At 68.1% G+C, this 57,671-nt stretch carries 47 protein-coding genes (2 of these 47 running past the window's edge); 20 read left to right on the top strand and 27 right to left on the bottom strand.

Annotated elements, in window-relative coordinates; translation table 11 throughout:
- Positions 1 to 11,582: the 3' portion of an LWXIA domain-containing protein gene (locus ACN22W_RS19310; RefSeq protein WP_419689020.1), read on the top strand. Its footprint begins 163 nt before the window's first position; the window shows 11,582 of its 11,745 coding nt (coding positions 164–11,745); the start codon falls outside the window, past its left edge; it ends in the stop codon at positions 11,580 to 11,582.
- 52 nt (positions 11,583 to 11,634) lie between these two features.
- On the opposite strand, the gene asnB is transcribed toward ACN22W_RS19310, so the two are convergent.
- The 15 genes from asnB to ACN22W_RS19235 form a co-directional block, all read right to left on the bottom strand.
- The gene (gene asnB / locus ACN22W_RS19305; RefSeq protein ID WP_419689019.1) at positions 11,635 to 13,602 is read right to left on the bottom strand and encodes an asparagine synthase (glutamine-hydrolyzing); all 1,968 of its coding nucleotides are present in this window, start codon (positions 13,600 to 13,602) and stop codon (positions 11,635 to 11,637) included.
- Positions 13,603 to 13,837: 235 nt separating this feature from the next.
- Entirely contained in the window at positions 13,838 to 14,869 is a 1,032-nt protein-coding gene (locus ACN22W_RS19300; protein ID WP_193100102.1) for an EscU/YscU/HrcU family type III secretion system export apparatus switch protein, read from the bottom strand.
- 18 nt (positions 14,870 to 14,887) lie between these two features.
- Positions 14,888 to 15,697 (bottom strand): type III secretion system export apparatus subunit SctT, encoded by an 810-nt coding sequence (gene sctT / locus ACN22W_RS19295; protein ID WP_193100101.1) that lies wholly within the window; start codon positions 15,695 to 15,697, stop codon positions 14,888 to 14,890.
- On the bottom strand, positions 15,691 to 16,380 hold the full coding sequence (locus tag ACN22W_RS19290; protein WP_419689018.1) for a hypothetical protein: 690 nt from the start codon (positions 16,378 to 16,380) through the stop codon (positions 15,691 to 15,693). The genes sctT and ACN22W_RS19290 overlap by 7 nt, the downstream gene beginning before the upstream one ends.
- Positions 16,373 to 17,752 carry a FliI/YscN family ATPase gene (locus tag ACN22W_RS19285; protein ID WP_419689017.1) on the bottom strand — a complete coding sequence of 460 codons (1,380 nt, stop codon included), beginning with the start codon at positions 17,750 to 17,752 and terminating at the stop codon, positions 16,373 to 16,375. The genes ACN22W_RS19290 and ACN22W_RS19285 overlap by 8 nt, the downstream gene beginning before the upstream one ends.
- Positions 17,749 to 18,378 carry a type III secretion system stator protein SctL gene (gene sctL, locus ACN22W_RS19280; RefSeq protein WP_048245598.1) on the bottom strand — a complete coding sequence of 210 codons (630 nt, stop codon included), beginning with the start codon at positions 18,376 to 18,378 and terminating at the stop codon, positions 17,749 to 17,751. Before sctL ends, ACN22W_RS19285 begins: the two co-directional genes overlap by 4 nt.
- The gene (locus ACN22W_RS19275) at positions 18,360 to 19,109 is read right to left on the bottom strand and encodes a SctK family type III secretion system sorting platform protein (protein ID WP_419689016.1); all 750 of its coding nucleotides are present in this window, start codon (positions 19,107 to 19,109) and stop codon (positions 18,360 to 18,362) included. Before ACN22W_RS19275 ends, sctL begins: the two co-directional genes overlap by 19 nt.
- Positions 19,106 to 19,993: a type III secretion system inner membrane ring lipoprotein SctJ gene (sctJ, locus tag ACN22W_RS19270; RefSeq protein ID WP_419689015.1), complete on the bottom strand. Its 888-nt coding sequence runs from the start codon at positions 19,991 to 19,993 to the stop codon at positions 19,106 to 19,108. Before sctJ ends, ACN22W_RS19275 begins: the two co-directional genes overlap by 4 nt.
- Positions 19,994 to 20,045: 52 nt before the next feature.
- Positions 20,046 to 20,522, bottom strand: coding sequence for a hypothetical protein (locus tag ACN22W_RS19265; protein WP_419689014.1), 477 nt, complete (start codon positions 20,520 to 20,522; stop codon positions 20,046 to 20,048).
- A gap of 148 nt (positions 20,523 to 20,670) precedes the next feature.
- Positions 20,671 to 20,886 carry a hypothetical protein gene (locus tag ACN22W_RS19260; RefSeq protein WP_048245594.1) on the bottom strand — a complete coding sequence of 72 codons (216 nt, stop codon included), beginning with the start codon at positions 20,884 to 20,886 and terminating at the stop codon, positions 20,671 to 20,673.
- A gap of 141 nt (positions 20,887 to 21,027) precedes the next feature.
- Complete coding sequence (gene sctD / locus ACN22W_RS19255) at positions 21,028 to 22,374, bottom strand: type III secretion system inner membrane ring subunit SctD (RefSeq protein ID WP_419689013.1); 1,347 nt, start codon at positions 22,372 to 22,374, stop codon at positions 21,028 to 21,030.
- Positions 22,355 to 24,394, bottom strand: coding sequence for a type III secretion system outer membrane ring subunit SctC (sctC, locus tag ACN22W_RS19250; protein ID WP_419689012.1), 2,040 nt, complete (start codon positions 24,392 to 24,394; stop codon positions 22,355 to 22,357). The genes sctD and sctC overlap by 20 nt, the downstream gene beginning before the upstream one ends.
- Positions 24,394 to 24,672, bottom strand: a complete 279-nt coding sequence (gene sctS / locus ACN22W_RS19245; RefSeq protein ID WP_152856901.1) for a type III secretion system export apparatus subunit SctS — start codon at positions 24,670 to 24,672, stop codon at positions 24,394 to 24,396. The genes sctC and sctS overlap by 1 nt, the downstream gene beginning before the upstream one ends.
- The gene (gene sctV, locus ACN22W_RS19240) at positions 24,669 to 26,876 is read right to left on the bottom strand and encodes a type III secretion system export apparatus subunit SctV (protein ID WP_419689011.1); all 2,208 of its coding nucleotides are present in this window, start codon (positions 26,874 to 26,876) and stop codon (positions 24,669 to 24,671) included. The genes sctS and sctV overlap by 4 nt, the downstream gene beginning before the upstream one ends.
- Positions 26,877 to 27,115: 239 nt before the next feature.
- On the bottom strand, positions 27,116 to 27,949 hold the full coding sequence (locus ACN22W_RS19235) for a helix-turn-helix transcriptional regulator (protein ID WP_419689010.1): 834 nt from the start codon (positions 27,947 to 27,949) through the stop codon (positions 27,116 to 27,118).
- 282 nt (positions 27,950 to 28,231) lie between these two features.
- Between ACN22W_RS19235 and ACN22W_RS19230 the strand changes: the two genes are divergently transcribed.
- A complete protein-coding gene (locus ACN22W_RS19230) occupies positions 28,232 to 29,137 on the top strand; it encodes a helix-turn-helix transcriptional regulator (RefSeq protein ID WP_129515407.1) in 906 nt (301 codons plus the stop codon).
- A 119-nt stretch (positions 29,138 to 29,256) separates the two neighbouring features.
- Here ACN22W_RS19230 and ACN22W_RS19225 read toward each other — a convergent pair whose 3' ends face one another.
- Positions 29,257 to 30,903 (bottom strand): NRAMP family divalent metal transporter, encoded by a 1,647-nt coding sequence (locus ACN22W_RS19225; protein WP_419689009.1) that lies wholly within the window; start codon positions 30,901 to 30,903, stop codon positions 29,257 to 29,259.
- 116 nt (positions 30,904 to 31,019) lie between these two features.
- Positions 31,020 to 31,157: a hypothetical protein gene (locus ACN22W_RS19220; RefSeq protein WP_164992047.1), complete on the bottom strand. Its 138-nt coding sequence runs from the start codon at positions 31,155 to 31,157 to the stop codon at positions 31,020 to 31,022.
- A 1,070-nt stretch (positions 31,158 to 32,227) separates the two neighbouring features.
- Between ACN22W_RS19220 and ACN22W_RS19215 the strand changes: the two genes are divergently transcribed.
- Both ACN22W_RS19215 and ACN22W_RS19210 read left to right on the top strand, forming a co-directional pair.
- The gene (locus tag ACN22W_RS19215; RefSeq protein WP_419689008.1) at positions 32,228 to 32,497 is read left to right on the top strand and encodes a hypothetical protein; all 270 of its coding nucleotides are present in this window, start codon (positions 32,228 to 32,230) and stop codon (positions 32,495 to 32,497) included.
- Between the two features lie 108 nt (positions 32,498 to 32,605).
- Positions 32,606 to 34,093: a carbohydrate porin gene (locus ACN22W_RS19210; RefSeq protein ID WP_419689007.1), complete on the top strand. Its 1,488-nt coding sequence runs from the start codon at positions 32,606 to 32,608 to the stop codon at positions 34,091 to 34,093.
- 90 nt (positions 34,094 to 34,183) lie between these two features.
- Here the strand turns inward: ACN22W_RS19210 and treA are convergent, their stop codons facing one another.
- The gene (gene treA, locus ACN22W_RS19205; RefSeq protein ID WP_419689006.1) at positions 34,184 to 35,908 is read right to left on the bottom strand and encodes an alpha,alpha-trehalase TreA; all 1,725 of its coding nucleotides are present in this window, start codon (positions 35,906 to 35,908) and stop codon (positions 34,184 to 34,186) included.
- Between the two features lie 323 nt (positions 35,909 to 36,231).
- Between treA and ACN22W_RS19200 the strand changes: the two genes are divergently transcribed.
- Together ACN22W_RS19200 and ACN22W_RS19195 are read left to right on the top strand one after the other, a co-directional pair.
- Positions 36,232 to 37,620 (top strand): MFS transporter, encoded by a 1,389-nt coding sequence (locus ACN22W_RS19200; RefSeq protein WP_343493985.1) that lies wholly within the window; start codon positions 36,232 to 36,234, stop codon positions 37,618 to 37,620.
- Between the two features lie 395 nt (positions 37,621 to 38,015).
- Positions 38,016 to 39,227 carry a winged helix-turn-helix domain-containing protein gene (locus ACN22W_RS19195; protein ID WP_419689005.1) on the top strand — a complete coding sequence of 404 codons (1,212 nt, stop codon included), beginning with the start codon at positions 38,016 to 38,018 and terminating at the stop codon, positions 39,225 to 39,227.
- A 20-nt stretch (positions 39,228 to 39,247) separates the two neighbouring features.
- Here the strand turns inward: ACN22W_RS19195 and fabI are convergent, their stop codons facing one another.
- The 4 genes from fabI to ACN22W_RS19175 all read right to left on the bottom strand — a co-directional run bounded on the left by fabI (position 39,248) and on the right by ACN22W_RS19175 (position 43,648).
- Positions 39,248 to 40,009, bottom strand: coding sequence for an enoyl-ACP reductase FabI (fabI, locus tag ACN22W_RS19190; RefSeq protein WP_419689004.1), 762 nt, complete (start codon positions 40,007 to 40,009; stop codon positions 39,248 to 39,250).
- A 317-nt stretch (positions 40,010 to 40,326) separates the two neighbouring features.
- A complete protein-coding gene (locus tag ACN22W_RS19185; RefSeq protein WP_419689003.1) occupies positions 40,327 to 41,448 on the bottom strand; it encodes an alpha/beta fold hydrolase in 1,122 nt (373 codons plus the stop codon).
- Between the two features lie 8 nt (positions 41,449 to 41,456).
- Positions 41,457 to 42,665, bottom strand: coding sequence for an acetate/propionate family kinase (locus ACN22W_RS19180; RefSeq protein WP_419689002.1), 1,209 nt, complete (start codon positions 42,663 to 42,665; stop codon positions 41,457 to 41,459).
- 11 nt (positions 42,666 to 42,676) lie between these two features.
- Complete coding sequence (locus ACN22W_RS19175) at positions 42,677 to 43,648, bottom strand: phosphate acetyltransferase (RefSeq protein ID WP_419689001.1); 972 nt, start codon at positions 43,646 to 43,648, stop codon at positions 42,677 to 42,679.
- Between the two features lie 147 nt (positions 43,649 to 43,795).
- Here ACN22W_RS19175 and atpG point away from each other — a divergent pair, with 147 nt between their 5' ends.
- Entirely contained in the window at positions 43,796 to 44,665 is an 870-nt protein-coding gene (atpG, locus tag ACN22W_RS19170) for an ATP synthase F1 subunit gamma (RefSeq protein WP_419689000.1), read from the top strand.
- A 10-nt stretch (positions 44,666 to 44,675) separates the two neighbouring features.
- Entirely contained in the window at positions 44,676 to 45,134 is a 459-nt protein-coding gene (gene atpC, locus ACN22W_RS19165; protein WP_419688999.1) for an ATP synthase F1 subunit epsilon, read from the top strand.
- A gap of 21 nt (positions 45,135 to 45,155) precedes the next feature.
- Here the strand turns inward: atpC and ACN22W_RS19160 are convergent, their stop codons facing one another.
- The gene (locus tag ACN22W_RS19160) at positions 45,156 to 45,374 is read right to left on the bottom strand and encodes a DUF1653 domain-containing protein (protein ID WP_006480837.1); all 219 of its coding nucleotides are present in this window, start codon (positions 45,372 to 45,374) and stop codon (positions 45,156 to 45,158) included.
- A 57-nt stretch (positions 45,375 to 45,431) separates the two neighbouring features.
- Positions 45,432 to 45,875, bottom strand: a complete 444-nt coding sequence (locus ACN22W_RS19155; protein WP_419688998.1) for a GNAT family N-acetyltransferase — start codon at positions 45,873 to 45,875, stop codon at positions 45,432 to 45,434.
- Between the two features lie 222 nt (positions 45,876 to 46,097).
- Between ACN22W_RS19155 and ACN22W_RS19150 the strand changes: the two genes are divergently transcribed.
- The 5 genes from ACN22W_RS19150 (at position 46,098) to ACN22W_RS19130 (ending at position 49,182) form a co-directional block, all read left to right on the top strand.
- Complete coding sequence (locus ACN22W_RS19150) at positions 46,098 to 46,358, top strand: type II toxin-antitoxin system Phd/YefM family antitoxin (RefSeq protein WP_419688997.1); 261 nt, start codon at positions 46,098 to 46,100, stop codon at positions 46,356 to 46,358.
- Positions 46,355 to 46,621 (top strand): Txe/YoeB family addiction module toxin, encoded by a 267-nt coding sequence (locus ACN22W_RS19145; RefSeq protein WP_419688996.1) that lies wholly within the window; start codon positions 46,355 to 46,357, stop codon positions 46,619 to 46,621. The genes ACN22W_RS19150 and ACN22W_RS19145 overlap by 4 nt, the downstream gene beginning before the upstream one ends.
- 135 nt (positions 46,622 to 46,756) lie before the next feature.
- Entirely contained in the window at positions 46,757 to 47,587 is an 831-nt protein-coding gene (locus tag ACN22W_RS19140) for a substrate-binding domain-containing protein (RefSeq protein WP_419688995.1), read from the top strand.
- A gap of 17 nt (positions 47,588 to 47,604) precedes the next feature.
- A complete protein-coding gene (locus ACN22W_RS19135) occupies positions 47,605 to 48,228 on the top strand; it encodes an HAD hydrolase-like protein (protein ID WP_419688994.1) in 624 nt (207 codons plus the stop codon).
- A gap of 384 nt (positions 48,229 to 48,612) precedes the next feature.
- Positions 48,613 to 49,182 (top strand): DUF4142 domain-containing protein, encoded by a 570-nt coding sequence (locus ACN22W_RS19130; RefSeq protein ID WP_419688993.1) that lies wholly within the window; start codon positions 48,613 to 48,615, stop codon positions 49,180 to 49,182.
- A 134-nt stretch (positions 49,183 to 49,316) separates the two neighbouring features.
- Here the strand turns inward: ACN22W_RS19130 and ACN22W_RS19125 are convergent, their stop codons facing one another.
- On the bottom strand, positions 49,317 to 49,916 hold the full coding sequence (locus ACN22W_RS19125) for a GNAT family N-acetyltransferase (protein ID WP_419688992.1): 600 nt from the start codon (positions 49,914 to 49,916) through the stop codon (positions 49,317 to 49,319).
- Positions 49,917 to 49,972: 56 nt separating this feature from the next.
- Complete coding sequence (locus ACN22W_RS19120) at positions 49,973 to 50,887, bottom strand: LysR family transcriptional regulator (RefSeq protein WP_193100078.1); 915 nt, start codon at positions 50,885 to 50,887, stop codon at positions 49,973 to 49,975.
- Between the two features lie 109 nt (positions 50,888 to 50,996).
- Between ACN22W_RS19120 and lysA the strand changes: the two genes are divergently transcribed.
- The 7 genes from lysA to ACN22W_RS19085 all read left to right on the top strand — a co-directional run bounded on the left by lysA (position 50,997) and on the right by ACN22W_RS19085 (position 56,827).
- Positions 50,997 to 52,235, top strand: a complete 1,239-nt coding sequence (gene lysA, locus ACN22W_RS19115) for a diaminopimelate decarboxylase (RefSeq protein ID WP_419688991.1) — start codon at positions 50,997 to 50,999, stop codon at positions 52,233 to 52,235.
- Between the two features lie 295 nt (positions 52,236 to 52,530).
- Positions 52,531 to 52,740, top strand: a complete 210-nt coding sequence (locus ACN22W_RS19110) for a hypothetical protein (RefSeq protein ID WP_419688990.1) — start codon at positions 52,531 to 52,533, stop codon at positions 52,738 to 52,740.
- 132 nt (positions 52,741 to 52,872) lie between these two features.
- Entirely contained in the window at positions 52,873 to 53,673 is an 801-nt protein-coding gene (locus ACN22W_RS19105; protein ID WP_419688989.1) for a transporter substrate-binding domain-containing protein, read from the top strand.
- A 67-nt stretch (positions 53,674 to 53,740) separates the two neighbouring features.
- On the top strand, positions 53,741 to 54,400 hold the full coding sequence (locus tag ACN22W_RS19100; protein WP_343494001.1) for an amino acid ABC transporter permease: 660 nt from the start codon (positions 53,741 to 53,743) through the stop codon (positions 54,398 to 54,400).
- Positions 54,401 to 54,443: 43 nt separating this feature from the next.
- The gene (locus ACN22W_RS19095; RefSeq protein WP_129515427.1) at positions 54,444 to 55,169 is read left to right on the top strand and encodes an amino acid ABC transporter ATP-binding protein; all 726 of its coding nucleotides are present in this window, start codon (positions 54,444 to 54,446) and stop codon (positions 55,167 to 55,169) included.
- 55 nt (positions 55,170 to 55,224) lie between these two features.
- Positions 55,225 to 56,406 (top strand): cystathionine beta-lyase, encoded by a 1,182-nt coding sequence (metC, locus tag ACN22W_RS19090; RefSeq protein ID WP_419688988.1) that lies wholly within the window; start codon positions 55,225 to 55,227, stop codon positions 56,404 to 56,406.
- A 76-nt stretch (positions 56,407 to 56,482) separates the two neighbouring features.
- Positions 56,483 to 56,827, top strand: coding sequence for a DUF3088 domain-containing protein (locus ACN22W_RS19085; protein WP_129515429.1), 345 nt, complete (start codon positions 56,483 to 56,485; stop codon positions 56,825 to 56,827).
- Positions 56,828 to 56,874: 47 nt separating this feature from the next.
- On the opposite strand, the gene ACN22W_RS19080 is transcribed toward ACN22W_RS19085, so the two are convergent.
- Positions 56,875 to 57,671 carry the 3' portion of a DMT family transporter gene (locus ACN22W_RS19080; RefSeq protein ID WP_412024100.1) on the bottom strand. The gene runs 91 nt beyond the window's last position, so the window shows 797 of its 888 coding nt (coding positions 92–888); its start codon lies beyond the right edge, outside the window; it ends in the stop codon at positions 56,875 to 56,877.

The following is a 57,671-nucleotide window of genomic DNA, read 5'->3' as shown; positions in this document are numbered from 1 at the left end:
CGGCCACGCCGTCCACCGACCCGTCGAAACCGACCAACGCCGAGATCGCATCCGCGACGTCGCTGGTCCAGAGCATGGCCGCGCAGTACACGGCGCCGCCGCCCGACATCACGGTCGAGAACGAAAAGACGAGCGCGGTGCAGAAGGCGATCCAGGAGGCGCAGACGCAATACGACAACGCATCGCAATCGCTGCAGGACGCGCAGAACGAACTGCGCCTCACGAACCGAGATCCCGAATCGACGGCCGACGACCGCAAGGCCGCGCAGGATAACTATGCGAAGGCCCGCACCGCCGCCGACGGCGCCCAGCGCGACCTGAACGTGACGACCGACGCGGGCTACATGATCCTGTACGGCGAACAGGCGGACGCCGACATGCCGGCCGGGATGAAGATCGACGACGCCGGCAAGGTGACCGACCCGGGTGACGCGCAGCACGCCGCCGACCAGCAGTTCAAGACGCTGCTGGCCGCGTTTCCCGATCATGCGAACGACTCGAACTGGATGCCGCAGGCGAGCGACTGCAAGAATCCGCTGCAGATCCGGCTCTACGACGACTGGCAGACCGCGAGTGCGACGGCCGCCGTCGGCGCGTCGAAGTACTACGCCGACGTCGCGAACTCGAACCTCGCGTACACGCAGTTCCAGTCGTATCTCGCCGATCCGGCCTACAAGGACGCGCTCGACTCGGGCGTTAGCCGGCTGAACACCGCGCTCCAGTCGCAGGAGCTGCAGGTCACGATGCCCGACGCGCCGGTTTCGCAGGACGCCGCGCAGCAGGCCGTCACGACGGCCGCAACGGCCGCGAACTGCGCGAATGCCGCGGTCGCCGCCGCGAACGACAGCCTGACGCTCACGAACGCGCAGCAGCAATACGATTCGGCCAGCGGCAAGGTGGGGCCGACGGTGATCGTCCCGAACGCGGTGTCGGACGCGAAGACCGCGCTCGCCCGCGCGCAGACGGCCGCGAACACGAGCGGCAGCTATCTGCAGATGGTGTCCGCGCAGCAACAGGTCGACACGCTGCAGATCGATTACAAGAAAAAGACGCAGGCATCCGACGACTGGCACAAGGCCAACCCGAATTCGACGCTGAAGGATCCGCAGGTCGACCTCGATGTCGGCGACGCGTACGCGAAACTGTCGCAGGCGCAACAGCAGGCAAGCATCGCGCAGGACGGCTTCGTCGCCACCTACGGCGCGACGCTCGCGCAGCAGTACGACGACCAGGCGTCGCAGATCCAGGCGCAGGTGAACGCGCGCTCGGCGCTCGTGAAGCCGCCGGCCCAGCCGCCGTTCGTTGCGCCGTCGCAGTCGACCGCGAATGGCGTGCCGACCCTGAACGTGCCATCGCTGTCGACCTCGGCGAGCGCCGCGCCTACCGGCGCGCCGGCGCTGCCGACACTGCCGACGTCATCGCCGTCGCCGTTTCCGGTGCCGCCGTCGTCGACCGCGAATGGCGGATTGCAGCCTTCGTCCGCCGATCCGTTCGCACTGCCGCAAACACCGGCCGCGCCGGCCACCCCGACCGGCCCGACGATGCTCGACGCAAAGCGCCTGCAGGTCGTCGCGGGCGCGATCCGCGCGGCCGACAGCCGGCTGTCGGATGCGGTCAACGAGCGGGCGACCAATGCGGCGCTCTCGCAGGCGCGCATCCAGCAGACCGGGGCGAAAAGCACGCTCGCGTCGGTGCAGAAACAGTACGACGACTGGGCGGCCGCGAATCCGCCGCCCGTGCGTTTCCCCTATGTCGCGGGCGACGACATGATCCCGGCGCCGTCGATGCCGCGCCCGAACCTGTACCAGGACCAGCTCGACAAGGCGAAGGCGGCCGTCACGCAGGCGGACAACGCAGTGCAGCGCCTGCAGTTGCTGAGCGAGACGTCGCACCAGCAGGTGCTGATGGACCAGTTCGACGCGGGGCTCGACGAGCGGCTGCGCAACGCGGCGCCCGATTCGGACGCCGGCAACGACTACAAGAAGGCGCTGCACGACTTCTACGAGGCGCATCGCGGCGAGCTGTCGAACTCGCTGCTCGACGCGGCGAGCGCGAGCACGCAGAACGGCAACACGATTGCATTCGGCAAGCTGACCGACAACGAGCAGCGCAACCTGATTGGCATCGCACTCGGGATGCAACCCGACGTGCCGAACACGGCAGCGGCGAGCGACGGTTCGGATCCCGTATCGCCGACGAGCGACGATGCCGCGCGCTTCACCGACAAGGACAAGCTGTCGACGATCAACACCGTGCGCGACAAGCTGCTGTCGATCGGCGGCGGCACGAACGCGCAGGTCAACGTGCTGCCGATGGTGTATGCGGCGAAGGACGCCGGCATGACGACCAGCGCGATCTTCAAGGTCACCGGCAAGGACGGCACGCAATACATCGACGAGACGGGCAGCACCTACAACGACATCAACGATTACATCAACAACAACCAGCTGTCGTCGGACGGCACCGTCGACATCGCGACCGGCCACAACGCGGACGGCACGCTGCAGCTCGTATCGAAGGCCGCGCACCACGAAAGCGGCTTCGACACCCTCCTCGGCGACCTGACCAGCACCGGTACGAACATCTTGATGATGGCCGGCGGGATGGTGGCCGAAGGCGTCGGCGGGCTGCTCGACGGCACCGGTATCGGCGCGGTCATCGGCGTCCCGCTGAACGTCCTCGGCGCGGGGTTGATGTACACCGCGATCGGTTCGTCGATGACGAGCGCGGGGCTCGACATCGCGACGCGCATGGAGCACGGCCGCAGCATCAACCCGTTCACCGACGCGGGTGCGCGCGGCGACTTCATCAATCTCGTGCCGATGGGCGCGGCGGGCGCCGCGAAGCTCGCCGGCAGCAAGCTGTTTACACGCACGGTGGAGGCGCTCACGCGCACGCCGAAAGTCGCGGCGCTGCTCAACACGGGTGCGAAGGCCACCGCGATCGTGACCGGCGTCGGCGGCGCGGTCGAGGCGTTCGGCGAAGCCGGCGTCGACTATTTCACGGGCAACAGGAAAGCGGCCGGCGAGGAACTCAAGTCCGGGCTCACCAACGTCGCGCTGATGGCCGCGGGCGGCCTGAAGGAACGTGCGGTCACGGCGGAGCGTATCCGCTCGGGCCGGCCGGTGCCGATCCGAACGACCGACGGCGACACCGTCACGGTCGACAGCAAGATGCTCGGCCAGATCCTGAACAAGGGCGACACGTCGTCGCTCGCGTACGGCCGCACCCGCGCGACGCTCGACGGCGAAGCCGTGAAGGTCTCGCCGGAAGGCATGCTGATGGTCGGCGACAAGATCCTTACCTACGACAACAAGCCGATCCGCGTACTCGACAAGGCATCGAGCAAGCAGATGCCGCCCGGCGAGTCGGTGGTGCTCGGCGAAGACGGCACGTTGTCCGTCGTGTCGGCCTCGCCGAAGGGATGGACCAATGGCACGCGCATCGACGACGTCAAAGGTACCGGCGAGCGCCTGTCGTTCGGCCCGAGCGGCGAGATGAGCACGACGTCGAACATCGTCGCGCAGACGCGGCTCGACCTCCTGGATCACGCGATGGCGCAAACGCGCGAAGCGATCCGGCAGGCGAACGCCAACGACACGCAGGCGTCGCGCAGCCTCGCGCAAACGACTGCCGAAGGCGAAACGGCGAGCACCGCTACCAATGCCCGCAGCACGCAGCGCACGAGCCAGGAGCGCTCTCGCGCCGATCAGCAGCACGACGAAGCCGAAGTGGACCGCACGGCTTCCGCGCGCAGCGACCGGCACAGCGCGGATACGCAGGCACAACGCGCGCGGCCCGTCGACATCGAGGAGCCGGCCGGCCCCGGCACGCGCCCGAAAACCGACGGCACGCCGCCACGCGTCAATACGAGGGTCATCGACCTGACGGATGAAGCGCCCGCCACGCGGCCGGCCACCTCCGACCCGGCCGGCATCGCGGTGCCGCGCGGGCCCAGTGCCGAGCCGATGGAGGTCGGTGACCGCACGGTCTATGTCGTGCGCAACGGCGCAGCGCCGGATGCGCCCGGCGCGCGGCCGGCCGCACTGAGCCCGCAGGACCTCGAGGAACCCGTGATCGTCGTGGCCGGCGAGCACGACGCGGCGCTTGCGCCCGAGCTCGCGAATCGCTGGCAGAAGCCCGTCTACGCGGCGGCCCCCGACGCGTTCGGCGCCGACGGCCAGTTGCACGCGGACGCCCGCGTGCTGCGCTTCGATCCCGCGCCGGAAGCCGCGGCGGCCGAAGCCGGCTTGCCAGGTGCCGCAGCCGACGAAGCGCCGCCGACGGCCCCTCGCCCGGCTGCCGCCGACGACACGGTGATCGTGCTCGCCGGCAAGCGCGGCCCGAACGAACCGGCGATGCCGCGCCCCGTCGCGACGGCCAAACCCGTCAGCGCGCTCGACGGCGTATTCAGCGCGCCGAATCGCGTGCTGGTGCTCGTCAAGCCGGAGCGCCCCGCCGCCGCCGAACGCGCGGCGGAACGCGACACGGGCACCGACAAGTCCGCCGGCAACGCGGCCGGCGAAACCGCCGACGGCACGACCACCCGCAAGAATGCAGCCGGCGAGCGGCCGGCCGCCGCGAACGACGACACAGGGCTCGCGGCCGCGCATCCGGAAACGACGGAAACCCCACCGCCCGACCATGCGGCGTCGAACCCCGGCTGGCTCACGCGGATGCAGATGCGCTTCGGCGGCGCGGCGCTGCCCGAAGCCGCGCAGGCGCTCGCCATGCAGTCGGGTACGCTCGCGACGCAATTGCGCATGCTGCAGGACGCCGGCTGGCGCGTGACGCTCGGCAAGCGCGGCGGCGGCAGCCGCATCGATCCGCGCAAGCGCCGCGTGACGATCGACGGCGGCCTCCAGCATCCGGGCAGCATCGCGTACACGCTCGCGCACGAAGCACGGCATGCGGTCGAGGCGATGGCCGGCGTGCTGAATCTGGACTACGGCAACCGCAGCCGCTTCACGCGCAAGGCGCTCGAAGCCGAGGCGCGCGCGCAGATCAACGCGTTCGAGGCACGCTACGAGATCCAGCTCGCGGGCGGCGGCGATATCGCCTCGCACGTGCGGCTGCCCGATGCGATCGAGCACGAAGGCAATGCATGGCGCGCGCCGTCGCACGACTATGCGGGCACGGTCGGCCGGCTCGTCGACGCCTTCGCCGACGCGCCCGTATCGGGCCGCGACGGCGAGACTTACCGCGACTTCTATCACGATGTGTGGGCGCGCCAGAAGCGTGCCGGCGGCATTCCGCGCCGGATGCCGGCGCCGCAGACGCACGAGGCCGGCGACACGCCGCGCGGCGTGCGCAGCTTCGACGAACGCGTCGCATGGAGCCGCGCGCATGCCGAATACGCGTCGCCGTTCGGCGCGGGCGAGCGTCCCGATGCGGCCGAACTTGCCGCCGGCCGCGTGCGGCACTTCACGGTCGACCCGGACCGCCGCTTGATCGTCCTGCACGCCGACACGCGCGCGGACGGCACGCTGCTGGCCGACGGGCAGCCGGTCGGCGCGCACGAATACATGCTCGACATGGCGCCGTCGTTCGTGATGCGCCACGGTTATTCGATCGTGCTGTCGGCCCGGCACGGCGGCGAGGAACACGCCGCGCGGCTCGCGAACCTGTGGCAGCGCCCCGTGTACGCCGCGCCGCCGCATGCGGTCGGTGCGCATGGCGCGCTGCTCGACACCGGCCTCTTCCGCCGTCTCGACCCGGCGCCGGCCGCGCCGCACGATCTGGGGCCGTTGAAGGGCGATCCGCTCGGCGTCTATGCGAACGGCGACCGCACCGCGCGCGTCGACATCCCGCGCGAACTGGGCGAACTGCTCGGCTCCGGCGGCGAAAAGACCGTGTTCGCACTCGGCAACGACGCCGCGCTCGGCGTGTACGACCGCAATGCACACCGCCCTGCGTCAGGCCACGTACGCGCAGCCGTCGACGAACGGATCGCGCTCGACGACCTGCGTTCGTACGGACTGGAAACGGTCACGATGAACGGGCCGTTCTCGGTATTCGGCCGCGTCGGCGTGCTGTACCGCCCGCTCGGCGTGCTCCATACGCACACGATGCTCGACACCGGCACGCTGCCCCGCGTCGTCACACGCGCGGCGCTCGAACATCTGCGGCGGATTCGCGAAGTCGTCGAACGCGAAGGCCTCGCCTTCGACCTGCAGGGCATCTTCACGCGCAACGGCGATTTCCTGCTGAACGACCCTGGCGAGATCTCGCGCAACCCGGGTTCGCCGCGATCGAACGCACACCTGGAGACGCTCGCCGAGCTCACCAGGATCGAACGCGCGCTCGCGAAAGGGCTCGAACACGGCGACATCGAACTCGCGCATCCGGCGATCGCCGAAACGCTGCCGCCCGACGCGTTCGTGCAGAAGCCGTCCGTCATCACGCGCATCCGCATGCGGTTCGGCGGTGCGCCGCTGTCGAAGGAAGCGCTGGCGCTCGTCGATCGATCGACGCTGCTGAGCGGCCAGATCGCGCTCGCGCGCGAAGCCGGCTGGAAAGTCGTGGTCGGCCGCCCCGGGCGCGGCAGCCGTGTCGATACCGCGAAGCAGCGCATCGTGCTAGACGGCCGGCTGCGCGGCACCGGCACGCTCGTGTATGCGCTCGCGCACGAAGCCCGGCACGCGGTCGAGACGATCACCGGTCAACTGGCGCTCGACCGCACGTCGCCCGATGCGCTGACCGACAGCGCGCTGATGGCCGAAGCGCGTGCGCAGGCGAACGCGTTCGCGGTGCGCCGCGAGCTCATCGACGGCGCGGGCATCGACATCGCAAAGGACGCGCACCTGCCCGAAGGGATCGCGCGCGAAGCCGACCACGTGATGCCCGGCGACGAAGCGGGCCTGCGCCGGCTCGCGGCCGCGTTCGGCGACGCCGCGCCATCGGTGCCGGGCCACGCGACCTATCGCGACTACTACGCAAGCCAGGCTGCCGGCATGCGAGCGAACGGCGTGCCACGCGAAATGCCGGCGCCGGCGCCTGTGCCCGCGCCACAACCGGCGTCGAACGCACCGGTGCCCGTGCGTGCCACGCGGCCGGCCGTCAAGCGCGCGCAGCGCGCGCTCGACCAGCTCGCGTCGCACGGCAAGCGCGACCTGGTCCGCATCGATGGCAACCAGCTCGACAGCGTCGCCGAGATGAAGGCGGCGTTCGGCAACGACGCCCATGTGCTGATCGCGCCGCGCATCGCACGACCGGCCGACCAGCTCGATGCACGGCATCCGCAGCCCGAATTCATCGGAAGCATGCGGACGGACGCCAATGGTGAGTTCGTCGACAAGGAACCGGCATCGGCCGATATCGATCCGGCACGGTGGCACGCGGCCTTTCTCGCACTCGAGGATGCGGGCGCCGCCGACCGCGAGAACTACGACTACTACGTATCGCCCGTCCCGCTCGCCGAAATGCGCGCGTATGGCGGCGCCGCACGCGTCAAGGCGTACTTCGGTGAGCCGCGTCAATGGGACGCCGAGCCGTCCGCCGCGGGCGCCGACGCGAACGTCGTCGCCACCGTGAAGGCGCTCGACGACGCGCCGCGCTTCCGGCAGCCGAAGCAGGCGGAAAAATACGCGCGCAAGCATCCCGGCACGCAGACGACGCTCTATGCGGTCGATCGCAAGACCGGCAAGGTGCTCGGTCATGCGACGCTCGATGCCGAGCAGAAATGGACCTACGTCGAAACCACGTCGCTCGGCGATGCGACGATCGCTCCGCGCGAACTCGCCGACGCGTTCCGGCGCCGCTCGCGCCTGCTGCCCGACGGGCGCCGCGGCGTGCGGTTCGTGGTGGCCGACGTGTCGCACGATGTCGTCGAAAGCTACGGCGGATTCGCGCCGGCCAAAATGCGCCGCGCGCTCGACGACCGGAAGACGCCGCTGTCGAAGCCGGACGTCTACGTCCAGCGTGTGCTCGGGCAGGTCCGCCCCACCCTGCGGCAAAAAAACCGGGAAGCGGCCGACGCACGCACGCCGAACCTGCTGCCGACGACGGCGGACACCGCGCTCGACTTCAACGCGCAGCACGCGCCGGAGTTGATGAGCGCGCTCGAATTGGGCGAGATACCCGACGGTCACTACGTGTACGTGTACGACCACGAAGGCTCCGTCACCGACACACTGCGAGGCACGCTCACCGGCCTCGTCGCGGTGGAGAACGGCACGGTCCGCTGGTACGACAGCGTCGACCAGTTCCGCGAAAAGGGCAACGAGGGCCTGCCGCTGGAGCGGGCGACGATCGGCCGCGGGCCGTATGGCGGGAATCAGCACTTCCTGCTGTCCACGCTTGCACCCGATGCATTCGAGCCGCGCGCCACCGCGATCAAGGAGGCCGCCCAGCAGGCCGAGGAAGCGGCCCGGCAAGCCGCACAGCCGGCGGCGGCCACCGCCACGCCACCGGCCGCCGGCAAAGGCGGCAAAGGTGCAAAGGCAGGCAAAGGCGGTAAACCCGGCAAAGCCGGCAGAAAAGGCCGGAAACCGGCACGCGGCAAGCGGCTAACGAAGCAACCCGCCGTTCACGTGCCCAACCCGCCCGTCGTACCGGCCGTGAAGCCGATCGCGCTCGAGCCGTACCAGCCGGCGTTCGTGTCGAGCACGATCGTCGAATCGGTCACACGCTACGGCAAGGCGAAGGTCGCCGATTTCGCGTCGACGCTCGAGCGCCTCAAGGAATGGGGCAAGCGCGACCAGGGTCAGCACGACGGCAACGGCCTGACGCTGACCGACAAGCCGAAGGCCATCATGGCCGATGCCACGCTGTGGAAGAAGATCTTCACGGGCTTCGACATGTGGCGCGAGGCATCGAACCTCCACCCGCACGGCTTCCTTGCCGATCCCGGCGGCGGCCGCAACCGGCTGGTGCGCCTCTCGCAGCAACTCGCCACGGACCACGGCGCCGCGCGCACCACCGACAAGAAGTTGATCGAGGCGTACCTCGCGCTGCCGGCGGAGATTCGCGACCGGCTCGTCCCGATGTCACGCTCGTTCTCGCTACGCGACGATCCCGATCAGATGGGGCAGTATGTCAATCAGTATGGCGGTGCGCTCGCGGCCGTCGTGCTCCAGGTCGATCCGTATTCGCTTGCCGCCGCGAGCGGCGGCAAGCAGGACCCGGGGTTGATCCAGCGGGCCAGGCAGTTCGGCGACCCGACCGGTGCCCGCTACGACGACGAAAAGGCGACGATCACGCGCACGGACGCCAACGGCAAGCAGCAAACGCTCGAACTCGACGACCTCGCCCATCTGCACAAGTGGCTCACGGCCGCATCGAAATACGGCTTCCTGCTGCGGCTCGAAGCCGCGCCGTCGCGGCCGCTCGTATCGCTGGAAGACGGTCATGCGATGGCCGGCACGAACAACGGTTACGCCGAGATCCGGCGTATCGCCGAATCGCTCGAAACGTGGGCGGAGAAGAACGAAGGCCAGAAGACGCCGCTCGTGATGCTGACCTTCCACGGGGCGGACGCCGTGCTCGAGCCGGTACCGGGCGAAGGACACGTGCAGTTGCTGGACGAGATCCTGAGCCGAAAACAGCTCGACTGGCTCCATGTCGGCCTGTCATGGGGCACGCACGGCGACGACTTCATCGCGAATGCAGACCTGACGCGCGCATTGGCGGCAAAGATCGTCGATTACCAGCAGAACGCCTCCGACAAGTTCGCGAGACTGCACGGCGCCGATGCGCTGACCCGCGTCTACGAGCCGGTCAGCGCCGACGACTTCGCGAACCAGCAGCGCATCCTGTTCACGGAAATCGAGCGCATCGCGAAATCGAAAAACATGACGGACGACCAGATCGCGACATTGCGCGACGCACTGTACGAGCACAACACGTCGGCGCTGCTGAACCAGGCGCGCCGCGCGACGAATGACGTCGCGAAATCCGTATGGCGGCGCAAAGGCAAGTCGAACCTCCGCGGCCTGGAAGCCCAGGCGCACAAAGTCGGCCTCGACTGGCTCAAACGCAATGGCGACAGCACTACCGAGCGGCCGGCGATGAAATCGATCGTGGCCACCGACAGCAGCCAGCACTGGAAGGACGTCACCCGCCGGAAAGCACTGCAGAACGACGGATCGCATCCGATCGGCGCCAATCGCAAGGCCATCGCGCAGCCCGACATGCCCACCAAGGCAACAATGGACGACGCGACCGCCCAGCTCAAGGCACTGCGCGTGCACCGGCCGTCGACGGGGCCGTCCGACCTGACGAAGATGACTCTCGCGAGCGCGATCGTCATCGGCGCGTCGAGCGTCATCGGCCTGAACACCCGGTTCCACTGGATGAATTCGACCATGCTGGGCAACATGTCGTCGTCGTTCCTGCTCGCGTCGCGTCTCGGGCGCGTGTTCCAGGTGATGCACCAGGGCGCCATCCGCAGCCTGCAGTCGGGCAACCCGAAGGCCGCGGTGGCAGCCATCACGCACCTCGAGACGACGCTCGCCAAGCAGTTCGGTTCCGGAACGCATGAATACGGCGAGCACCGGCCGCCCCAGCTCGACGCCGCGGTACGCAACGCGCAAGCGTTGGCCCGGCAATACGTCGAGCAATACCAGCACGGGACCATGAGTTTCGAGGACGCGAAGGCGAACATCACGTCGCTCGCCGACGACGTGCTCACGCAAATGCAGGGGTTCGTCGGCGGCACGTCGCTGCAGCAACTTCATGCGGGCAATCCGCGCAGCCTGCTGGGCATCGCGGGGCGGGCCGGCACGGCCGTCGCATCGGTCGCGACGGTCACGAGCGGCATCGGCACGGTCCTCGGCGCGCACGACTTGTTCAAGATGGCGGTGGGCACGACCGGCATCGCGAGCGGCGTGCTCGGCGCCGCGTATGCGGGCGCGTCGTTCCTGATCGTGTCGCGGCGCGTGAACGCGGACAAGCGCAGCCGCGTCGTGCGCGTGCTCGATTCGGCGGGCGACTTCGCGTCGGTCGCGCTCGGCGGCCTCTCCACCGCGTCCCAATGGCGGCAAGGCGAATACGATCTCGCGGTCGCGACCGCCACGTCGACCGCGCTGCTGCTCGCCGGCCGCCTCAACACGCACTTCCCGAACGCAACGCCGTTCGTCAAGAAGATCCCGACCGCCGTGGTGATGATTCCGGTTGCCGCATTCGGCTACAAGTTCATCATCGGCGTCGCCCCGCTGGTCGGAGGATTGTTCAACTGGATATTCGGCGGATCAGCGTCGCAGTCGAATCTCGTGCCGGGTGCGTTACCGGGCGCGTCGCCGAGCGCATCGCCCAGTGCGTCGCCAAGCACATCGCCGTCCGCCACGGCGTCGCCGCCGGCGAGCACGACGACGCAGCCGCAACCATCGCAGGGCACGCCGTCGAGTTCGCCATCGAATGCACCGCAGCCCTACATCGTCGTCGCCGGCGATTCGCTGTGGGTCATCGCCGACCAGCATCGCCAGTCGCTGCTCGACGCCGCGCACGTGTCACGCGCCGACCAGCAGGCGATGACGCGCGGCGAGCAGGATGCGCGCGCGCTGAACGAGATCCTGCAGCTCAATCCGGCGGTCGCCGGCAATCCGGGCGGCCTCGCGATCGGCACGCCGCTGAACGTCGGCTGACGACGTTCAGCCCCGCGGCCGGAAGCCTACCCCGGCCGCGCGGCGCGCCGCGTCAACCCGCGCGCTGCGCCTCCAGCCACGACTGGAACATCAGCACCGTCCACAACTGGTGCTGCCAGTTCATCCGGCCAGTCTGGTGCTGCCGCCACAGACGCTCGACCGCGGCCGCGTCGAAGAAGCCTTCTTCACGCAACCGCGACGGCCGCAGCAACGCCTCGGCCCAGTCGCGCAGCGCGCCGCGCAGCCAGTGATCGACGGGCGCGCAGAAGCCCTGCTTCGGCCGGTCGATCAGCGCGGACGGCACGTAGCGGTCGAGCAGCCGGCGCAGCAGCGCCTTCGACTGCCCTTCCGGCAAGCGCACCGACGCCGGCACGCGCCACGCGAATTCGACGACGTGATGGTCGAGGAACGGCATGCGCGTCTCGAGGCTCACGGCCATCGCCGCGCGATCGACCTTCGCGAGAATGTCGGTCGGCAGATACGTGAGCGTGTCGATCGCCATCGCCTGCTCGGCGAAGCTCAGGTGCGCGGGCCACGCGGATACCGTGTCGAGCGGCGTCGGCGGCTCCTGCCCCGACAGCGCGAGACGCTCGGGATGATGCACCGACGACATCAGCAGCCGGTACAGGCCGATCCGGCTCTCGGCCGTCATCACGTGGCCGAGCTTGTGCAGGCGATCGCCGATGCGGGCCGCCGATTCACGTGCCTCCACGCCGCCCCATGCACCCTGCGCGACGGCCGCGAGCTGGTCCGCATGATCGGGCCGCAGCGCATGCAGCGCGGCGGCGATCCGCGCACGCACGGCCGCCGGCACGCGATGCAGCTTGCGCCACAGGCGCGGTGTCAGGAAGTAGCGCGTATAACCGCCGAACAGCTCGTCGCCGCCGTCGCCGGACAGGCTCACCTTCACGTGCCGGCGCGTCATTTCCGACACGAGAAAGGTCGGGATCTGCGACGCATCGGAGAACGGCTCGTCGTAGATCGACGGCAGCTTCGGCACGACGTCGAGTGCATGGTCGGCGGTCACGTAAAGCTCGGTGTGCCGCGTGCCGAGATGGCGCGCGACGGCCTTCGCATAACCGGCCTCGTCATAGCCGGCTTCATGGAAGCCGATCGTGAACGTGTCGACCGGCGTCGCCGATTGCGCCTGCATCAGCGCGACGATCGCGGACGAATCGACGCCGCCCGACAGGAACGCGCCGAGCGGCACGTCGGCTTCCATCTGCCGCGCAACGGCCTGGCGCAGGACCGCGTCGAGCTGGCCGACGGCGTCCTCGGCGTTGCCCTCGAACGGCTGCGCGCGGCCGCTCTCGATCGCCTGTTCGAGCGTCCAGTACGCGCGCAGGCGCGGCGTGTCGCGCGCATGCTCGAACTGGATGAACGTGCCGGGCGGCAGCTTGCGAATGCCGCGATAGATCGTGTACGGTGCCGGCACGCTCGACTGGCGCAGGTACAGGCACAGCGCGTCGCGATCGATCGTGCCGTCGAAGCCCGGATAACCGCGCAGCGCCTTCAGCTCGGACGCGAACACGAGCGCGTCGCCGATCCGGCCGTAATAGAGCGGCTTCTCGCCGATCCGGTCGCGCGCGAGCGTCAGCACCCGCGATGCGCGATTCCACAGCGCGAACGCGAACATGCCGGTCGCGCGCCGCAGCGCCGCCTCGACGCCCCACGCGACGATCGCCGCGATCAGCACCTCGCTGTCGGAGTGGCCGCGCCACGCCGGTGCGCGACCCGCGCGCTCCAGCTCCGCGCGCAGTTCGCGATGGTTGTAGATTTCGCCATTGAAGACCATGACATAACGACCGCACGCGGACGCCATCGGCTGCCGGCCGTGGGCCGACAGGTCGACGATCGCAAGCCGCCGGTGGCCGAGCGCGATGCCGGCCTCCGGATCGACCCAGATCCCCTGCCCGTCCGGCCCGCGATGCGCCAGGCTCGCCGTCATGCGCGCGAGCGTACCGCGCGCTGTCTCCTCATCGAAGGCGACGCTATTCAAGAAGCCGTCGATTCCGCACATTTGATTTGTTCGCCCCTGTTGACCTGTTCCGTCACGCATGGCGCAACCTCGCGGCCCGCCGTCCGGCGTGACGATCGAGCCATATTACGAAGAAATAATTCAGCAATAATTCACCGGTGAATTCCGGTGAACGCCGAAAAATAAATCACGTCAAGCGCCGCGCGCAGGATCACGCAAAGGGGCCATATCGAATGGGAACAGAGAAGGCATGCCCACGGGCACGGCGCGGCGCGCGTCAACCCGCGCCGGTCGCCCATTTCAGCAACTGCGCGACCTCGCGGAAATGCTGCTGCTGGATCGTGCCGTTTTCGGGCGTCGATTCGTACAGCGCCTGCGCGAGCCCGACGTTCGCGAGCGTCGGGCGCAGCGCGTCGCGCGCGGCACGCACGATCCGCTCGGCCGCCTCGCCTTCGCCGCGCGCGAGCACCCACGGCAGCGTGCCGATCCCGCCGTAATAGAGCGCGACCGCGACGCGCGGCGAATAGACGACCACCGACGCGAAGCCGATCCGGTCCGGCAGCGACGCGAACTGCGCTTCGCGCGCGAGTTGCCGGCGCTTCGACTCGATATGCGGATCGCCTTCGTCTTCCTTGTGCTCGCGCCGCACTTCGTCGATCGACATCTTCATCTTCTGGTTGAACTCGTGCCGCTGGTGCACGATGTCGATCAGCGCCATCACGATATAGATCAGCGCGGCCCAGCCGAACAGCATCATCAGCAGCTTCACGATCAGCGCGAGGATCGAGATCGGCCGCGTGAAACCCGACTGGACGGAAGGGTCGAGCGACTCGACGATCAGCCAGCCGAGCGTCGCGACGAGCAGCACCGTCTTCAGCAGCATCTTCACGAGGTTGACGAGGTTGCGCATCGACCACAGGTTCTTCATCCCCTCGGCCGGATTGAGCCGCGACAGCTGCGGCACGAGGCGGCTCCACGCCATCACGCCGCCGACCTGCACGAAACCCGCGAGCAGGCCCGCCAGCAGCCCGGCCGCGACGATCTGCGCGGACAGCGTCGCCCAGTCGCGCGCGGCGCCGTCGATCAGCACCGCGATGCGCGCGGACGGGTCGGCCGCGCCGGTCGCATCGAACACGAGCCGGAACAGCGCCTGCAGCCGCGCGAACAGCGAACCGATTCCAACCGCGAGCGCGACGCACACGCCGACGAAAAACGCCGACGAAATCGTTTCCGCGCTCTTCGGCACATCGCCCTTCTCGCGCGCCTCGCGCAGGCGCTTCTCGGTCGGCTTCTGGTCCTTTTCGGCCATGTCGGCTCCGTCGTGCGCTCAGCCGCCGCCGTGCGCGGCGAACAGCGCGTGCAAGAGCGCCATCAGCCCGCTGTCGGGGCTCAGCAGCGAATGCAGCGACGCGTACACCACCGGCAGGAACAGCATCATCATCAGCAGCGCGAGCGCGCTCTTCAGCGGCTGCGAGAACACGAAGATGTTGAGCTGCGGCACCGCGCGCCCGACGAGGCCGATGCCGAGCTCGACGAGCACCAGCACGATCGTCACCGGCGCGGCGAGCTTCACCATCCATTCGAAGATCGTGTCGGTCTGCCGCACGATGAAGGTCTGCAGCATCGACGAGAAATCGGGGCCAAGCGAGCCGATCGGCCACCACGCGTACGACTGCGCGAACAGCTGCACGAGCACCTGCAGCCCGCCCGCCGTGACGAACAGCGCGATCGCGACGAAATTGAGGAAGCCCGACGTCGGGCCGCCTTCGTGCCCGCCCATCGGATCGAAGAACGCGGCGCTGCCGCTGCCGGTCTGGAAGTCGATCAGGTAACCAACGCCCTGGATCGCGAACAGCACCGCGCTGAACGCGCCCGCGAGCAGCATGCCGACCACCGCTTCCTTCGCGACGAGCAGGCACCACATCAGGAACGGCAGCGCGGCCACCTGCGCGGCGTCGATCGCCGGCGCGACGAATGCGGCGATCACGACGGCGATCCCGTTGCGCACGAGGCCCGTGATGATCTGCTCGTTGAACACCGGCACGACGAACATGATCGGCAACAGGCGCGGCATCACGTAGAGCAGCGGCCGCAGCATGCCTGCGACATCGTTGAAACCCGCAGCCTGGTCTAGCATCGACGCTCCGCTGCGGCGGGTGGTTCGACATTGTCGGCGGCATCAGTTGGGTCGGCTGCGTCGGCTGCGTCGGTCATGCCGGCCGTGCCGGTTTCCGCATCGGCCGGCGGCGCGGCCATCGCCGCGTCGAACGCGGCGGCCGCTTCCGGTAGCGCAGCGTGGCCGGACGCGTCGCTCGCCCCGGCCGCCCATGCGCCGGGCGTCGCGAAGCGCCGCACCGCGTACCCGTCCGCCACTTCGTCGGCATCGCGCTCGACCCGCGCGGCGCGCGCGTGCTGCGCCTTCTCGCCGGCCTTGTCGAGCTTGTCCTCGGCGGCCTTCGCCTTGCGCGCGGCGCGCTGCAGGTCGGCGAGTGTCGCCTCGTGGCCGCGATGCACGTGCGCAGCCTCGCTCACCGACGCGTTCGCGGTGCCGATATGCCGGTCGAACGTACGCGTGTCGGCGGCCGCGTTCTGCAGCGCACGCGCCTCGCGCAGGTCATCGACGAGCCGCGTCTGGATCGCGGCCTTCGCGGCGACCTGCGAGGCGAGCTGCGCGTGCGCGGCCTCGAGCGCGCGGCGGCTTTGCGCGGCGATGCCCTGCTGGCGCGCGGCCGCGACGCGCGCGATCTGGCTGCGCATCTCGCGCACGCGCTTCAGGCGCGCGAGCGTCGCGAGCACGAGGCGGTCGTCGGCTTCAGACATGATCGTTCGCCAGCTTCGTCAGTTTCGCGAGCAGCGCGTCGAAGCGCACGTCCTCGTCCGACGCCTGCGTGCAGAACGCGCCGATCGCGTCGCGCGCGCGCAGCGCGAGATCGCCGAGCCGGTCGCTGCCTTCGCGATACTCGCCGATCTGCACGAGCAGCTCGATCTCCTGGTACTTCGCGATCAGCTCGCGCACGCGTGCGGCCGCATGCTGGTGCGCGCGGCTCGCGACGAGCGGCATCACGCGCGACAGGCTCGCGAGCACGTCGATCGACGGATAGCGGTTCGCGAGCGCGATCTTGCGCGACAGCACGATATGGCCGTCGAGGATCGAGCGCACTTCCTCGGCGATCGGGTCCGATTCCTCGTCGCCTTCGACGAGCACCGTGTAGAGCGCGGTGATCGACCCGTTCGCGCCCTGCCCCGCGCGTTCGAGCAGGCGCGGCAGCACCGCGAACGTCGACGGCGGGAAACTGCGGCGCGTCGGCGGCTCGCCGCTCGCGAGGCCGACCTCGCGCTGCGCACGCGCGAAACGCGTCAGCGAATCGACGAGCAGCAGCACGCGCTTGCCCGCATCGCGGAAGTGCTCGGCAATCGCGGTCGCGACGAGCGCGGATTTCACACGCTCCATCGCGGGACGATCGGACGTCGACACGACGACGATCGAACGCGCGCGCACCTCGGGCGACAGGCTGTGCTCGATGAATTCGCGCACCTCGCGGCCGCGTTCGCCAACGAGCGCGATCACGTTCACGTCGGCCTGCGCGCCGCGCGCGATCATCCCGAGCAGCGTGCTCTTGCCCACGCCGGACGGCGCGAAGATGCCGACGCGCTGGCCGATGCCGAGCGTCATCAGCCCGTCGATCACGCGCACGCCGGTCGGAAACGGCGTGTCGATCATCTTGCGCGCGAGCGGGTTCGGCGGGTCCTGCTGCGTCGACACCCACGCGGCGCCCGTCACCGGCCCGCGATCGTCGAGCGGCCGGCCGAGCCCGTCGAGCACGCGTCCGAACAGCCCTTCGCCCACCGGGAATACATGCTCGCGCCCGGACGGCACGACGGTCGTCTCGGGCGACAGCCCGGCCACATCGCCCAGCGGCGTGAGCAGCGTCGTCTGCCGCGAAAACCCGACCACCTCGGCAAGCAGCGTCGGCTGGTTCGGCGTGCGCAGTTCGCAGATCTCGCCGAGCCGCGCGCGGATGCCCGTCGCGTTCAGGATCTGCCCGACCGCGTGATTGACGCGCCCCTGCACCGACACCGGCGAGAAGAACGCGAGCCCCGCGTCGAGTTCGCCGACGAGGCGGCCGCGATCAAACGGCGCGCCGTCGTCGTCGCTGCCGAACGGCTGCGGATCGTCGAGCGGCGCGTTCATCGCGCGGCGCCCTTCAGCGCATCGCGGCGGATCGCCTGACGCAGCGCGTCGATCTGCAGGTCGAGGCTCGCATCGATGCGCCCGGACGGCGTCTCGACCGTGCACGCATGGCGTTCGAGCTGCGCGTCTTCGACGATACGGATCTTCTGCCGGTTCGACTGCCCCGCGAACGCGCCGTCGAGTGCATCGCGCATCTCGTCCTTCCGGCCCGGCGCGATCCGCACGATCAGGAACGCCTCGTCGCGCACGAGCGGCGCGATCCGCGCCAGCGCGGCCTCGTACAGCGTCTGCGTGCTCATCTCGCCGACGATCGCGCGCACGGCCTTCACGACGATGTCGGCCATCGCATCCTTCATCGTCTCCATCGTGCGCGTGGCGGCGAGCGCCTGCGTGTACGCCTGCGCGGCCTGCTCGCGCTGCGCGCGGCGCATCCCTTCGTCGTAGCCGGCCGCCTGCCGCTTGTCGAATTCGCGCTGCGCGTCGGCGACGATGCGCGCGGCCTCGTCGTGCGCGGTCGCGATCACCGCGGACGCGTCGAGCAGCGCCGCGTATTCGCGCTCCTTGAGCACCTTGCGCTCCGACAGCAGCTGCAGGTTGTCGCTCGTGATCAGAAAAGCCAATCCCATGACGCAAGCCTCTCGGGAATCAGAAACAGGAACAGCAGTTCGCCGAACTGGTCGCGCTGCGCGCGGTTCAGCCAGTAAGGCGCCTCGTCGTCGATCGCGCGATTGAATTTCAGGCGCACGCGCCGCGCGACCGCATCGCCCGCCACGCCGATGAAATCCGCGAGCAGCCGCCCGCCGCGCGCGCGGATCACCCCGGGCAGCGCAGCTGGATCGGCGCGCCACGGCTCGAGCGTTTCGGCGAGCGCGCCGAATTCCGGCGCGCGGTCGAGCGCGAGCTCCAGCGCATCGCCGCCGAGCCTCGCCGCGACTTCCGCGCGGATGCGCCGCGCGGCCAGCGCGTCGCGCAGCCAGTGGCGATGCAGCAGCAGCCCCGCGTACGCGGCCAGTTGCTCGAGCGCCGCGCCCGGCAGCAGCGCGAGCCGCGCGCACGGGTTCGCGACGTCGAAATCGTGCCTGCCGGCCACGTCGTTCAGGTCGAGCAAGTGCCGCGCGAGCAGCTTGCGGCCGGCCGCGCCGAACGCGTCCGGCGAACGGTAGCGCGCGGGCCAGTCGGCCGGCACGCGCGTCACGTGCAGATAACGATCGGGCCGCAGGTTGAAATCGCAGACGAGCGCATGAAACGCCGCGCGCCGCGCGACGGGCGGCGGCGCAAGCGGCTGCAGCCACGGTAGCGGCGCCGCGTCGGGTTGAGCCGAAACGTCACCCGGCGGCAGCGCGTGCGGATCGCTCATGCGCCGTCGCGCGCGCCGTCCGGCGTGCGCAGCCCGCCGCCGGCCTGCTGCGCCGACGCGCCACCGACGCCGTTCGACCCGCGCGGCGCACCGAGCAATCCGGCAAGCCGCGCGCCGAACATCCCGCGCCGGGCAGCCGACAGCACGATCACCGCGCCGGTCAGCAGGATCAGCGCGAACACGAGCCAGCCGAGCGGCGAGCGCAGACGCACGATGTCCGACACCGCGCTGCCGATTCCATCCACGCGCGTCGCGCGCGCGGCGGCCGGCTGCAGGAACAGCGACACGTTGTCGTACTGCAGCCCTTCGATGCTGTGCGCGACGAGATCCTTGACCATCGGCGCCATCGCGCGCAGGTCGACGCCGGGCCGGTAGCGGATATACACGGCCGCCGACGACGGCTTGATCTTGTCCGCGAGCGGATCGTTCTCCGGAATCACGACCTGCACACGCGCGACCACCACGCCGTCGATGTCCTGCAGCGTGCGCGACAGGTCCTGCGATACGCCGTACAGGTAGCGCACGCGCTCCTCGGCCGGCGTCGACACGAGGCCCTGCTTCTGGAACAGCTCGCCGAGGCTCGCATAACTCGGCTTCGGCAGCCCGTTCGCCTGCAGCACGGTGAGCGCCGACTGCATGTCGCCGTCCGCGACGCTCACCAGCCACGCGTTGCGGTCCGACGTGTCGCGTGCGTCGTTGTCCTTCGACGCGCTGATGCCCGCGTCGCCGAGCACCGCGACCATCTGGTTCGCGTCGCGCTCCGACAGGCCCGAGTACAGCTCCTTCTGGCACCCGGCCAACAGCACGAGCAGCCCCGCGAGCAGCGCACGCGCCGCCCGGCTGCGCCACGCATGCGCGCGTGGCGTCGAATCGATCGTCGTCATCGTTTGTCCGCTTCATGGCGCGTGAGGCCTGAATCGGCCCGCACGCGCCCTGTCACTCCTGCGTCTTCAGCACCGTGTGCGTGAAGCCGTTCGCCGCCTGCGCGACCGACAGGCTCAATTGGTATTCCGAAATGGTGGTGGTCGCCGTCCACTGGAAGTCCATCGCCTTCACCATCGTCATCAACGGATCGCTGCGGCTGTCCGCCATCGACGTCAGCATCTCGCCGCGATGCTTGTCGATGTTCGCGTACCGCGTGTCGAGATCGTTGCCGTAAGTGCGCAACCGCTCGACCAGCGACGACTGGTTCGCCTGCGCGGGCGTCATCTGCACGGCCGGCGCCGCATCCGCCGGCGCGCGCGACATCGCGACACCCGACGAAGACGGCGGCGCGGCCGGCGATGCGCCCGGCTGCATCAGCGCGTCGAACTGGCGCACCTGCGCCGGATCGGACGCCGAGCCCGTCTGCTGCGCGGCGCCCGCGAGCGCGGCCACGCCCGGCGGCGCCGCGCCTACGCCTGTCACTGACATGATCTATGCCCTCCTTGGCTGGCAGGCGCCGGACCGGATCGGTCGGGCCCGCCCGGAACAGGCCGGCCGGCACGCGCGCATCCGCCCCGGGTGCCCTTCGCGGGCAGACCCGGCGCACGGCGACGCGCGGCGCGGCCGGCGACCGGCGTCATGCGCGGCCGGCGGAACTCAGGTGTTGCGCAACCTGGGCGTTCGCCGTCCCCTCCTGCGCGGTCACTGCGTTGCTGGTTTCGAACGTCGCAGTCGACTGCTGGACCTGGAAGTTGATCTTGGTCAGTTCGAGCTGCGTCTTGGTCAGGTCGTCCGCCTGCTGCTGGACCTGGTTCGTGTTGGTGGCGCTGGTGCTGCTGGTCGGGCCTGGCATGATTCGCTCCTTTACGTGATGTCCATCCATCTTCCGGCGGCGGCCCCATGCCCCGCCGGCGACGTGAGCCGCCGCACGCGTGCGGCGTCCCGCGTAATGCGCGCACCGCCGGTTACGCGATGCGCATGACCTGTCGCGGCGCTAGTGCGCCGCCTCCTTCGAGGCCCCGGTCGCCGCCGCGTCCTGCGGCAGCGTCGGCCCCGGCACCGGTTGCGCGACCCCGGCCGCCGCGCCGCTCGCGGGCGGCGGCACGGGCGGCGCCGGCGCCTGCTCGGGCGCGTTCGCCGACGGGCCGCCGAGCGGCATCGTGATGCGCTGGCCGTTGCGCTCGAACACGACTGCGTCCGGACCGATCGACGCAACGACCGCGCCCTCCTTCAGCCGCGCGCCTTCGAAATAGCGGCTGCCGTCCGCCGTCTCGATATAGCGCTGGTCGCCGTCGCCCGCGAACACGGTCGTGATCTCCGGGATGCCGGCCATCCCGCCGAGCGTCGTCGCCGTGTGCGGCGCGGCCGGATCGGCATCGGCGTCGCGCACGTGATCGACCACTTCGAGCGCCGGGCGCGCGTCCTTCATGTAGTTGCGGATACGCGGCTCGATCTGCGCCCGCGCCGCCGCACCCGTCAGCTCGATCCGGCCGCGGCCGAGATAGGCGACCGTCAGCGCGGTATCGCTGAAATAGGTCTGCGCGGTCGCGACGAGATCGCTGACCACGTAGATGTTGCCGAGCGCCGCGTTGTCCACGCCCGCGACGATCTGCGCGACGCGTTCCCGCGCGGCCGGGTCGCTCACGTAGCCCGACACGATCACGCCGTCGTCGCGCGGCGCCACGGCCAGCTCCGGATACGCATGCAGCAGTTGCTGCAGCCGGTGCGTGCGCGCGAGCACCGATTCGTGCTGCCACGGCAGGCGCCCCGACCACGTGACGAAGCCGTAGCCGAGCGCGCCGAGCAGCACGCCGATCCACAGCGCGACCAGCGCGATCACGAGCCGCCGGCTGCCGAGGCGGCGCAATCCGCCCGTGAGCCAGCCGAGCCACGCGGCCTCGCGCGCGGCATCCGGCGCGTCGGCTTCGTCGGGCAGCGCGACGCTCGCCTGCGCGTGCCGCGCGATGCCGAGCCGGATCGAACCGACCGTCACGACGTCGTGCGGCGTCATCGAGCGGCGGCCCGCGCCGAGCGGTTCGTCGTTGAACAGCACCGGCGCGCCGGCCTCGCCGCCGTGGTTCTGCACGGTCACCGCGAGCGCGCCGACCTGCAGGCACACCTGTTTCGCGCCGATCTCGCGATCGGGCAGGATCACTTCGCAATCGGCCGCGGTGCCGACCCAGTTCGCGCCGCGCGCGAGCGACATCGTGCGGCCGTACATCGGCCCGCTCAGGAAGCACAGGTTCCACGGCGACGCGAGCGCGGCCGGCCCTGCCGCCGCGCCTCCCGCGCCGCCGGGCAATGCGCCGTCGCCGTGCGGGTCAATGATGGTCGTCGACATGGGGGGTGGCTCCTGCGGTCGTCGTCGCCGGCTGCGCCGCCACATCCTTCGGCGGCGGCAACGCGGGCGGACCGAACTTCGTGCCGGGCAGCGGCTTCGGCGTCAGCGGCACCACGACGTCGTTGTCCGGCGGGCGATACATCGACACGCCTTCCGGATTGGCCGGCCCGTTCACGCCCGGGTTCACGGGCGAGCCGTCCGGCGCGTACATCGACGCGCTCGTCACCACGCGCGGCGTCAGCAGGTAGAACCGCTCCATGTGGTTGCCCGACTTGTCGGTGTACTTGAACAGGTTGCCGATCAGCGGAATGTCGGACAGCCAGGGCACGCCGCTCTTGTTCAGCTTCACCTCGTCGTCGTTGAACCCCGCGATCAGCAGGCTCTTGCCTTCGTCGATCATCGACTTGGTGACGATGTTGCGCTGCTGGATCACCGGGATGTTCGACACGGCCTGGCCCTGCACGACGTTGCCGTCCTGGATGTCGATCGACATCATCACGCTCTGCGGATTGCCGGATACGGCGGCCGCGTTGCGGATCGCCTCGTCGACGATCATCGGCGTCACCTTGATGCTCGTGCCGGTCGTCACGCTGTACAGCGACGAATCCTGGTAACCCTGCACCTGCACGTAGAACTGCGTGAGGTTCTCGAGGATCGCCTCGGTGTTGTCGAGCGCGAGCACCTTCGGTTTCGACCGCAACTGCGCCTGCCCCTTCTGCGCGAGTGCGTTCACGCGCGTGAGCAGGTAGTTGCGCAGCGAGCCGCCGATCGAGGCGGTCAGCGCGATGCCGGTCGGCAGGAAGGTGCCCGTCTGCCCGGTTTCCGACGTGCCGACGCCGAACGTCAGCGGCGGATTGCCTGAACCGTTGTATTGCGTGTTGCCGTTCAGCGGATTCGCGCCGTTGCCGATCTGCACGTCGCCGTGCGTCGTGTGCAGGCGCCAGTCGATCCCGAGACTGTCGAGCGAATCCTCGTTGATGTCGATGATCGTCACGTTGATCTCGACGATGCGCGGCCGCTCGTCGAGCTGGTTGATCAGCGACTGGTAGCGATACATGTTCTCCGGCAGGTCGCGCACGATCACCGCGTTGATCGCCGGATCGGCGACGATCTGCGGCAGCGCGTCGCCGCCGCCGGCGTTCGCGAACGGCGAGAACCCGCCGACCGCGCTGCTGTCGCCGCTATAACCGCCCGCACGCGGGCCGCTGGAGATGTCGGGGAAGTCGAGGCGCGGCACCGCGATCGTCAGCCCCGAGCCGAGCTTCACCTGGCGCGCGGCCTGCCCGAGCGGCGTGCTCGACGGCAGCGCGCTCGTACCGCCGCCCTTGCCGAACAGCCGGCTCAGGATCGTCGCGACGCCCGGCACCGTCACTTCCTTGCCCGAGCGGTTGATCGTGAAATCCGACGCCCAGCCGTACCTCAACCGGAACGCGCGGATGTCCGCGTGCGCGCCGTTCGCCGACGGATCGCCGACCGAGCCGACCGCCTGCCGCACGAGTTCGACGTAGCGGCGCGGGCCGGCCACGTACACGCTGTTCGAACGATCGTTGATCACGAGCGTGTAGCGCTTGTCGGGAATCTGCATCGCCTGCAGCGCGCGGCCGATTTCGCCGGCCGCATTCGGCGGGATCGGGATCATCTGCGTCTGCGACTGGTCGGCCGGATCGACGTAGAGGAACGAGCCGTCGTAGTACCACGTGAGCCCGTAGGTCGAGCAGATCGTTTCGAGCGTCTCCTGCGGCGTGCCCGAGAAGCGGCCGCTGATCACGCCGTCGACCTTCGGGTCGACCACCGCCGTCACGCCCTGCGACGACGCGAGCTCGCGGATGAAGTCGCCGATCTTCTTGCCGTTCGCGACGATCGTGAACGGCTTGTTGCGCCAGCGCAGGTCCGCGGCACGGGCCGTGTGCGCGGGCACCATGCACAGCGACGCCGTGAGCAGCGCGGTCGCGCACATGGCGAGCGCGGCCCGTTGCAGGCTGCGCGGTTGAAACCGGATCGGGGCGACGCTTCGATGCATCAAAGAACTCCAGTGGAAGAAACGAACATGCGTTCCAGCGCCTGCTGCGCGAAGCGCAGCACTTCGCCGCCGAGCCAGCCCGACAGCAGCACGAGTGCGACCATCACGGCGATCAACCGCACCGCGATGCCGATGTTGGCGTCCTGCACCTGCGTGACGGCCTGCAGGATCGCGACGATGAGGCCCGTGACGGTGGCGATCAGCACGATCGGCAGCGACAGCAGCAGCACGAGCATCAGCGCCTGGCGCGTCAGGTCGAGGATCGTCGAGCTCGTCATTGCACCGCTCCCGGCGCGCGCACGCCGGCGCCCGCGCCGACCGAGCCGTCGTCCGGCGGGTTCTTCACCCAGCCGACCGTGTGCAGCTGCACGTCCTCCTCGACTTCCTGGTACGACAGCACCGCGAGTTCGGGCAGCACCGGCTGCAGGATCGTCTTCACGTAGCGGCGCGCGCCGAGCGCGACCATCACCGCGAGCCGCGCGGCGCCGTGCGTATTGCCGTGGCCGCCGGGGGCGGCCGCCTGCGCGGCCTGCACGATCGCGCGCACCTGATCGCCGATGTCCTGCTTGACCGCGCTCGACAGCGCGAGGAAATTGCCCTGCTTGGTGCGCATCACCGCGCTCTCGATCCGCTCCTGCAGGTTCTGCTCGAACAGCACGACCCGCAGCTGGCGCGTCGTGCCCGCATGGCGATCGGTGATCATCCGGCGCAGGTCGACGCGCACGAGCTCGACCAGCGCGATCACGTCGTCGGGTTCGTTCGGCGCCCATGTGATCAGGCTCTCGAAAATCACGCGCAGGTTGCGGATCGGCACCTGTTCGGCCAGCAGCCGGCGCAGCACCTCGGTCACGCGCTGCAGCGGCACGAGGCGCGTCAGCTCGCCCACGAGTTCCGGGTGCTCGCGGCGCACCAGATGCACGAGTGCCTGTGTCTCCTGGATGCCCAGCAGCTCGTCCGCGTGCTGGCGCACGATTTGCTCGACGTGCGCGGCGAGCGCGCTTTCGCTCGACAGCCACTTGCCGTCCGGCGCGGCGCCGTCGGGCTTGATCCACAGCGCGGTCGCGAACGGGCCGAACGCTTCGGCCGGCTGGCGCTCCGCGCGTTCGGGCAGCGGCGCGACGCCGTCCCACAGCAACCAGCCCGGTTTCAGCGCGCCGTGCGCGGCGAGCACATCCTGCAGGTAGATCCGGTACGTGCCGGCCGTTGCGCCTTCGTCGTCGTTCAGCGTGATACGCGGGAACACCGTGCCGATGTCCGCGTCGACGCGCGCTTTCGCGCTCGACAGTGCGGCTTGCAGTTGCGCAAGGTTCAGGCTCGTGCGCAGGTCGTCGGACAGCGACACCGCGATCAGCGACGTGACGCCCGCCGCGTGCGACACCTTCGCGGGCTGGCCGTCGTCGGCCGAGCCGACACGCCCCGCGACATGAATCAGGTTGAAGCTCGGCGCGGTCGTCTTGCGTTTGAGCTGCGAGAACGCGAACGCGCCGAGGCCGAACGCGATCAGCGCGAACGACCATTTCGGAAAGCCGGGCACGACGAGAAAACCGGTCAGCACGAACGCCGCGATCAGCAGCGCGCGCGGATGCGCGCCCAGTTGCTCGCCGAGCTGCTCGCCAAGCTGGCGCTGCCGCGCATCGCGCGTCGCGACGCGCGTCGTCACGATGCCGGCCGCGATCGACACGAGCAGCGACGGGATCTGCGACGCCATCCCGTCGCCGACCGTCAGGATCGCGTAACGCTGCAGCGCCTCGCCGATATCCATTCCGTGCATCAGCGTGCCGACCGCGATCCCCGCGACGATGTTGATGAACGCGATCACGAGCCCCGCAATTGCGTCGCCCTTCACGAACTTCATCGCGCCGTCCATCGCGCCGTGCATCTGCGATTCCTGTTCGAGCTTCTCGCGGCGCTCACGCGCTTCGTCGGCGTTGATGATGCCCGCGCGCAGGTCCGCGTCGATGCTCATCTGCTTGCCCGGCATCGCGTCGAGCGAGAAGCGCGCGCCGACCTCGGCCACCCGCTCCGAACCCTTCGCGATCACGATGAACTGCACGACGGCGATCACGAGGAACACCACGCCGCCCACCACGACGTTGTTGCCGACGACGAGCCGCCCGAACGCGTCGATCACGTGGCCGGCGTTCGCGTGCAGCAGGATCAGCTTGCACGACGCGATGTTCAGCGCGAGCCGGAACAGCGTCGTGAACAGCAGCAGCGCGGGAAACGACGAGAAGCTGACCGCCGACGGCACGTAGGTCGACACCGTCAGCAGCACCACGCTCACGGCAAGATTCAGCGAAATCATCCCGTCGAGCGCGGCCTGCGGCAACGGCAGGATGAACAGCGCGACGACCGCGACGATGAACGTCGCGAGGAACAGGTCGGCGCGCGGCGACGCGCCCCCGAGACGCCGTCCGGACACGCCGCGGCCAGCGGAAAACAACCGCTGCCAGTCGCGGGGGAGCGCCTTCGGTTCTGCCATCGTGCCGTTGTCCTGTCGTTATTACCGGCTGGCACGGGCAATCCTTCCCCATGCTGCGCGGACCGTTGAATGGGACGAGTGTAGCGACGCGGATCGATGGAAAAAGGGATGCGCCTCGTAGCGTGAAAGCGCGTTTCCCGGCGGCGCTCGGATCGGACTACGAAACCCGGCGGCGCTTGCGGGCACGCGCCGCCGGAACCGCTTCCATCCTGCTGCGGTCCGCCGGCGCGCGCGTCAGGTCAGGGCTGCAGGCGCCGCGCGGCGAGGTACGCGAGCTGCGCGCGGTTCTGCACGTTGAAGAGTTTTTCGAGCGAGCGGATGTGGTGGCCGACCTTGTGCAGCGACGTGCGCAGCGCGCTCGCGATCTCCTGGTCGGACAGCCCGTGCACGAGCCGGTCGAGCACCTGCTGCTGCTCGTCGCCGAGCGCGAAGCCGCGCATGCGCGCGATGCGCGCCTCGAGGAACGGCAGCGCGACGCGGTGCACGGCGAGGCTCACCGACAGCGCGCCGCCGATCACGCGATCGTCGATCCAGTCGGTGCCGTGCGTCTCCGACGTCACGTTCACCGCGACGCGCAGGTCGAGACGCGGCGCCGACAGGCTGAAAAGCACGCCGCTGTTCATCGCATGCGCGCGCAGATGGCCGGCAAGCGCCAGCACCTTGCGGTCGCCGTTGCCCTGCGCGGCCGACTCGATTTCGTCGAGCCGCCACGCGACCGGAAAGCCGCTCTGCCGCACCTGCGCGAAACGCGGGTCGCTTTCGTAGAGCATGCCCTCGATAAACGGCTGCATGAACGTCGCCGGCGCGAGATCGCGCAGCAGATGCGCGCACAGGATGCGCCGCCCGATCATTTCGTACGCACCGTAACTGAGCGTACTGAAACCGATTTGCCGCAATCGCGCATGGCATTGCACGAAATCGACCGGCGCGAAGTCGGTTTTACCGGGTGCAATTTGAATGCCGGTAAAAACGTCGCGCTCGATTGCCTGATATTCACTCGAATAAGCGGCTGCGGCCGTTATATCGGCTTGCGAAAACCATTCGACGCGTGGTGCACCGTCAGCATGTGTCATGAGGAGCCCGCCCTTTCCCAATATGTGAACTGCGCCCCGTCACGATCTGGTCTTTTCTTTATGATTTTCTGGCCGTCGTTATATGCGTGCGAATATGAAACTTTCGCCGCAATTAGTATTACGGCATATTACGCGTACACGGGCATTTTTGTACAATGCCCCCGCGTTTCGTCAGGGATGACGATCGGCGCAAATCAAAACGATGCTCGATCGCACCGCCGCGAATGCCGTATACGATACGGCCGCCGCCAGGCGATGCGCGTCGATTCCGAGGGATGGCTCATGTCCGATATTGCATTGCATGAAGAAGCGGTCGCCCCAGTTTTTCCCCGCCCGCCGCGCGGGTTGAACACATGTGCGGACGCGCTGCGGGAGCGTAGCGTGCAGGTCGTCTGGTGCGACGACGTGAAGCGCGGCGATATCGCGCAACCGCACGCGCCGAAGCTCGGCGTCGCCGATACGCTCGCGCTCGCGCAGAGCACGGCCGAGCGCAACCGGATCGTCACGAGCCTGCTGCATCTGACAGGCTTTTCGACGTTCGCGTATTTCGCGCTCGAATTCGCGCGCGAGCGGGTCGAGAGTCTCTACCTGCACGAAGCGTTCACGCCGGCCACCTATCGCGGCGACTACGTGCGCCACAACCATCACGACGTCGATCCGCGCACGCTCGGCGCACGTGTATGCAACATGCCGATCGTGTGGGACCTGCAGCAGCTGCGCCGCGAGCATCGCGAGCGCGACGACGCCCCGCGCGTGACGCCGGCCGCGCTCGAGGGTTTCCTGCAGACGATGCAGGACGACGGGATGTGCAGCGGCATCATGTATTCGATGGCCGTACCCGGCACGCGGCTGCACGCGTTCATGAGCTTCACCGCGCCGCGCCGCACGCGCGAATGGATCACGCCGGCGACGATCGAGCAGGCGCTGTCGATCGGGTTGTCGGTGCACAAGTTCGCGTCGCCGCAACTGATCTCGACGTCGCGCGAGCGTGCGGTCAACGGGCTCACGCCGTTCGAACAGGAACTGCTGCTCGGCATCGCCGAAGGCGCATCCGACAAGGAAATCGGCCGGCGCCTCGACACCAGCGCGCACAACGTCGACTATCACCTGCGCAAGCTGCGCAAACGCTTCGGCGTCGCGAACCGGATCCAGCTCACGTACCTGACGTCGAAGCTCGAACTGATCTGACCGCCACGCGGCGCATGCGAAAAGCGCACGCGTAAACGCACATGCCGGCCTCACGGCCGGCATGTGCGGGTTGCGGCGCGGTGCCGGGTCCGGCGCCGCTTCCTGGACAACGTCCTGCGTTACTTCATCAGCGTCATCTGCACGACCTTCACGATCACGAGACCGACCGCGATCACGAGATAACCGCGCAGCACGGTCATCCACACGCGCGTCGTCAGCGTCATCTTCTGCGGCTCGAGCGTCTCGAGCGGCGGCATGCGCCACGTGTCGCGCTGCGAGCGATCCACGCCCGGTTCGACAACGCGCTTGTAGCGGCGGATCAGTACCGACACGAGATAACCGACGATCGCGAACACGCTGCCGCCCACGAGCACGTCGAGGATCGCTTCGCCGCTGATGTCCGGATACATCACCGACGCGGTCAGGATGATCGACAGCATCACGAGCACCCAGATTACCGCGCCCGTGAACACGTTGAGCTTCGTCGAGTTGATCCACGGGCCGAGCACCTGCCGGTCGTTGCAGAGCAGCAGCAGGAACACGGTCGCGCTCGGCAGCAGCACGCCCGCGAGCGTCTGCACGGCTTCCGTCAGCAGGCCGAGCGGGCTGCCCGGGATCAGCACCAGCGCCGCGGCGGCCGCGACGATGCCGAAGTAGACAAGATAGAAGCCCTTCGCATCCGACACGTTACGGTGCAGCGAGTGACGGATCTTGAACACGTCGCCGATCGCATAGGCGGTCGACAGCGACACGGCCGCGGCACCGATGATGCACGCGTCGAGCAGCGCCACCGCGAACAGCGTCGCGCTCGTGCGGCCCGCATATTTCTCGAGCCCTGCGATCACGCCGCCGGCGTCGGTGAAGTTGCCGAATTCCGGGTGACCCGCGAACAGCTGGGCCGAGAACGCGATCATCGCGACCGCGCCCACCAGCACGAAGGCGATACCGATCCACAGGTCGGCCTTTTCATACTTCATGAAGCGCGGCGTGATGCGCTTGTCGATCACGTAGCTCTGCTGGAAGAACAGCTGCCATGGCGCAACCGTCGTGCCGACGATGCCGATCACGAGCAGCATCACGTCCGACAGCTTGGCGTGCGCGGGCCAGTTCGGCACGAAGAAATCGCGCGTCATCTGCGCGACGGGCGGATGGATCGACACGAGCACCGGCACGAGCAGCAGGCTCATCAGGCACAGCCCGATCGCGAACCGCTCGAAGCGCCTGAAATCCCCGGTACTCACCGCGGCCATCGTCAGCGCGGCGGCCACGCACACGCCGGCCACCTTCGGCAGCCCGAAGAAATCCAGCACGAACGTGATGCCGATGAACTCGGTGACGATGGTCAGCGCATTGAGCAGGAACAGGTCGATCACGCTGAACGCACCCCAGAACTTGCCGAAGCGCTCGAAGATCAGGCGCGCATGGCCGACGCCCGTGACCGCGCCGAGGCGCAGCACCATTTCCTGGTTCACATACAGCACCGGCACGAGCAGCAGCAGCGTCCACAGCAGCGTCGTGCCGTAGTTCTGGCCGGCCTGCGTGTAGGTGCCGAATGCGCCGGCGTCGTTATCGCCGACCATCACGATCAGGCCGGGGCCGATGATCGCGAGCAGCGTGCGCAGGCGCGCCCACCACGTGCCGCGTGCACCGGTGTCGTGACGTGCGATCGTACCGAGCGCACCGCGGATGTCGCCCAGGTGGGCTTCGTCGAGAACGGCGCTGCGTTCGGCGGCGATCGGTGGAGAAACGTTGGATGGCGTGGACATGATTTATTCCGTACGGCTAATGGTTATCTGATGAGCGTGTGACCTTGGAATGCGCGCGGGGCGGCCGCTCGATGGCGGCCGCGCGTGCGCATGCCGAGGCGCGCTCGGCGCTTCTTTCAGTGGAACAACGATTTCAGCTGGTTCAGCAGGCGGGAGAACACCCGCGGACGGGCGTCGAGCGTCAGCATCCCGTCGTAGTGGGGACGCGATTCCGTGACGTGCGGAAGGTTCGACAGCAGAAGGCCGAAGTTCATGGTCTGGCTCCGTGCGACGACGGCAGGCGTGCCGGCCGCGTGGTGGGTGCGGGGCCAGTCCGGGGCCTGAACGACGTGTCAGGCTAGTCGGCCGGATTGTCCCTGCGACCCGGGTTCAAAAGGGTCTGTGCGTGTAACGGGCATAAGGGACAACTGTCACTGTCGTTCATGGCGGCTCCTGTGCGGTGTTCCGGAGAACACGGTTGACCGCCGACCGGTTTGGCGGCCGGCATTCGCGAACCCGGAAAAGGCGTGCGCGAACGCGGCCGCCTGCCAGGCGGCGGAGAAACCGGACGGCGCATGCGAAAACGCATCACGCTAACCGGCGCGAATCAGGGTGCACGTAGGGAGTTACTGCGGAATACTGCTGCGCGCACCGTTTGCCTGGGGGACAAACGGCGGCTTCGATGAGGCGCGGACGTCGGTCGCTCAGGCGGAAATTTCGGTCGAAGATCGACTACTGCAGGCGTCCAAGGCGGCGGCCCCAAGAGTGAAGATGCCGGATTCTATGGATCGCCCGAAAGTGAAGTCAACCCCTCGAAACCCCATTTCTCGAAATAAATTTCCCGTTTCGGGACACTGAAAGATTTGCCCTTGCAACCACGCGCCGAAACCTTTCAGCCCGTCATGAAACGGTCATCCGTCGATGCGCGCGAACAACGACGCGACGTCCGTCGTCGTCCTGAACCTCGCCCGTCGCGCGCCGGAACGGGCCGCCGCGGCGCTCGCACAACGCGCGTCGCTTTTTATGCGTTTTTTACTTGCACCGCAGCAAAAGTCGCGACTACAATCCGCCCCAATTCATCAAGGGAGTCCCTCCGTGGACACATGTTCTAGTTGCAGTTGGATGCCGGTCCAGGCCGGCCAAGCCATCGCGAGATAGCAGCCAGACGCATGTCTTTCGCCGCTAACTCGCATTCATCGGGTTAGCGCGCTTCCCCCCGAGCCGGCCATCGCCGGTTCGTCCGTTGCACGCTCCATTACGTTCCACCCTCCGACCGCAGGCCGCGTCACGCGCCCGCGCTCGAACACGTCGTCCGGCATCCGCCGGACCGGACGGAGGCAGCGTCATGTTTTTTCAATCGTTCGCGGTCAGACTCAAGCGCATCGTGCACGTCGCGTGCGACCGCTCGTTCGTTTCCGGCCTCTCGCCGCTCGCCCACGCATTCAGCAACTGGCGCGGCACGGCGCTCGCCCATGTGCCGGCCGTGCCCCGCCCGCTCGACTGCCTGCTGGTCGCCGCGATGGCGGCCTCGATCGCGCTCGTCGCGCTGCTGTGCTCGGCCGCGTCGCGCCTCGGCTTCGCGCACGTGTGGCGCGTCGGCGGCTGGTTGCCGTAAGCCCCGCACCGCGCGGCGGTGCGTTGTGCCACATACCGCCGCGCCACGCTTTCAGTACGACGTTTTCGTTTCTTCAGCCCAACTAATCAAACCACCGACGGAACCCACATGAAGAACTACCTCGAACCTGTCCCGCGCAAGCCGCGCCTCAATGCGCTCGCCGCGCTGCTGCTGTCGCTCGCCGCCGCGCCCGCGTTCGCGCAATCGTCGCAGCTGGCCGCGGCCGAACCGGCGGCCGGCGCCAGCGATGCCGCCGCTCCCGCACAACAGGCCGCCGATGCTGCCGCGCCCGCCCCTACCGGCTTCTGGGAGCGCTCGAACCTGCTCGGCAACATGGGCGGCCTGCGTGACCTGCTCGGCGATCACGGCGTCACGCTGAGCCTGCAGGAAACCAGCGAGTACCTGTACAACACGTCCGGCGGCACGAATCGCGGCGGCGCGTACCAGGGGCTCACGCAATTCGGTTTCAACGTCGACACGGGCAAGGCGATCGGCCTGCCGGGCGGCACGTTCAACGTGTCCGGGCTGCAGATCCACGGCACCAACCTCACGCAGCGCTACCTGCAGACGCTGCAGACCGCGACCGGCATCGAAGCGAATTCGACCACGCGCCTGTGGGAGCTCTGGTACCAGCAAGCATTCCTCGACGGCAAGGCCGACGTGAAGATCGGCCAGCAGAGCGTCGACCAGGAATTCATGGTGAGCCAGAACGCGGCGACGTTCATGAACGCCACGTTCGGCTGGCCCGTGCTGCCGTCAACCGACCTGCCGGCCGGCGGCCCCGCGTATCCGCTGTCGTCGCTCGGCGTGCGGCTGCGCGTGAAGCCGGCCGACGCATGGACCGCGATGATCGGCGTGTTCGACGGCAACCCGGCCGGCCGCACCGACGGCGACGCGCAGGTACTGAACGCGCACGGCACCAACTTCAACCTGCGCAGCGGCGCGTTCGTGATCGGCGAAGTGCAGTACGCGCTGAACGCGCCGCCGGCCGATCCGAAGGCGCCGCAACCGGCCGGCCTGCCGGGCACCTACAAGCTCGGCTTCTGGTATCAGTCGCAGCACACGAACGATCCGCGCTACGGCACCGACGGCCTGTCGCTCGCGAATCCGGCGAGCAACGGCATTCCGGCGACGCATCGCGGCAACTACAGTTTCTATGCGGTCGCGGACCAGATGGTGTGGCGGCCGTCGGCGGACAGCCCGCGCTCGGTCGGCGTATTCGCACGCGTGATGGGCGCGCCGGGCGATCGCAATACCGTCGATTTCGCCGCCAATGCAGGCGTGACGCTGAAGGCGCCGTTCAAGGGACGCGACAACGACGTCGCGGGTCTCGCGGTCGGCTACACGAAGATCGGCTCGCATGCGCGCGGCCTCGACGGCGACACCGGCGTCTACACGACGCCCGGCTATCCGGTGCGCCGCGCGGAGACGGTGGTCGAGGCAACCTATCAGTACCAGGTCACGCCGTGGTGGCAACTGCAGGCCGACCTGCAGCACTTCTTCCGTCCCGGCGGCGGCATCCCGAACCCGAACGCGGCCGGCGCGCGCATCGGCGACGAAACGGTGGTCGGCGTGCGCACGACGATCACGTTCTGATGCATCCTGCATGCAAACACGGGCCGGACGGCCGCTCGCGCGACAGTCCGGCCCGTGCGTTTGCCTGCAACGCGCGGCACGCGCCGCGCGTCACTCGCCGTACAGCCCCAGCAGTTTCAGCGTGACGCCGTTGGTCCAGCCGAAACCGTCCTGCAGCGGATATTCGCCGCCCCCGCCGCCGCCCGTGCCGGCACCTTCGACCACGTACTTCTCGACGAGCTTGCCTTCGGTTGCATACACATGCTTCACGTCGGACAGGAAACGCGTGCCGATATCCTTCGCGAGCGCCGGTTCGCCATAACGGCGCAGCCCTTCGATCGCGATCCACTGCAGCGGTGCCCAGCCGTTCGGCGCGTCCCATTGCTGGCCCGTGTTCGCGGTCGTGGTCGCAAGGCCGCCCGGCTGCAGCAGCGTGTTGCGTACCTCGCGCGCGGTCGCCTTCGCGCGCTCGGGCCACGCGACACCCGCGAACAGCGGATACAGCGCAGCCGCCGTCACGCCGTCGCGTGGCTTGCGCAGCTGCCAGTCGTAGTCGCCGTAGTAGCCGCGGCGGTTCCACAGATAGTGGTTGATCGCGGCCGCGCGCCGCGCCGCCCGCGCTGAAAAATCGCTCACGCATGCGACGTCGTGCGTGACGGTACAGCCCTTCACGATCGTCGTCTCGAGATGGAACATCAGGCTGTTCAGGTCGACCGGCACGATCGACGTCGTGCGGATCGTCGCGAGCGTCCTGCCGTCGCCGAACCAGCGCGAGCTGTAGTCCCAGCCGCTTTCCGCGCCCGCGCGCAGGTCGCGGTACACGTCGTTCGCCGGACGGCCGGCCGCCGACTTCGCGGTCGTCACGTCCTCGAGATACGACTCGTCGCGCGGCGTGTCGCTCGCATCCCAGTAGCGGTTCAGCACCGCGCCGTCGGGCATCGCGACCACGTTGCGGGCGGCCTGCCCGCGCGGCGTCGTGGTTTCGCCCTGCATCCAGTACGCATGTTCCTTGCGCAGTTGCGGCAGGTATTTCTGGTAGACCTTGTCGCCTTCGGCCTGCGCGGCGAGCGTGACCATATACGCGAAGAACGGCGGCTGCGAGCGGCTCACGTAGTACGTGCGGTTGCCGTTCGGGATGTGCCCGATCGTGTCGATCAGATGGGCGAAGTTGTCGAGCATGTCGTCGACGAGATCCTCGCGCCCCGACACCTGCAGCCCGAGCATCGTGAAATAGGTATCCCAGTAGTAGCCTTCGCGGAACCGGCCGCCCGGCACGACGTACGGCTTCGGCATCGGAATCAGCGAACTGTAGGGCGGCACCGTCGTGCTCGTGCGCGTGAGTTGCGGCCACAACCAGTCGATGTGCTGGCGCAGCGTCTGGCCGGGCGGCGGCGTCACGCCGCCTTCCGGGGGCGGCGTGAAGTGCTGGCCGACGAACGCCTTCAGCGAGAAGCCCGGCTGCGATTTCTGTTGCTGATACAACTGCATGATCGTCGCAGGATCGGTATCGGGCGTCGCGTCGACGAAGGTCTTCTGGTCGGGATAGATCTGCGCGGTCTGCACCGCGACGAACAGGTCGCCGTAGAGCTGGCTCGGCGGCGGCAGCACCGTGCCGGACGCGGGGCCCGCGACCGCTGCGGTCGACACGGCGGACTGGCTGGCCGCTTGCGTGGCGGCCTGGTTCGCATTGTCGGCCTGCGCGGCACAGCCGGCGACGGCGAGATACGCGACGGCCAGTGCGGCCGCCCAGCGCAGACGCGGCGCGGGTGGTGCAGAGCGGGATGAGAGACTGGATGACAAGCGGGATGCAATCGATGCGGCACGACGTGACGTCATGACGTGTCCCCTCCTTTCGATGGTGAGTGGATCGGCACGAGGTCTCGTTCGCGCGCGCGCTCGTCTCGATGGCCCTCGATCGATGCGCGTCGTTGTATCCGGAATGCGAGTGAGGTCGACTGTCGCATGAAACGCGCACCGCACGCAAGTTTCGCGGTCGCGACGACGGGCCGATGTCATGTGTCATGTCACGCGCCGCAGTCGTCTCTTCTTTCACAAGCGGTAACAGGAACGACTGTTGCAACATGCGGAACAACCGGTGTCGTACGTGACGCAACGACCACATTGTGGGCATAATGGCGTCTTTACCGCGCGCCCAGCCCATGTCGCCCGTCTTTCTAGCACCGCTCATCGTTGCCTGTGCGTTGTTCATGGAAAGCGTCGACGCGAACATCATCGTCACCGCACTGCCTGCGATGGCGAGGGACTTCGGGCACAGCCCCGTCACACTGAACATCGCGATCACGGCCTACGTGGTCGGCCTCGGCGTGTTCATCCCGATCTGCGGCTGGCTCGCCGACCGCTTCAGCGCACGCTCCGTGTTCCGCACCGCGATCGGCATCTTCGTCGTCGGCTCGCTGATGTGCGCAGCCTCCAATTCCCTCGGCGTACTCACGTTCGCACGCTTCATACAGGGCGTCGGCGGCGCGATGATGGTGCCCGTCGGCCGCATCATCATCTTCCGCGCGGTGCCGCGCTCAGATCTCGTGCGCGCGATGAACTACCTCGCGATTCCCGCGCTGTTCGGGCCCACGGTCGGGCCGCTCGTCGGCGGCTTCATCACGACCTACCTGCACTGGCGGATGATCTTCTTCATCAACGTGCCGATCGGCATCTACGGGATCTATCTCGCGAGCAAGCACATCGCGAACACGCACGAGCCCGATCCGGGCCCGCTCGACTGGTTCGGTTTCCTGCTGTCGGCCAGCGGCGCCGCGCTGCTGCTGATGGGCCTCACGCTGATCGACGGCTCGCTCACGTCACGCTCGAACGCCGTCACCATGTGCGTGGCCGGCACCGTGATGCTCGCGCTCTACGTGCCGTACGCGCGCCGCAAGGAGCGCCCGGTGCTCGACCTCAGCTTCCTGAAGATCCCGACCTACCACGCGAGCGTCGTCGGCGGGTCGCTGTTCCGCATCGGGCTCGGCGCGGTGCCGTTCCTGCTGCCGCTCGCGCTACAGGAAGGGCTCGGCATGACCGCGTTCCATTCGGGGCTCATCACGTGCGCGTCCGCGCTCGGCGGCGCGGTGAGCCGCTCGACGGCCACGCATACGCTGCGCCGCTTCGGTTTTCGCACGGTGCTGATCTACAACGCGGCATTCGCGGGCCTCGCGATCGCCGCCTATGGCGTGTTCCATCCCGGAATGGCGACCTGGGCGATCTGGCTGATCGTGCTCGTCGGCGGCATCTTCCCCGCGCTGCAGTTCACGAGCCTGAACTCGATGATCTACGCGGACATCTCGCCGCGCGACGCGGGGCGTGCCACGAGCCTCGGCAGCGTCGTGCAGCAGATGTCGCTCGGCCTCGGCGTGACGGTGGCCGGCCTCGTGCTGCATGTGTCGCACTGGCTGCAGGGTCATCAGACGATGGTGTGGTCGGATTTCTGGCCCGCGTTCGTCGTGGTCGGGCTGTGCTCGTTCGCGTCGATTCCGATCACGCGGCGGCTGCCGCCCGGCGCCGGCGACGAAGTCGCGCGCGGCAAGCGGCAATAAGTGGCGGGGATGTCGGGGCGTCGCATGACGTCCCGGGGAAACGCGTGCCGCGGCATGACACGTCGGCACGGCAGTCCGAGAAAAACCGGAAAGACAAAAAAATCAGCGGACATCCACACGGGGCCGGTGCACAGCCGCATGGATGTCCGCTCAGGGCTCCGGGTCTCCCGATGGGGGTTGAGAATCCCGGCTTCGCTTCCTGCGTGCCATTGACATATGTGCGTCGGAAGCGGAATCGTTGCGCACGCTTAGCGTCGCGCCATGAACTGCACTATAGGGAAACTCGCGCCACGCGTCTGTCAAGCATTGTCAGACGCGCCGCAGCGGCGCGCCGCACGTGTGCGCCGCATTCGCGCTAAAGTGGTGCCCGACCTCCACCCTCAGCCGCCATTCCGATGCTTACGCTCTCGCCCGCCGCCGCCCGCGCGCTGCATCTCGCCGCGCAGGGCCTGCTGACGCCGCCCCGCCGCAAGGCGACCAAGTCCGACGTGCTCGACACGATCCGCCGGATGGCGCAGCTGCAGATCGACACCATTCACGTCGTCGCGCGCAGCCCGTATCTCGTGCTGTTCAGCCGGCTCGGCGATTTCTCGCCGCAGTGGCTCGACGAACATCTCGCCGAGGCGCGCCTGTTCGAATACTGGTCGCACGAAGCGTGTTTCCTGCCCGTCGAGCAATTCGGCCTGATGCGCTACAAGATGCTCGATCCGTCGGGGATGGGCTGGAAATACGCGGCCGATTGGCATGAGCAGCATCGTCCCGACATCGAGCGGCTGCTCGCGCGGATTCGCGACGAGGGTCCGGTGCGGTCGGCCGATTTCGTTCGCGAGGATGGCGTGAAGGGCAACGGATGGTGGGATCGCAAGCCCGAGAAGCGTCACCTGGAAGTGCTGTTCACGACCGGCGACCTGATGGTGTCGGAGCGCCGCAATTTCCAGCGCGTGTACGACCTGCGCGAGCGCGTGCTGCCCGACTGGGACGACACGCGCGACCTGCCGCCGCGCGACGCTGTGCTGCCCGCGCTGCTCGACTACACGTGCCGCGCGCTCGGCGTCGTGCGCGCCGACTGGGTGGCCGACTACTACCGGCTGCCGCGCCGTTCGTACCGCGCGGAACTGGAGCGGCTCGCGGACGCGGGCGACCTGATTCCGGTGGAGATCGGCGACTGGAAAGAACCGGCCTACGTGCATCGTTCGCTCGACGCATTGCTGCCGGCCGCCGCGGCCGACACGCTGCGCTCGACGGTCACGACGCTGCTGTCGCCGTTCGATCCGGTCGTATGGGATCGGCGGCGCGCATCGACGCTGTTCGATTTCGACTACACGATCGAGTGCTATACGCCCGGGCACAAGCGGCGCTACGGCTATTTCTGCCTGCCCGTGCTGCATCGCGGCCGGCTGGTCGGCCGCGTCGACGCGAAAGCGCATCGCACGCTCGGCACGTTCGAACTGAAGGCCGTGCACGTCGAGCCGGGCGTGCGGTTCGGCACGGGGCTCGCGGCCGACGTCGCGAAGGCGGTGAAGAAACTCGCGGCGTGGCACGGCACGCCGGAGGTGACGGTCGCGCATGCGCCGCCGGCCCTCGTGCAGGCACTCGCGCGCACCTGACGCCGCGTGCCGCCGGCACGCTAACCGAGCATGTGCATGCCGGCGTCGATATAGTGCGTGCCGCCGGTGATTGCTCGTGCACCGTCGCTCGCAAGGAACGCGCAGAACGCACCGACGTCGTCGATATCCAGCGCGTGATGCAGCGGCGCCCGGCGCGCGGTGTCGTCGAGCAGCCGGTCGAAGTCAGGCAGGCCCGACGCCGCGCGCGTCGGCAGTGCGCCCGGCGAAATCGCGTTGACGCGAATGCCCGTGCCGCCGAGTTCGGCCGCCAGGTACCGCACGCTCGCCTCGAGCGCGGCCTTGACCGGCCCCATCACCCCGTAGTTCGCGACGACCTGCTCCGCGCCAAGATAGCTCATCGCCATGAGGCTCCCGCCTCGCGTCATCAGCGGCTCGGCGAGCCTCGCCATCCGGATGAACGAATGGCACGAGGTATCCATCGCCAGCGAGAAGCCTTCGGGCGAACTGTCGACCACGCGGCCGTGCAGATCGGCCTTCGGTGCATACGCCACCGAATGCAGCACGAAGTCGATCGCGCCCCATTGCACCGCGATCGTATCGAACACCGCCGCCATCTGGTCGGGCCGCCCGACGTCGAGCGGCATCCGGATCGGCGCGTCGAGTTGCGCGAACAGCGGCTCGACGTGCGGCAAGGTCTTCTCCGACTGCCAGGTCACCGCGAGCGTGGCGCCCGCCCGGCAAAACGCACGCGCGCATCCCCACGCGATGCTCTGCTCGTTCGCGATGCCGACGACGAGCCCCCGCTTGTGTCGCAACGTCATGTCGCCCTCCGTGTCGATCCGTGCCGGCCTAGGGCCTGTTCCCGCTCATAACGGGCTTGCGAACGTGCCTTGCCGGTCGTAGTGCAAGGAGTGAGGAGCGCCGTTTGGCCGCGCCAAACAAGCGACGATCGACGCCGCAATACGGCCGGCAAGGCACGTTCCCCTGTTTGGAAAAAATCATTCGTGGGGCTGGCCCCCAGAAGGGCCGATCGCCGCGTCATGCTCCTCGCGAATACGTCGAGTATTCGCTTCGTCGCATTCCTTGCGCTCGGCCCTTCTGGGGGCCAGCGCAAGCCCGTTATGAGCGGGAACAGGCCCTAGCGTTGCGCCGCGATCCATCGCGCGATGTCCGGCCACACCGTCGTCAGCGTGCGCGACCCCATGAACAGGCCGATATGGCCGCCCGGCACGAGCCGGCTCTCGATCCGCGACGCAGGCGTCCCGAGACGGTCGCGCGCCCCGAACACCTGCTCCGGTGTCGTGATGTCGTCGGCCTCGCCGGCGAGCAGATAGGCCGGGCACACGACGTCCTTCAGGTCGAGCGTGCGCCCGAGCGCGACGAACGTGCCGTTCGCGAGCCGGTTCTCCTTGAAGATCTGCACGATCGCCTGCAGGTACCAGCGCCCCGGCAGGTCGATCGGGCTTTCGTACCAGCTCGCGAACACCTCGCGCTTGCGCAGGTATTCGGGATCGTCGAGATGTTCGTACAGGTCGACATGCTCGGTCAGATAGTGCTGGCCGGGATGCATGTTCTTCCAGCCGCGCAACATGAAGCGCCCGCGCATCAGCCCGCCGCCCATTGCAACGAGTTCCTCGTAGAACGACGTCGGATACGTGTGCACCATCCGCTTGATCGGGCCGTCGCCCGCGTCGGTGTCGATCGGCGAGCCCGCCAGCACGAGGCTCGCGACCTTGTGCGGGAAGCGCGCCGCATACATCGCGGACATCCAGCCACCCTGACACAGCCCGACGAGATTCACGCGGCCGCCGAGTTCGTCGACGCACACGTTCAGCTCGGCCAGATACTGGTCGATCTCGAGGTCCTTCATGTCCTCGGTGGCCGAGCGCCAGTCGGTCAGATACAGGCGCGTCACGCCGTGCTCGCGCAGCGTCTGCATCAGGCTCTGCCCCGGCTGGTAGTCGGCGATCATCGCGCTGTGCCCCGCATACGGCGCATCGACGATCGTCGGCAACCCGTGCGCCGGCGCGACCGAATAATCGCGAAACGTCATCGTCCGCAGCGCCAGCAACGGCCGATTCGTCGACGCCAGCGCCGGATGCACCTCGAAGTGGAGCTTCTCCTCTTCCGCGAGGAAGCGGAGATTGCGCGCGGCGATCTCGGAGCCGGCCGCAAACATCGCGGTGGCAGCGGCCATCGGCCAGAAAATCGGCAGCGCGGGGGCGCTGACGGCAGGGGAAGAGGTGTCGCGTGCTGTCATCGAAGGTCTCACCGGGTCGGATACCGCGTGGAAGGGATCGCGTCGTCCAGCACGCGGCGCGTGTGCCGCGCGATCATCAGATTCTCGTCGGTCGGGATCACGCGCACCGTCACGCGCGACGCGTCGCTCGAAATCACCGGCAGGCCGGCGGCGTTCGCCGCGTCGTCGAGCACGACGCCAAGCCACGCCGCGCGGCTGCAGATCCGTTCACGCACGCGCGGCGCGTGCTCGCCGATGCCGGCCGTAAACACGAGCGTGTCGAGACCGCCGAGCACGCCGGCCAGCGCGGCGAGTTCGCGGGCCGCGCGGTATGCGAACAGCTCGACCGCGTGCGCGGCCGACGGCGCGTCGCTCGCGAGCAGCGTGCGCATATCGCTCGACACGCCAGACACGCCGAGCAGGCCCGACTCCGCATAGATCAGATGCTCGACCTCGTCGAGCGACCGGCCCGCGTGACGCTGCAGGTACAGGATCACGCCCGGGTCCAGCGCGCCCGTGCGCGTGCCCATCGGCAGCCCGTCAACGGCCGTGAACCCCATCGTCGTCGCGACGCTGCGGCCGTTCGCGAGCGCACACAGGCTCGCGCCGTTGCCGAGGTGCGCGACCACCGTGCGGCGCTGCACCCACGCCGGATCGAGAACCGCAAGCGCCGTCGCGATGTACTCGTACGACAGCCCGTGGAAACCGTAGCGCACGATCCCCTGCTCGGTCAGCGCGCGCGGCAGCGCGAACTCCCGTTCGAGCGCCGGCACCGTCGCATGGAACGCGGTGTCGAAACACGCGACCTGCGGCAGGTTCGGCGCAACCGCGGCAACCGCGCGGATCGCGTCGACGTGATGCGGCTGGTGCAGCGGCGCGAGCGGCGAAAGCGACGCTATCGCATCGAGCACGCGCGCGTCGATCCGCACCGGCGCGGTGAAATACGGGCCGCCATGCACAACCCGATGCCCGACGCCGTCGAACGCCGCCTCCCGCCCGACGTGAGCCGCGAACCACGCGTGCAGCGCTTCGATCGCGCCTTGATGCCCCGTTCGCGCGATGGGGCCGTCGGCGAGCGTCGCGCCGTGCGCATCGGCCACGAACAGATGCGGCGTGTCATGCAGGTTCTCGACCTGCCCGTGCAGGCCCGCATCGAGCGAGCGATCCTCGCGCGTGTCGTAGACCGAGAACTTGAGGCTCGACGAGCCGGCATTGAGCACCAGTACGGGATGTCGCATCGCCGCCCCCGTCAGTGTGCGTCGGCCGCAACCGCCGGCGCGGCCACGGGCGCCGCCTTGGCGCGCGCCGCCGCCGCGACGAGCGCCGCGACCGCGCAGCTCGCCAGGCGCGTGCGTTCGCTGTCGGCGCGACTCGTCAGGATCACCGGCACGCGCGCGCCGAGCACGATGCCGGCCGCATCGGCATTCGCCAGGAACGTCAGCTCCTTCGCGAGCATGTTGCCGGCCTCGAGGTCGGGCGCGAGCAGGATGTCCGCATCGCCCGCGACCGCGGAACCGAGATGCTTGAGCCGCGCGGCTTCGGGGCTGATCGCGTTGTCGAGCGCGAGCGGCCCGTCGAGCAGCGCACCGGTGATCTGGCCGCGTTCGGCCATCTTGCACAACGCGGCCGCGTCGAGCGTCGACGGCAGCTTCGAGCTGACCGTCTCGACCGCCGACAGGATCGCCACCTTCGGCCGGGCAATGCCGAGCGCGTGCGCGAGATCGATCGCGTTCTGCGCGATGTCGGCCTTCTGCTCGAGCGTCGGACGGATATTGACGGCCGCGTCGGTGATGAACAGCGGCTTGTGGTAAGTCGGCACGTCCATGATGAACACGTGGCTCAGGCGCCGCCCGGTGCGCAGCCCCGTATCGGCGCGCACCACTTCCTCCAGCAACTCGTCGGTATGCAGGCTGCCTTTCATCAGCGCCTGCGCGTCGCCCGCGCGCACCAGCTCGACCGCACGCGCAGCCGACGCGTGACTGTGCCGCGCATCGACGAGCCGATAGCCGGACAGGTCGACGCCGAGCGTCGCGGCGAGCGCCGTGATCCGCGCCACCGGGCCGACCAGGACGGGCACCACGATACCGGCACGGGCGGCGGAGACGATCGCGTGCAGCGATACCTCGTCGCAAGGATGGGCGACCGCGACCGTCACCGGACCCAATGCACGGCAACGCTCGACCAGCGCTTCGTATTTCTGATGCGTGCGGAAATCGGTCATCGACTACCCCCTTCGCAATGATCACGTGAACGGATTCTGGTGCGGGACCGGGCGAAATCGTTTGATTCTCGTCAATCGTTTCAGGTGAAGTCCCGATAGCATGAAGCCGCACGATGACATCCGGATGGCCGCGACGCCGCCCCTGACATGCACATACGCGAAATCCGCTCGAAGATCGCCAGTACCTCGTCCACGCGCAAGATCACCAAGGCGATGGAAATGATGGCGCGCACCAAGATGGCGAGCGCGCAGCGACGCGCGCGCGAATTCCGCCCGTACGCGGCGCGCATCGGCGCGATGGCCGAACGCGTGCTGCGCGATCGGCCCGACCACGTATCGGCGCTGATGGCACGACGCGATACCGTGCGCCGCGTCGGCCTGATCGTCGTCAGCACCGACCGCGGGCTGTGCGGCCCGCTCAATGCGCGGCTGCTCGTCGAATGCGTGGATGCGCTCGAACGCTGGGACCGGGCCGGCATCACATGCAAACTGAGCGTGATCGGCGCGCGCGGTATCGCGCCGCTGCTGCGCCACGGCGCGACCATCGCGGCGCGTGCGAGCGGCCTGGCCGCCGAGCCGCACTTCGAGCAGTTGCTCGGCGCGCTGCTCGTGCCGCTGACCGCGTTCGTCAACGGCGCGCTCGACGAAGTGCATGTTGCCTACAACCGGCTGACGAGCCCGCTCGCGTACGAGCCTCGCATCGATACGATGCTGCCGATCGCAGGGCTCGATACCGGCGCACCGGCCAACGGCGCGGCGGCGTCCGATTATCTTTACGAGCCCGCGCCCAAACCGGTCGTGGACACGTTGCTGCTGCGCTACGTCGAGGCGACGCTCTATCAGGCCGTCGTCGAAAACTACGCATGCGAGCAATGCGCGCGGATGTTCAGCATGCAGACCGCGACGGACAATGCCGACCGCGTGTTGCGCGAACTGCGGCACCTGTACCAGAAGACGCGACAGGCGCAGATCACCACCGAGCTGTGCGAAATCGTCGCCGGCGCGGCGGCAGTCTGAAGGAGTGCATATGAAGACGTCGATGAGGCTCGACATCGTGAGCGTGGAAGCGGTGCTGTATGCGGGCGACGCGCATTTCGTCGTCGCCCCGGGGGAAAGCGGGGAACTGGGAATCTACCCGCACCACGCGCCACTGCTCACGCGCCTCCGGCCGGGCGTCGTGATGCTCGTCGATGCGCCGACCGGCGAGCGCCGTCGCCTCCTCGTCGCGGGCGGCGTGCTGGAGGTCAGCCGAGACGGCGTGACGCTGATCGCCGATCACGCGCTGCGCACGCCCGAACTCGACGATCTGCGCGCACGCGAAGCGCGGCACGCGGCCGACGACTGGCGCCGGCGCTACGCGCAAGAAAACCGACGCGCGTTCGATTTCGCGTCGGCTCGTGCGGAACTGACGGAAGAAATCCGGCGCTTCTTCACGATGGCGCTGCGACAACAGGCGTCTTACGACAATCCGGGCAGCGCCGGCTAGACACCGGCTCCGGTGCGTCGCTCAGTCGCGCAGCTTGCGAAAGCGCGGCGTGCCGTCTTCGAGGTTTCCGTTGAACATCGCTTCCGGCCGCACCCACAGCCCGCGCGCATGCGGCCACAGATGCTCGTACACGACCACCGATTCCTCGGTTTCGGAATGGCGGGCAACGCCGATATAGCGATACAGCCCGCCCTTGTAGTGGCGATGGGTCGCGAGCTGTTCGGCTTCCTGTTCGGTCATGGTGTGCGTCTCTTCGGCAAAAACGGAAAACGCGTATTGTATGCGCTGCGCCGCGCGTCAGCGTTTCGCGTAGATGTCCGGGCGGCGGATTTCCATCAGCCGCTCGGGATTCGCGGACGGCCCGAAGCCGACCGGCCGGTACAGTTCGTGCGCGTCGGTCGTCACGAGCATGATGCGGCGCAGGCGTTGCACCATCTCCTGCGCGAACACGTGGTCGATCAATGCGCGGCCGTAGCCGTTGCCGCGTTCGGCCGGCAGCACGAACACGTCGCACAGGTACGCGAACGTCGCGTGATCGGTGACGAGCCGCGCGAACCCGACGAGCCGGTCGCCGACATACGCGCCGAAGCACAGCGAACCCTCGATCGCGCGCTCGACCACATCGCGTGGGATGCCCTGCGACCAGTACGCGTCGCGATGCAGGAAGTCGAAGATCACGTCGATGTCGAGTTCGCGCTTGTCGGTGGAAAATCTCAGCGTGGCGGGGGTGGCAGCGGGCACGTCTGTTCTCCGGTCGGGGGGAAGGGGAAGCATCGACGATACCGCGCTGTGCGGCGGGCTACAAGCGGGACGACCAACCCGCCGCGGCCCGACGGATGCGCATCCTCACGCCGGACGGTGGCAAGCAGCCCAATACTGGCACCCGGCAACCTGTACGGTAACCCGTACATATTTCTTCGCCGTGCCATACTTGTACAGTCATATGTACAAGTGAGGCAGATCATGCGCACGATTCATTTTTCGGATGCCCGCGGCAATCTGAAGATGGTCATCGACCAGGTCGTCGACGATGCGGACGTGACGCTCATCACGCGCCGCGATGCGCCGAACGCCGTCATCATGTCGCAGGACTACTACGACAGCCTGATGGAGACGGTTCACTTGCTGCGCTCGCCAGCCAACGTCGCCCATCTCGAACGTTCGATCGCGCAACTGCGCAAGGGCAAGGCGAAAGAACACAAGCTCGCCGAGGATGATGAATGAGCGTACGCCGCGTGCTCTTTACTCCCGACGCGTTGAGCGACTGTGTCTATTGGCAGGGGCAGGATCGCAAGACGCTCAAGCGCATCAACCAGCTCATTCGCGAAGCCCAGCGAACGCCGTTCGAAGGCATCGGCAAACCCGAACCGTTGAAGGCCAATCTGTCCGGCTTCTGGTCACGCCGTATCGACGACACGAACCGCCTGGTCTATGAGGCTGTCGATCTTCAGATCAGCATCGCGTCCTGCCGCTACCACTACGAGTAGCCACGCGCCACCCTGTCACGCGCGTCGCGCTTGCCCGCTTACCCGCGCACGCATTTCGGTGGATCATGTAGCCCGTGCCGGCCTGTCGCAACCGACCGCGCACGCCGACAACGACCGACCGGAAGGAGACACCCGATGCACGACCGCGCCGCACTCACCGCCTCTGCTCCCCGCCTTGCCCTCGCGCGCCGCTCGGCATGCTGGCTCGCGGCCCTCGCGCTTGCGTCCGCGACGCTGCCGGCCGAAGCAGCCGAACTGCGCGTGATGATCTCCGGCGGCTTCACCGCTGCGTACCGGCAACTGGGCCCCGGCTTCACCGCTGCATCCGGCGACACGCTCGACACGATCTCCGGCCCGTCGATGGGTCAATCCAAGGAAGCGATTCCGAACCGCCTCGCACACGGCGAGAAAGCCGACGTGCTGATCATGGTCGGCTACGCACTCGACCAGCTGATCAAGGAAGGCAAGGTGATCCCCGCATCGCGCGTCGAACTCGCCGATTCGCGGATCGGCATGGTCGTGCGCGCCGGCGCGCCGAAGCCCGACATCGGCACCGTCGAACAATTGAAGGACGTGCTGCTGCGCGCGAAATCGGTCGCGTATTCGGACAGCGCGAGCGGCGTCTACGTCGAGAAGGAAATGTTCCGGAAACTCGGCATCGAGGATCAGGTGAAGCCGAAGGCGACGATGGTGCCGCGCATCCCGGTGGCATCCGTCGTCGCGAACGGCGACTACGAAATCGGCTTCCAGCAGGTCAGCGAACTGCTGCCCGTGCCGGGCGTCACGTATGCGGGCAAGGTGCCCGAATCCGTGCAGTCGGTCACGCGCTTCGCGGGCGGCATTCCGGTCGGCGCCGATCATCCGGACGACGCGAAGAAGCTGCTCGACTATCTCGCGTCGCCGCAGGCGCAGCCGGCCGTGCGGGCAACGGGCCTCGATTCGGTGACAATGTCGCCCGCTCAATAAACCTGCCACGCCGCTTCATGCCCTACCGCCTCATTGCATTCGACTTCGACGGCACGCTCGCCGATTCGCTCGACAGCTTTCTCGCGGCGCTGTCGGAAGCAGCGCGCCTGCACGGCTTTCGCGACGCGACGCCCGAACTGCGCCCGGCGCTGCGCGGCATGTCGGCGCGCGACATCATCCGTGCGCTCGACGTGCCGATGTGGAAGGTGCCGCGCGTGACGATCGACATGCGCCGCCTGATGCAGCCGCGCGTCGCGCACGTGATGCTGTTCCCCGGCGTCGACGCAACCTTCGATGCACTCGCCGCGCGCGGCATCCGCATCGCAATCGCCACGTCGAATACCGAGGCGATCGTGCGCGACCGCCTCGGCCCGCGCGCCTGCGGCCGCGTCGATCATTTCGCGTGCGGCATTCCGCTGTTCGGCAAGGCACGCCGCCTGCGCGCGCTGGTTCGCGAGGCCGGTGTAAGCGCCGACGAAGTGCTGTACGTCGGCGACGAAATCCGCGACGCCGACGCGGCACGACGCGCGCACATCGCATTCCAGGGCGTCGCGTGGGGCTACACCGCACCCGACGCGTTGCAGGCGCATTGCACGACGCCGTTGCTGCCCCGCCTCGACGCGTTGCTCGATCGCGTGTGACGCGTTCGAGTGCATCGCATGCGCGACTCGACACGTCGCTCGACCTGCACGACACAGCGGCAACACGATGAAATGCGGATGACATGTTCGTGCATCCCGCACGCCACAAGTGCGCAAAAATTGCCGTCGCGGCACGCGCAGCAGGTACGCAATACCGGTCCGCGCACTCGCGCATCGATTCGTCTTACCAACCGTTACACAAGCCACAGCACGGTTGCACCTGCTACCCGACCACCCTCCTAGAATCAGTCGGGCCGGGAAACACTTCGACCGGCGCCGCGGCAGAGCGGCGGTCGAATCCGGCCCGGGCGCGCCCGGTCTCTCGCACAGCTACGGATCATGTCATCCGTCTTTTAACCAGAGCCCCGATCGAAAGGAGGTCCCATGAACCGCTTTCCCCACATCTCGCGCCTTGCTTTGTCTGCCGCTGGCCTGCTTCTCGTCGCCGTGACGGCGACCGCGCAAACCGCGCAACCGGCACCGACCGCGCCGGCCGCTGCCGCGACGCGCATCCACGAAGCCGACCAGGCCTTCATCACCGACGGCACGAAAACCGTGTCGACGCAGCACGACGCGGCGCGCATCGCCGATTCGCGCACGTCGGACAGCCAGGTGAAAGCCTTCGCGCAACGCGTGTCGACCGACGATGAAAAGATCATCCAGGCGATGCGCGCGGCGAGCCCGCGCGGCGTCGACGTGCCGGCCAACGACCCCGACACGGCCGCGCTGGACAGCATCAAGAACCTGCGCGGCGCCGAGTTCGACAAGGCGTACATCGAGCAGGTGGCGCTCGCCGGCCAGCAGAAGGCGATCTCGGCATTCCAGGCCGAAATCGCATCGGGCCGCGACACGAAGCTGAAGGAAGTCGCACGCCAGTCGCTGCCGATCCTGCAGAAGCATTACGCAGACGCGCAGAAACTCGCAGAGCGTCATCACCTCGCATCGGCGCAGTAACACGATGCAGCGCCGCGCCTCGTGCGCGGCGCACCGCTTCCCCCGTCATCGCGCCGCCCGGTTCCGGCGGCGCGATGCACATCTGACTGCATGACCTAGCGCTCAAACGCGCGCTGTACGTCATGCGTTACACGTTACTTCGCGAGCTTCGCCGCGAGCCGCGCACACACCTCCGGCCATTCGTCGTCGATGATGCTGAAGCGCACCGAATTGCGCTTGCGGCCGTCCGGCATGATCCGTTCGTGACGCACGATCCCTTCCTGCTTCGCGCCAAGCCGCAGAATCGCCGCGCGCGACTTCTCGTTCAGCTCGTCGGTCGTGAACTGCACGCGCACGCAATGCAGCGTGTCGAATGCATAAGTCAGCAGCAGCCACTTCGCTTCGGTATTCGCACGTGTACGCTGCGCCGATTCGCTCAGCCACGTATGGCCGATCTCGAGCTTGCGATGCGTGCGATCGATCTTCCAGAAGCGCGTACTGCCGATCACACGGCCCGATGTGCGGTCGACGATCACGAACGGCATCACGGTGCCGGCCGCACGCCCCTTCAATGCAGTATCGATATAGGCGTCGACCGTCTCCGCGCTCGGCACGGCCGTGACCTTCAGGTTCCACAACTGGCCGTCGGCCGCGGCATCCAGCAGCGCCTGCCGGTCGGATGCGTCGAGCGGCCGCAGTTCGATACGCTCGCCGGTGAGCGTCGGTTGTTCGAGGGAAGATGAAGCGTCGGTCATGACGAGGTTCCGGAAAGTGAGAACGATGGCGGCGAAACGCCCATCATACGGCCGCGTTAACCGAGGTGCGCGGCCAGCCGGCGACGGATCGCCTTCGCCTCCGCGCGCAGCGCAGCGCCGAACGCATCGACGAGCAGGTTCTTCGGCCGATGCTCGGGCACGATCATGCTGACCCGGTACGGAAACGAGCGCGTGAGCGGCCGCACGTGCAGGTCGCGCCCGACGAAATCGAGCGCGGTCAGCGGATTGACGATCGCCGCGCCGAGCCCCTGCCGCACGAACGCGCACACCGACACGGCCGACGGCGTTTCGACGACCGAGCGCGGCGCGACGCCGAGCTGCGCGAACGCCTCGTCGATCAGGATGCGATACGGATCGTTCAGCGACAGGCTCACGAACGGCCGATCGGCGAGATCCAGCAGATCGATCGCGTCCTGCGCGAGCAGCGGATGGCCGTCGGGCAGCACGCATACTTCGTCGACTTCGAGCAACGGCGTGAGCACGGTGCCGGCCGGCGCGACGTCGTGCTCGGTCAGCCCGAGGTCGTAACGCTGCGCGGTCAGCCACTCCTCGAGCACCGGCGACTCCTGCGTCGCGACCGACACGCTGACGCCCGCGTGCGCGCCGTGAAACCGCCGGCACGCGCCGGGCAGGATCGCATGCGAGAACGCCGGCAGCGCGATCACCGACAACTGCCCGTCGCGAAACTCGCGCAGGCGCGCGGCCGTCGCCGCGACGCGCTCGAGCCCCACATACGCGAGCCGCACGTCGTCGAACAGCGTGAGCGCGGCCATCGTCGGCCGCAGCCGGCCGTGCGCGCGCTCGAACAGCGCGAAACCGACGACCTGCTCCATCCGCGCGAGCTCGCGGCTGATCGTCGGCTGCGACGTGTAGAGCATTTCGGCCGCGCGCGTCGTGCTGCCGGTGACCATCAGCGCGCGGAAGACCTCGATATGGCGGTGCGTGAGCATGATCGTCTATATCAGATATGAATCGAATGTCGATAAACAGGCATTTTACTGTATAGCCGAACAGGTGCATCATCGACGCTATCCGTTCATTCGATCCGATTCATCCGCCATGTCCCTCGATTCCCGCCAGCTCGCGACGCTCGCGCAGCAATACGGCACCCCGCTGTGGGTGTACGACGCCGACGTCATCCGCGACCGCATCGCCCAACTGCGCCAGTTCGACGTGATCCGTTATGCGCAGAAGGCGAACTCGAACGTCCATATCCTGAAACTGATGCGCGAAGAAGGCGCGTGCGTCGACGCCGTGTCGCTCGGCGAGATCGAGCGCAGCCTCGCGGCCGGGTTCAGTCCTGCCGGCGAGCCGGAAGGCGTCGTGTTCACGGCCGACCTGATCGACCGCCCGACGCTCGCGGCCGTGCTGAAGCACGGCGTGACCGTGAACGCGGGTTCGCTCGACATGCTCGCGCGGATCGGCGAACACGCGCCGGGCCACCGCGTGTGGCTGCGCGTCAATCCCGGCTTCGGCCACGGCCACAGCAACAAGACCAACACCGGCGGCCCGCAGAGCAAGCACGGCATCTGGATCGACGACGTGCCGCGCGCGATCGAGATCGTGCGCCAGTACGGGCTGAAGCTCGTCGGCATCCACATGCACATCGGTTCGGGCGTCGACTACGGCCACCTGTCGCAGGTGTGCGATGCGATGGTCGATCTCGTCACGTCGCTCGGTCACGACATCGACGCGATCTCGGCCGGCGGCGGCCTGTCGATTCCGTATCGCGACGGCGAGCCGCGCGTCGACGTCGGTCACTACTTCAGCCAGTGGGACGCCGCGCGCAAGCGGATCGAACGGCATCTCGGCCACCCGGTGCGCATCGAGATCGAACCGGGCCGCTTCCTCGTCGCCGAAGCCGGCACGCTCGTCACCGAAGTGCAGGCTGTCAACCGCCGGCCGAAGCACGATTTCGTGCTGATCGACGCGGGCTTCAACGACCTGATGCGCCCGTCGATGTACGGCAGCTACCACGCCGTGTCCGTGCACGCGCACGACGGCGCGCTGCCCGCGGGCCGGCCGCTCGTCGACCTCGCGATCGCGGGGCCGCTGTGCGAATCGGGCGACGTGTTCACGCAGGACGCGGGCGGCGTGGTCACGCACCGCACGCTGCCGCAACCGCAGATCGGCGACCTGCTGTTCCTGCACGACGCGGGCGCGTATGGCGCATCGATGTCCTCGAACTACAACAGCCGGCCGCTCGCGCCGGAAGTGCTCGTCGATCGCGGCACGCCGCGGCTGATCCGCCGCCGGCAGACGATCGACGAATTGCTCGCGCTCGAGACGTTCGCGTAACGCGCTTTCGTCGACACGAAGGCCAACGGCCAGGCTTGCCGCTACCGGCAAGCCTGGCCGTTTTGCTTTCCGGTGCGCCGCCGGTTCACCCGCTCGCGATGCGGAGCAACCGCGCGGTCGCACCGTAGCACCCGATGCTTCGCATCGCGCGCAACCGCAGCAGATCGCTTGCGCCACCTTCCGCACGCAGAGAAAAACATTCCACGGCGCGCAGAAAGTGCCTGCATCTTTGGAAACACATTCCTTTTTGATGAACCTAAGATTGCCCTCAGTCGCTCAGCATTCGTGTCACCGGATGCGCATCGACGAAGCACCCGGTCCACCCTTTCGCAAAGCCGTACGGGCAATCATGAACATCATGCTTGAACTCTTCGCCGCGCACCGGAACACGTTCGACACGCATGCCGCACGGTCGGCTCATGCGTCACGCGGCGATCACTCGCACTGCTCACGCCTTCATCCGCACGCGCGCCGCACCACCGTCGCGCGCGAACGCATGCCGTAACGCACGGCATCACGCACGGCGGCGCACGACACGCGCCGCCACCCGCCGCACCGACTTCCCGCCCACGGCGACGCCGCCCGTCGCCGCGGCTTCGCACACCCTGAATTTTCGACAACAACCACGGAGACGACCATGAAGCACTTCACCCCGACGCTCAAGCAAAGCCTTGCCGCCGCACTCCTCTGCATGGCGGCCACCACGTCGCACGCGGCGGACCTGCTCGACAGCGTCAAACAGGCCGGCGTGCTGAAGATCGCGCTGGAAGGCACCTATCCGCCGTTCGACTACCGCAATGCCGATGGCCAACTCGAAGGCTTCGATGTCGACGTCGCGAAAGCAGTCGCCGCACGCCTCGGCGTGAAGCCGCAGTTCGTCACGACCGAATGGAGCGGGATCCTCGCCGGCCTGCAGGCCGGCAAATTCGACGTGATCGTCAACCAGGTCGCGATTACGCCGTCACGCCAGCAAGCACTCGACTTCAGCGCACCGTATGTGTATTCGTCGGCGCAACTGCTGCAACGTCAGAACGACACGCGCGCGTTCAAGTCGCTCGACGAACTGAAGGGCAAGAAGGTCGGCGTGACGATGGGCAGCAACTACGTCGATCTCGTCAAGACCGTGCCCGCCATCGATCTGCAGGTCTACCCGGGCACACCGGAAAACCTGCGCGACCTCGCGGCGGGCCGTATCGACGCGGCGGTCAACGATCGCCTGATGCTCAGCTACCTGATCAAGAACTCGCACCTGCCGCTGCGCCCCGGCTCCGTGCTGGCGGGCGGCGAGGACCGGATGGGCATCCCGTTCCGCAAGGGCAATCCGAAATTCGCGAAGGCGATCGACGATGCGGTCGCGTCGCTGCAGCAGGACGGCACGCTGAAGAAGATCTCGATGCAGTGGTTCGGCGCCGACACGACCAAGCCCGTGACGCAATAACACAGCCCGCCCCGCGCCCGCGCGCACGAACGCGCGGGCCGTCCGGCACACAATCAGGAGACACGTGATGGAAGCACTCGAACTGGTCGTTCATACCCTGCCCGTGATGGTCAAAGGCGCGGTGCTCACGCTGAAATTCGCGGTGGCGTCGATGGCGCTCGGCCTCGTCGTCGGGCTCGTGATCGCGATCCTGCGGATCGGCAGCAACCGGCTCGCCGCAGGGCTGGCGCAGGGCTACGTCAGCCTGATGCGCGGCACGCCGCTGCTCGTGCAGATGTTCGTCGTCTATTACGGGCTGCCCGATCTCGGCATTACGCTCGATCCGACGACGGCCGGCATCTTCACGCTGACGCTCAACGCGGGCGCCTATCTGTCGGAAAGCATGCGCGGCGCGATCCTCGGCATCGGCCGCGGGCAATGGGCGGCCGCGCACAGCCTCGGCCTCACGCATGTGCAGACGCTGCGCTACATCGTCTGCCCGCAAGCGCTGCGCCTCGCGGTGCCGAGCCTCGGCAACACACTGATCAGCCTGATCAAGGACACGTCGCTGGTCTCGGTGATCACCGTCACCGAATTGCTGCGCTCGACGCAGGAAGTGATCGCCGCGACGTTCCAGCCGCTGCCGCTCTATCTCGCCGCCGCCGCGATCTACTGGGTGCTGAGCACGCTGCTCACGCGGCTTCAGGGCCGCGTCGAAACGCGCCTCGCGCTGCCGTCCACGCATTGAACGCGTGCCGCCCATTCAACCCGACCTCAACGACGGACAGAACATGATTACGCTCGACAATGTTTCGAAATGGTATGGCAAGCATCAGGTCCTCTCGGCATGCAGTGCGGCGGTCTCGAAAGGCGAAGTGGTCGTCGTGTGCGGGCCGTCGGGCTCCGGCAAGTCGACGCTGATCAAGACGATCAACGGTCTCGAGCCGTTCCAGAAAGGCAGCATCACCGTCGACGGCATGCGGCTCGGCGACCCGGCCGCGAAGCTTGCGCAATTGCGCGCCCGCGTCGGCATGGTGTTCCAGCACTTCGAGCTGTTTCCGCACCTGTCGATCACCGAGAACCTGACGCTCGCGCAGGTCAAGGTGCTCGGCCGCCGCAAGGACGAGGCCGTCGAGAACGCCATGAAGCTGCTCGATCGCGTCGGCCTGAAGGCGCATGCGCACAAGTATCCGGGGCAGCTGTCCGGCGGCCAGCAGCAGCGCGTCGCGATCGCGCGCGCGCTGTCGATGAACCCGGTCGCGATGCTGTTCGACGAGCCGACCTCCGCGCTCGATCCCGAGATGATCAACGAAGTGCTCGACGTGATGGTCGAGCTCGCGCGCGACGGCATGACGATGGTCTGCGTCACGCATGAAATGGGCTTCGCGCGGAAAGTCGCGCATCGCGTGATTTTCATGGACCAGGGTGCGGTGGTGGAGGACGCGGCCAGCGACAGGTTCTTCGCCGCGCCGCGTTCCGAGCGCGCCCGCGACTTCCTCGACAAGATCCTGCACTGACCGCGCAGCGGCCGCCTCACTTTGATTGACTGATTGCCCCTCAAAGGACGACACCTTGAACCACCTGCATTCGACCGACACCGTACTCGCCCACGAAGGCCGTTCGCACGGCCAGCCCGGTTCGCCCGTGAACCCGCCCGTGTATCGCCAGTCGACCCTGCTCTTTCACGGCACCGACGCGCTCGACGCGGTGCGCGGCACGCCGCTCGCGTACGGGCGCCACGGAAGCCCGACCACGCGCGCGCTCGAGAAAGCGCTCGCGCGCCTCGAAGGCGCGCACGCCGCGCTGCTGACGCCGAGCGGCCTCAGTGCAATCACGACCGCACTGCTTGCGGTGCTGAATCCCGGCGACCATCTGCTGATGGCCGATTCCGTGTACGACCCGACCCGCTCGTTCTGCGATGAAACGCTCGCGCGCCTCGGCATCGAGACGACGTACTACGATCCGTCGATCGGCGCGGGCATCGCGTCGCTGATGCGGCCGAACACGCGTGCGGTATTCGCCGAATCGCCGGGCTCGCTGACCTTCGAGGTGCAGGACATCCCGGCCATCAGCCGCGTCGCGCACCGGCACGGCGCCGTCGTGCTGCTCGACAACACGTGGGGTACACCGCTGAACTTCCGGTCGTTTTCGCATGGTGTCGACGTGTCGATTCACGCCGCGACCAAATACATTGCCGGACATTCCGACGTGCTGATGGGTGCGATCCTGACGACCGAAGCGCTCTCACCGAAAGTCACGCGCTTCTACCGGCAACTCGGGATGACGGTCAGCGGCGACGACGCATATCTCGCGCTGCGCGGCCTGCGCACGCTGTCGGTCCGGCTCGAGCGGCACCAGCGCAACGCACACGTGCTGACCGAATGGCTCGCTGCACAACCGGAGGTCGCGCGGATCCTGTATCCGGCGCGGCCCGGCGACCCCGGCCATGCGCTGTGGCAACGCGATTTCACCGGCGCGTGCGGGCTGTTCGGCGTGGTGCTGCATCCGCAGCCCGACGAGGCGGTGCGTGCGCTGCTCGACGGGATGACGTGCTTCGGCATGGGGTATAGCTGGGGCGGCTTCGAAAGCCTGATCATCCCGTCCAATCCGTCGCGCAACCGTACCGCCACGCAATGGGCAGCGGCAGGCCCGCTGCTGCGGATTCATGCGGGGCTCGAGCATCCCGACGACATGATCGCCGACCTCGCCGCCGGTTTCGCCAGAATGCGCGCCGCCGCGCTCGCGGAAGCCTGAAGTCCGGCGACGTAGTACAGGCCACCCCGCATCACGTTTTCTTCAACGTTCGTCCTACTCTCATAGCGAGACCATCATGAAAGACACGCTGTTCATTCTTCGCCCCGGATTTTTCAAGGACTCCGAAGGTCCGTTCTACTGCGGCGACTCCGTTTCCGTCGAAGGGCTGCTGAGCTTCTACCCGCAGCTGCGCGACGCCGTCGACGTCGAATACATCGACGCGCCGCGGCCGCGCCAGCCGATCGTCGCGCTGATCGGCGCGGACAACCAGTCGGCACCCGTGCTCGTGCTCGGTGACGGACACGCGCCGAAAGACGATGCACTCGCGATTCGCGAGCACGACGGCCGGCGCTTCATCGATTCACCGGCCGATATCCGCCGGTATCTGTCGTCGCAATACGGCGTGGCGCACGTCGCGTAAGCACGCGGTGCGGTGCCGTGCCGTCTAGCGACGGCACGGCACGCGCATCACCCCGCACGCCGCACGGGCGCCATTTTCGAGAAGTACTTCGCGCCCGCCACGCAGCCGACCACGACGACCGTCACGACGACCATCGACGGCGGCACCGTCTCGTGCAGCAGCCCGGCCGCCAGCAGGAAGCCGAAGAACGGCTGCAGCAGCTGCAACTGGCCGACGCCCGCGATCCCGCCGAGCGCAAGCCCGCGATACCAGAACACGAAACCGATCAGCATGCTGAACAGCGACACGTACGCGAGCCCCCACAGCGCGGCGGCATCGACGCCGTCGAACGACGCGGGCCACGTGAGCCACGTAAGCGGCAGCATCAGCGGCAACGACAGCACGAGCGCCCACGAGATCACCTGCCAGCCGCCAAGCTGCCGCGACAGGCGCGCGCCTTCCGCGTAGCCGAGCCCGCACGCGACGATCGCGGCCAGCATCAGCGCATCGCCGACCACCGACGCCTGGCCGCCGTTGCGCAGCGCAAACGCGGCCACCGCGCCGCTGCCGACGATCGAGAAGATCCAGAACGGCAACCGCGGCCGTTCGCCTCCGCGCCACACACCGAACAACGCGGTCGCGAGCGGCAGCAGCCCGACGAACACGATCGCGTGCGCGGACGTCACATGCTTCAGCGCGAGCGCCGTCAGCAACGGGAAGCCGACCACGACCCCGAGCGCGACGATGGCCAGCGACACGGCCTCGGCACGCGTCGGCCGCCGCTGCTTCAGCACGACGAGCAGCAGCAGGCCGAGCGCGCCGGCGATCGTCGCGCGCGCGAACGTGAGGAACAGCGGGTCGAGCC

The organism is Burkholderia theae, assembly GCF_048565265.1.
In the GTDB taxonomy this organism is placed as follows: Bacteria; Pseudomonadota; Gammaproteobacteria; order Burkholderiales; family Burkholderiaceae; genus Burkholderia; species Burkholderia theae.
Note: the sequence above shows the minus strand (reverse complement) of the source record. Positions and strands in the feature narration are given on the sequence as shown.

Coding starts and splice junctions, on each gene's coding strand:
- asnB (WP_419689019.1), bottom strand. CDS start 13,602: ATGTGCGGAATCGACGGCTTCTTGAATAGCGTCGCCTTCGATGAGGAG.
- ACN22W_RS19300 (WP_193100102.1), bottom strand. CDS start 14,869: ATGGCCGAAAAGGACCAGAAGCCGACCGAGAAGCGCCTGCGCGAGGCG.
- sctT (WP_193100101.1), bottom strand. CDS start 15,697: ATGCTAGACCAGGCTGCGGGTTTCAACGATGTCGCAGGCATGCTGCGG.
- ACN22W_RS19290 (WP_419689018.1), bottom strand. CDS start 16,380: ATGTCTGAAGCCGACGACCGCCTCGTGCTCGCGACGCTCGCGCGCCTG.
- ACN22W_RS19285 (WP_419689017.1), bottom strand. CDS start 17,752: ATGAACGCGCCGCTCGACGATCCGCAGCCGTTCGGCAGCGACGACGAC.
- sctL (WP_048245598.1), bottom strand. CDS start 18,378: ATGGGATTGGCTTTTCTGATCACGAGCGACAACCTGCAGCTGCTGTCG.
- ACN22W_RS19275 (WP_419689016.1), bottom strand. CDS start 19,109: ATGAGCGATCCGCACGCGCTGCCGCCGGGTGACGTTTCGGCTCAACCC.
- sctJ (WP_419689015.1), bottom strand. CDS start 19,993: ATGACGACGATCGATTCGACGCCACGCGCGCATGCGTGGCGCAGCCGG.
- ACN22W_RS19265 (WP_419689014.1), bottom strand. CDS start 20,522: ATGTCAGTGACAGGCGTAGGCGCGGCGCCGCCGGGCGTGGCCGCGCTC.
- ACN22W_RS19260 (WP_048245594.1), bottom strand. CDS start 20,886: ATGCCAGGCCCGACCAGCAGCACCAGCGCCACCAACACGAACCAGGTC.
- sctD (WP_419689013.1), bottom strand. CDS start 22,374: ATGTCGACGACCATCATTGACCCGCACGGCGACGGCGCATTGCCCGGC.
- sctC (WP_419689012.1), bottom strand. CDS start 24,394: ATGCATCGAAGCGTCGCCCCGATCCGGTTTCAACCGCGCAGCCTGCAA.
- sctS (WP_152856901.1), bottom strand. CDS start 24,672: ATGACGAGCTCGACGATCCTCGACCTGACGCGCCAGGCGCTGATGCTC.
- sctV (WP_419689011.1), bottom strand. CDS start 26,876: ATGGCAGAACCGAAGGCGCTCCCCCGCGACTGGCAGCGGTTGTTTTCC.
- ACN22W_RS19235 (WP_419689010.1), bottom strand. CDS start 27,949: ATGACACATGCTGACGGTGCACCACGCGTCGAATGGTTTTCGCAAGCC.
- ACN22W_RS19230 (WP_129515407.1), top strand. CDS start 28,232: ATGTCCGATATTGCATTGCATGAAGAAGCGGTCGCCCCAGTTTTTCCC.
- ACN22W_RS19225 (WP_419689009.1), bottom strand. CDS start 30,903: ATGTCCACGCCATCCAACGTTTCTCCACCGATCGCCGCCGAACGCAGC.
- ACN22W_RS19220 (WP_164992047.1), bottom strand. CDS start 31,157: ATGAACTTCGGCCTTCTGCTGTCGAACCTTCCGCACGTCACGGAATCG.
- ACN22W_RS19215 (WP_419689008.1), top strand. CDS start 32,228: ATGTTTTTTCAATCGTTCGCGGTCAGACTCAAGCGCATCGTGCACGTC.
- ACN22W_RS19210 (WP_419689007.1), top strand. CDS start 32,606: ATGAAGAACTACCTCGAACCTGTCCCGCGCAAGCCGCGCCTCAATGCG.
- treA (WP_419689006.1), bottom strand. CDS start 35,908: ATGACGTCACGTCGTGCCGCATCGATTGCATCCCGCTTGTCATCCAGT.
- ACN22W_RS19200 (WP_343493985.1), top strand. CDS start 36,232: ATGTCGCCCGTCTTTCTAGCACCGCTCATCGTTGCCTGTGCGTTGTTC.
- ACN22W_RS19195 (WP_419689005.1), top strand. CDS start 38,016: ATGCTTACGCTCTCGCCCGCCGCCGCCCGCGCGCTGCATCTCGCCGCG.
- fabI (WP_419689004.1), bottom strand. CDS start 40,009: ATGACGTTGCGACACAAGCGGGGGCTCGTCGTCGGCATCGCGAACGAG.
- ACN22W_RS19185 (WP_419689003.1), bottom strand. CDS start 41,448: ATGACAGCACGCGACACCTCTTCCCCTGCCGTCAGCGCCCCCGCGCTG.
- ACN22W_RS19180 (WP_419689002.1), bottom strand. CDS start 42,665: ATGCGACATCCCGTACTGGTGCTCAATGCCGGCTCGTCGAGCCTCAAG.
- ACN22W_RS19175 (WP_419689001.1), bottom strand. CDS start 43,648: ATGACCGATTTCCGCACGCATCAGAAATACGAAGCGCTGGTCGAGCGT.
- atpG (WP_419689000.1), top strand. CDS start 43,796: ATGCACATACGCGAAATCCGCTCGAAGATCGCCAGTACCTCGTCCACG.
- atpC (WP_419688999.1), top strand. CDS start 44,676: ATGAAGACGTCGATGAGGCTCGACATCGTGAGCGTGGAAGCGGTGCTG.
- ACN22W_RS19160 (WP_006480837.1), bottom strand. CDS start 45,374: ATGACCGAACAGGAAGCCGAACAGCTCGCGACCCATCGCCACTACAAG.
- ACN22W_RS19150 (WP_419688997.1), top strand. CDS start 46,098: ATGCGCACGATTCATTTTTCGGATGCCCGCGGCAATCTGAAGATGGTC.
- ACN22W_RS19145 (WP_419688996.1), top strand. CDS start 46,355: ATGAGCGTACGCCGCGTGCTCTTTACTCCCGACGCGTTGAGCGACTGT.
- ACN22W_RS19140 (WP_419688995.1), top strand. CDS start 46,757: ATGCACGACCGCGCCGCACTCACCGCCTCTGCTCCCCGCCTTGCCCTC.
- ACN22W_RS19135 (WP_419688994.1), top strand. CDS start 47,605: ATGCCCTACCGCCTCATTGCATTCGACTTCGACGGCACGCTCGCCGAT.
- ACN22W_RS19130 (WP_419688993.1), top strand. CDS start 48,613: ATGAACCGCTTTCCCCACATCTCGCGCCTTGCTTTGTCTGCCGCTGGC.
- ACN22W_RS19125 (WP_419688992.1), bottom strand. CDS start 49,916: ATGACCGACGCTTCATCTTCCCTCGAACAACCGACGCTCACCGGCGAG.
- ACN22W_RS19120 (WP_193100078.1), bottom strand. CDS start 50,887: ATGCTCACGCACCGCCATATCGAGGTCTTCCGCGCGCTGATGGTCACC.
- lysA (WP_419688991.1), top strand. CDS start 50,997: ATGTCCCTCGATTCCCGCCAGCTCGCGACGCTCGCGCAGCAATACGGC.
- ACN22W_RS19110 (WP_419688990.1), top strand. CDS start 52,531: ATGCGCATCGACGAAGCACCCGGTCCACCCTTTCGCAAAGCCGTACGG.
- ACN22W_RS19105 (WP_419688989.1), top strand. CDS start 52,873: ATGAAGCACTTCACCCCGACGCTCAAGCAAAGCCTTGCCGCCGCACTC.
- ACN22W_RS19100 (WP_343494001.1), top strand. CDS start 53,741: ATGGAAGCACTCGAACTGGTCGTTCATACCCTGCCCGTGATGGTCAAA.
- ACN22W_RS19095 (WP_129515427.1), top strand. CDS start 54,444: ATGATTACGCTCGACAATGTTTCGAAATGGTATGGCAAGCATCAGGTC.
- ACN22W_RS19085 (WP_129515429.1), top strand. CDS start 56,483: ATGAAAGACACGCTGTTCATTCTTCGCCCCGGATTTTTCAAGGACTCC.